Below are 44,364 nucleotides of genomic sequence, written 5' to 3'. Positions count from 1 at the left end.
CGAATCCCCTCTCTCTCCATCTCATCATTGGGGTATAGCCAAGCGGTAAGGCAAGGGACTTTGACTCCCTCATGCGTTGGTTCGAATCCAGCTACCCCAGTTCTTAGGTAATAAATTCAAGATAAAAAGAAAAATATCTTAGGGTATTTTATTTTTATATTGAAAGACATGAACAAAACGAACATGTTCTTGCGGGTGCTTAGGAAAAAAATTATAAGTATGTCAAGTTTTGGAAAAGACTTGATTGTTGGAGGATTTTTTAGATGAACGAATTTGAAGATTTGCTAAATAGCGTTAGCCAAGTTGAGCCTGGTGATGTTGTTAGTGCTGAAGTATTGACAGTTGATGCGACTCAAGCTAACGTTGCAATCTCTGGGACTGGTGTTGAAGGTGTCTTGACTCTTCGCGAATTGACAAACGATCGCGATGCAGATATCAATGACTTTGTGAAAGTAGGAGAAGTATTGGATGTTCTTGTACTTCGTCAAGTAGTTGGTAAAGATACTGATACAGTTACATACCTTGTATCTAAAAAACGCCTTGAAGCTCGCAAAGCATGGGACAAACTTGTAGGACGCGAAGAAGAAGTTGTTACTGTTAAAGGAACTCGTGCCGTTAAAGGTGGACTTTCAGTAGAATTTGAAGGCGTTCGTGGATTCATCCCAGCTTCAATGTTGGATACTCGTTTTGTACGTAACACTGAGCGTTTCGTAGGTCAAGAATTTGATGCTAAAATCAAGGAAGTTGATCCTAAAGAAAACCGCTTCATCCTTTCACGTCGTGAAGTTGTTGAAGCAGCTACTGCAGCAGCTCGTGCTGAAGTATTCGGTAAATTGGCTGTTGGTGATGTAGTAACTGGTAAAGTTGCTCGTATCACAAGCTTCGGTGCTTTCATCGACCTTGGTGGTGTTGACGGATTGGTTCACTTGACTGAATTGTCACACGAACGTAACGTTTCACCTAAATCAGTTGTAACTGTTGGTGAAGAAATTGAAGTGAAGATCCTTGATCTTAACGAAGAAGAAGGACGCGTATCACTTTCACTTAAAGCAACAACACCTGGACCATGGGATGGTGTTGAGCAAAAATTGGCTAAAGGTGATGTAGTAGAAGGAACAGTTAAACGTTTGACTGACTTTGGTGCATTTGTTGAAGTATTGCCAGGTATCGATGGACTTGTTCACGTATCACAAATTTCACACAAACGTATCGAAAATCCAAAAGAAGCTCTTACTGTTGGTCAAGAAGTTACTGTTAAAGTCCTTGATGTTAACGCTGACGCAGAACGCGTATCACTTTCTATCAAAGCTCTTGAAGAACGTCCAGCTCAAGAAGAAGGACAAAAAGAAGAAAAACGTGCTGCTCGTCCACGTCGTCCAAAACGTCAAGAAAAACGTGATTTCGAACTTCCAGAAACACAAACAGGATTCTCAATGGCTGACTTGTTCGGTGATATCGAACTTTAATCAAATTGATAATCACAAAATCCTTTGTTTAAAACAAGGGATTTTTCTTTTGTCTCTTTCCCATTTTTGATATAATAGTTCTATGTTAGATTCAGAAAAACAATCACAATATCAATTGTTAAACGAGGAACTCTCCTACTTACTTGAAGGTGAGAGCAACGTTCTTGCCAATCTTTCTAATGCTAGTGCCCTTCTAAAATCTCGCTTTCCCAATACTGTATTTGCAGGTTTTTATCTGTTTGATGGTAGCGAGTTGGTTTTAGGGCCTTTTCAGGGTGGTGTTTCTTGTATTCGCATTCCGCTTGGAAAAGGAGTATGTGGAGAAGCTGCTGAGTTTCAAGAGACTGTTTTAGTTGGCGATGTGAGCACCTATCCAAACTACATTTCTTGTGATAGTAAAGCTAAGAGTGAAATCGTAGTTCCCATGCTTAATAATGGTCGATTGCTGGGTGTTTTAGACCTGGATTCTTCACTTATTGATGATTACAATGCCATTGACCGTGATTACTTGGAACAATATGTCGCTATTTTGCTTGAGAAGACAGAATGGAACTTTAAGATGTTTGAGGAGAAAGCCTAATGTATCAAGCACTTTATCGAAAATATAGAAGCCAAACTTTTTCACAATTGGTCGGACAAGAGGTTGTGGCTAAAACCCTAAAACAGGCGGTCGAGCAGGAAAAGATTAGTCACGCTTATCTTTTCTCAGGTCCTCGTGGAACTGGGAAAACCAGTGTAGCCAAGATTTTTGCCAAAGCCATGAACTGCCTGAACCAAGTGGACGGAGAACCATGTAATAACTGCTATATCTGCCAGGCAGTGACAGAAGGTAGCCTAGAAGATGTTATCGAAATGGATGCAGCTTCGAATAATGGAGTCGATGAAATCCGTGAAATTCGTGATAAATCCACCTATGCTCCTAGTTTGGCACGTTATAAGGTCTATATCATAGACGAGGTTCATATGCTGTCTACAGGAGCTTTTAATGCGCTTTTGAAGACTCTAGAAGAACCAACTCAAAATGTTGTCTTTATTTTAGCGACCACCGAATTGCACAAGATTCCAGCAACTATTTTATCGCGCGTCCAACGTTTTGAGTTTAAATCGATTCGAACGCAAGATATTAAGAACCATATCCAAACCATTTTGTCAAAAGAGAATATCAGTTCTGAACCAGAGGCTGTGGAAATTATCGCTAGACGGGCTGAAGGTGGGATGCGGGATGCCTTGTCAATTCTGGATCAAGCCTTGAGTTTGACACAAGGGAATGCTTTAACTACAGCTATCTCTGAGGAGATTACAGGCACTATTAGTCTATCAGCACTAGATGATTATGTAGCTGCCTTGTCCCAGCAGGATGTTCCAAAAGCGCTTGATTCTCTGAATCTTTTGTTTGAAAATGGTAAGAGTATGACTCGTTTTGTGACGGATCTCTTGCAGTATTTGCGTGATCTACTGGTTGTTCAGACAGGTGGCGAAAATACTCATCATAGTTCAGTTTTTATGGACAATCTAGCTCTGTCTCAGGAAAGTCTCTTTGAAATGATTCGTCTAGCGACAGTGAGTTTAGCAGATATGAAGGCCAGCTTGCAACCTAAGATTTACGCTGAGATGATGACCATTCGTTTAGCGGAGATTAAGCCTGAACCAGTACTTTCAGAAGCTGTTGAAAGTGAAATTTCTGCACTGAGACAGGAAGTCGCCCGTCTCAAACAAGAGCTTGCCAATGTGGGCACGGCTCCTAAACAAGTTGCGCCAGTTCCTAGTCGTCCAGCCACTTCCAAGACAGTCTATCGAGTGGATCGCAACAAAGTTCAGTCTATCCTGCAAGAAGCTGTCGAAAGTCCTGATTTGGCACGTCAAAACTTAATTCGCCTCCAGAATGCGTGGGGAGAAGTGATCGAAAGCTTAGCTGGTCCGGATAAAGCTCTTCTCGTAGGTTCTCAACCAGTTGCGGCCAATGAACACCATGCTATTTTAGCCTTTGAGTCTAATTTCAATGCAGGGCAAACCATGAAACGTGATAACCTCAATACCATGTTCGGCAATATTCTCAGCCAGGCAGCTGGATTTTCACCTGAGATTCTGGCTATTTCCCTAGAGGAATGGAAAGAGGTTCGAGCAGCATTTTCAGCTAAAAACAAGTCTTCTCAAGCTGACCAAGAGATGGAAGAAGAGAGCCTAATTCCAGAAGGATTTGAATTTCTGGCTGATAAAGTCATGGTTGAAGAAGACTAAAAATGGATTTCATGATACAATAATCTTATGAATAGACAACAATTTATCATAATAGCGTTATTCACGGCTGCTGAGACCTATTTTTTCAATGAATCTTTAATGACTGGTCGCTACGTTATGGCAGCTTTTTGGGCGATTTTACTCTTTCGAAACTTTAGGTTAAGTTATCTGATGGGAAAAATTGTAGACGCTATTGATCAACACTTAAACCGCAAGGATTAGCCCCCCAGCTTCTAGACAAAATCAAAGCCTTTTAGGCTTTTTTTTGTTATACTAGTAGAGTATATTTATTGACCTTTTGTCCTATTTTTTAGGGATTGTAAGCAATTTCCTAAAGTATTGAGCAAAATGTTTGAAAAAGAAAGGAATTATCATGTCAGTATTAGAGATCAAAGATCTTCACGTTGAGATTGAAGGAAAAGAAATTTTAAAAGGGGTCAATCTGACTCTGAAAACAGGAGAAATCGCAGCTATCATGGGACCAAATGGTACTGGTAAATCGACTCTTTCTGCTGCTATCATGGGGAATCCTAACTATGAAGTTACCAAAGGTGAAGTCTTGTTTGATGGCGTAAACATTCTTGAGTTGGAAGTGGACGAGCGTGCGCGTATGGGACTTTTCCTTGCCATGCAATATCCATCTGAAATTCCAGGAATTACCAATGTAGAATTTCTTCGTGCAGCCATGAATGCTGGTAAAGAAGACGATGAAAAGATTTCAGTTCGTGAGTTCATCACTAAACTGGACGAGAAAATGGAATTGCTCAACATGAAAGAAGAAATGGCAGAGCGTTACCTCAATGAAGGCTTCTCTGGTGGTGAGAAAAAACGTAATGAAATTCTTCAACTCTTGATGTTGGAACCAACTTTTGCCCTTTTGGATGAGATTGACTCAGGTCTTGATATTGACGCTCTTAAAGTTGTTTCTAAAGGTGTCAATGCCATGCGTGGTGAAGGATTTGGTGCCATGATCATCACTCACTACCAACGTCTCTTGAACTACATCACACCAGACGTGGTACACGTGATGATGGAAGGTCGTGTTGTCCTTTCTGGTGGTCCAGAATTGGCTGCCCGTTTGGAACGTGAAGGATACGCAAAACTAGCTGAAGAACTTGGCTATGACTACAAGGAAGAATTGTAATTCCCTCGTATCTTTTAGGAGAAGTAAATGACTAAAGAAACTATTAAACTTTTTTCAGAAATGCACGCTGAACCAAGCTGGTTGTCCGACCTCCGCCAAAAAGCTTTTGATAAGATTGAGAGTTTGGAATTACCAGTCATTGAGCGTGTGAAATTTCACCGTTGGAATCTGGGAGATGGAACCATTACAGAAAGTGAGCCGTCAGCAAATGTTCCAGATTTCACAGCTCTAGACAATCACTTGAAATTGGTTCAAGTAGGAACCCAAACTGTTTTTGAACAAATTCCAGTTGAGTTAGCTGAACAAGGTGTTGTCTTCACAGATTTTCACTCAGCTTTAGAAGAAATTCCAGAGCTTATTGAGGAGTTCTTCATGTCATCTGTTAAGTATGACGATGACAAGTTGGCAGCCTACCATACAGCGTATTTCAATAGTGGTGCTGTTCTCTACATTCCTGATAATGTTGAGATTAAAGAGCCAATCGAAGGGATTTTCTACCAAGACAGCGATAGCGATGTGCCATTTAACAAGCATATCCTTATTATCGCTGGTAAAAACTCCAAAATAAGCTATCTTGAACGTCTAGAGTCACGAGGTGGAGGTAGTGCAAAAGCAACTGCAAATATCACAGTTGAAGTGATTGCTCGTTCAGGTGCGCAAGTGAAGTTTGCGGCTATTGACCGTCTAGGTGAAAATGTCACTGCCTACATTAGCCGTCGTGGTAAACTAGGCAACGATGCAAGCATTGACTGGGCAATCGGTGTCATGAACGAAGGAAATGTTGTTGCTGATTTTGATAGCGATTTGATTGGAAATGGTAGCCATGCTGACCTTAAAGTCGTAGCTCTTTCAAGTGGCCGTCAGGTGCAAGGGATTGACACTCGTGTGACTAACTACGGATGCAATTCTATCGGAAATATCCTCCAACATGGGGTTATTCTTGAGAAAGCAACCTTGACCTTCAACGGTATTGGTCATATCATCAAGGGAGCTAAGGGAGCAGATGCCCAACAAGAGAGTCGAGTTCTTATGCTTTCTGACCAAGCTCGTTCAGATGCCAACCCAATTCTTTTGATTGATGAAAATGATGTTACTGCAGGTCACGCGGCTTCTATCGGTCAGGTAGGTCCAGAAGACATGTACTACCTCATGAGCCGTGGCTTGGACAAGGCAACAGCAGAACGCTTGGTTGTACGTGGTTTCCTTGGTTCTGTAATCGTTGAGATTCCAGTCAAGGAAGTTCGCGATGAAATGATTGCAACTGTCGAAGAAAAATTGTCAAAACGCTAAGGGGAAACCGATGTTAGATGTAGAAGCAATTCGTAAGGATTTTCCGATTTTAGACCAGATTATTAATGATGAACCGTTGGTCTATCTGGATAATGCTGCGACGGCACAAAAACCACTAGCAGTTCTGGAAATAATCAACCGCTACTATGAGCAGGACAATGCCAATGTTCACCGTGGTGTCCATACCTTGGCTGAGAGAGCGACAGCATCTTATGAAGCTGCTCGTGAAACCATTCGTAAATTTATCAATGCAGGATCTACAAAGGAAGTTCTCTTTACCAGAGGAACGACGACCAGTCTTAATTGGGTAGCACGTTACGCTGAGGAAGTGTTGACTGAGGGAGACCAGGTCTTGATTTCCGTCATGGAACACCATTCCAATATCATTCCATGGCAGGAAGCCTGTCGAAAGACTGGAGCAGAGCTTGTCTATGTCTATCTCAAGGACGGGGCTCTGGATATGGATGACTTGCGAGTTAAATTGACTGACAAGGTCAAGTTTGTTTCGCTAGCTCATGCCTCTAATGTCCTTGGTGTGGTCAATCCTATCAAAGAAATCACTCAGATGGTCCACCAAGTTGGAGCTATTATGGTGGTGGATGGCGCCCAGTCTACACCCCATATGAAGATTGATGTCCAGGATTTGGATGCGGACTTCTTTGCCTTTTCAGGTCACAAGATGGCTGGTCCAACTGGTATTGGTGTTCTTTATGGTAAAGAAAAGTATCTGGAACAAATGTCACCAGTAGAATTTGGCGGCGAAATGATTGATTTCGTTTATGAGCAATCTGCTAGTTGGAAGGAATTGCCTTGGAAATTTGAGGCTGGAACTCCTAATATGGCAGGAGCTATTGGACTTGCGACTGCAGTTGATTATCTGGAAAAGATTGGTATGGATGCCATTGAAGCTCATGAACAAGAATTGATTGCATATGTCTTTCCAAAACTGCAGGCCATTGAAGGATTGACTATTTATGGTTCTCAGGATTTGGCTCAACGTTCAGGTGTTATTGCCTTTAACCTAGATGATCTTCATCCTCACGACCTTGCGACCGCTTTGGATTATGAAGGAGTGGCTGTTCGAGCAGGTCACCACTGTGCGCAACCCTTGCTTCAGTATTTGGAAGTCCCGGCAACAGCTCGTGCTAGTTTTTATCTCTACAATACCAAGGCAGATTGCGACAAGCTAGTCGATGCCTTACAAAAGACAAAGGAGTTTTTCAATGGCACTTTCTAAACTAGATAGCCTTTATATGGCAGTGGTAGCGGACCATTCGAAAAATCCACATCACCAAGGGAAGTTAGAAGACGCTGAACAAATCAGTCTCAACAATCCAACCTGTGGTGATGTTATCAACCTATCTGTCAAGTTTGATGCAGATGATCGTTTGGAAGATATTGCTTTTCTAAATTCAGGATGCACCATCTCAACTGCCTCTGCTAGCATGATGACAGATGCCGTTTTAGGAAAAACCAAGCAAGAAATTTTAGAACTTGCGACCATTTTTTCTGAAATGGTTCAAGGACAAAAAGATGACCGCCAAGATCAACTAGGCGATGCAGCCTTCTTGTCAGGTGTTGCCAAATTCCCTCAACGAATCAAGTGTGCAACCCTAGCTTGGAATGCCCTTAAGAAGACAATTGAAGATCAAGAAAAACAGTAAGACAAGTTACATTTGTCTTATAAATCATTAGAAATGAAGAAAGAAAGGAAATTATGGCTGAAGAAAGAGTAGAACCAAAACCAATTGATCTTGGTGAATATAAATTTGGTTTCCATGATGATGTAGAGCCTGTCCTATCGACAGGAAAAGGTTTGAACGAAGATGTCATTCGCGAATTATCAGCTGCCAAGGGTGAGCCTGAGTGGATGTTGGAATTCCGTTTGAAATCTTATGAAACCTTCAAGAAAATGCCTATGCAAACTTGGGGAGCGGACTTGTCAGAGATTGACTTTGATGACTTGATCTATTACCAAAAACCATCTGATAAACCAGCCCGTTCTTGGGATGATGTACCTGAAAAGATTAAAGAAACCTTTGAACGTATCGGGATTCCAGAAGCTGAACGTGCTTATCTAGCAGGAGCCTCTGCCCAGTACGAGTCGGAAGTGGTTTATCATAACATGAAAGAAGAATTTGAGAAGTTAGGCATTATCTTTACAGATACGGATTCTGCCCTCAAGGAATATCCAGACTTGTTTAAACAATACTTTGCGAAGTTAGTACCACCGACTGATAACAAGTTGGCTGCCCTTAACTCAGCAGTATGGTCTGGTGGAACCTTTATCTACGTACCGAAAGGGGTCAAGGTAGACATTCCGCTTCAAACTTACTTCCGTATCAACAACGAAAATACAGGTCAGTTTGAACGTACCTTGATTATCGTTGATGAGGGAGCAAGCGTCCACTATGTAGAAGGATGTACAGCACCGACTTACTCAAGCAACAGTTTGCATGCAGCCATTGTAGAAATCTTCGCCTTGGACGGAGCTTACATGCGTTATACAACTATCCAAAACTGGTCTGATAATGTCTATAACTTGGTAACAAAACGTGCCAAAGCTTTGAAAGATGCGACTGTTGAGTGGATTGATGGAAACTTGGGTGCCAAAACAACCATGAAATACCCATCTGTTTACCTAGATGGAGAAGGGGCGCGTGGTACCATGCTTTCGATCGCCTTTGCTAATGCTGGGCAACACCAAGATACGGGTGCCAAGATGATCCACAACGCTCCGCATACCAGCTCGTCTATCGTGTCTAAGTCTATTGCTAAAGGTGGAGGAAAGGTGGACTACCGTGGACAAGTAACCTTTAACAAGAACTCTAAGAAATCTGTTTCTCACATCGAGTGTGATACCATTATCATGGATGACTTGTCAGCATCTGATACCATTCCATTTAATGAAATCCATAACTCGCAAGTTGCTTTGGAGCACGAAGCCAAGGTATCTAAGATTTCAGAAGAACAACTCTACTACCTCATGAGCCGTGGCTTGTCAGAATCTGAGGCAACTGAGATGATTGTCATGGGATTTGTCGAACCCTTCACAAAAGAACTTCCAATGGAATACGCAGTTGAGCTGAATCGCTTGATTAGCTATGAGATGGAAGGATCAGTTGGGTAAGAATATGCAAATTCTGAACAGGAATCCTTTCTGTTCAGAATTTTTTTCAAAAAAGGACCTAATAAATATTCACAAAAATACTTTTATATGGTAAAATAAAACAATTACATTTAGTGGAGATGAAGTATGAATATTTTTAGAACCAAGGATGTTAGTCTGGGGCGAACGGAAATGCGTCGCCATTTGAAATTATGGGATTTGATTCTATTAGGGATCGGTGCCATGGTGGGGACAGGGATTTTCACCATTACAGGAACAGCAGCGGCTACCCTAGCTGGTCCATCACTAGTGGTTTCCATCGTGATTTCTGCCCTGTGTGTTTCTCTATCAGCCTTATTTTTTGCAGAATTTGCCTCTCGTGTTCCTGCAACTGGGGGCGCGTATAGCTATCTCTATGCGATTTTAGGAGAATTACCAGCATGGATTGCTGGCTGGTTGACCATCATGGAATTCATGACGGCTGTTTCAGGTGTGGCGTCTGGCTGGGCAGCTTACTTTAAGGGATTGCTCAGTAATTATGGTATCTCCATGCCTCAAGCCTTGAATGGCACCTTTAACCCTGAACAAGGCACCTATATCGACCTTCTGCCTATTCTGGTACTGATCTTGGTAACAGGATTGGTTTTATTAAATTCTAAGGCAGCCTTGCGCTTTAATTCGCTTTTAGTAGTTTTGAAATTCTCTGCTCTTGCCTTATTTATCCTAGTAGGTATTTGGTACATCAATCCTGAAAATTGGACGAATTTTGCTCCTTTTGGTTTTGGTCAGCTTTATGGAGGAAGTACTGGGATTATGGCAGGAGCCTCTTTGATGTTCTTCGGTTTTCTCGGATTTGAGTCGATTTCCATGGCAGTTGATGAAATTCAAAGTCCGCAAAAAAATATTCCCCGCGGAATCGTGCTTTCTCTGACAATCGTCACCATTCTCTATGCCTTGGTAACAATAGTATTGACTGGGATTGTTCACTATAGCCAACTCAATGTGGATGATGCAGTGGCCTTTTCATTGCGTAGTATCGGAATTGGCTGGGCAGCCAACTATGTTTCACTGGTAGCTATTCTAACCCTGATAACCGTATGTATTTCCATGACCTACGCTCTGTCTCGAATGATTTACAGCTTAGCACGTGATGGTCTATTACCTCGAAGTTTTAAACAGCTAAGTAAAACTAGCCGGGTTCCAAAGAATGCGACCATCTTAACAGGAATTGCTTCAGCCATTGCAGCAGGAGTCTTTCCGCTAGCCAGTATCGCTGCTTTTTTAAATATCTGTACACTAGCCTATCTAATTCTACTTGCCTACGGTATTATCAAGCTCAGAAAGGATAAGGGCGTGCCAAAAGAAGGAGAATTCAAAACTCCTTTAGTGCCGCTCTTGCCTATTCTCTCCATTCTTATCTGTGTTTCCTTTATGCTTCAGTACACCAAGGAAACATGGATTGCCTTTGGATTTGCTTTGTTGGTTGGACTAGTGATTTACTTTACTTATGGCTATCGTCACTCTACACTTTCTGAAGAAGAATAAAAGCTGGGAATTCCCAGCTTTTTTAATCTTTTACATAAGTAAATCCTTCCCCCAGAATTTCATGAGCCTCTGTGATGGTGATAAAGGCTTGAGGATCGACTTGGTGAATCACATCCTTCATTTTAACGATTTCATTTCGACCGACGATACAGTAGATAATTTTTAAATCCTTTTTGCTGTAGTAACCTTGACCAGATATAAAGGTTACGCCGCGTCCGAGTTCATCGTTAATTTTTTCGGCTAACCGATCTGGAAATTGAGTTATAATCATAAATCCTTTACCAGCATAACCTCCTTCACCGATCAGGTCGATAACACGAGCGATGATAAAGTCAAATAAGAGGGTATAAGTCACTAGGCGCAAATCTTGGAAGATAATCAAAATCAACATTAGAATAATGAAATCAAGCGAGAAAAGCAATTTTCCAATTGAGATATTGGTGTATTTGTTGAGGATGCGAGCAACAATATCTGATCCACCTGTTGTACCACCAGCATTAAAGATAATTCCTAAACCAACTCCCAGTAAAACACCAGAAACTAAAGAGACAATAATGAGATCACCTTGCAAGTCAAATTGTAAAGGAATTCGTTCAAAGACAGCAAGCCAGATCGAGAGGGAAATGGTTCCCAAAAGGCTGGAGTAGAGCGTTTTAGGACCAAAAATCTTCCAGGCCAAGATAAAGAGAGGGATGTTAATCAAGAGATTCATCACTGAGACAGGAATTTTAAAGAGATAGAAGGTAATCAATGTGATACCAGTTGCTCCGCCTTCAAACAAATGATGAGGAACTACAAAATAGGTGAGACCAAAGGCATAAATAGCTGCCCCAAGTATGATAGTGACAATAGGCTGAACTTTTCGGATCATGATTCTCCCTCGCTTTTCTATAGATAGATTATACCAAAATTCCAAGCTTTTTCATTGGATTCATTATGATTTTTTAACAATTTTTTGATATAATAAAGGTGATAAATCCCTATCTTATTGAGAAGAATAGAAAGATTGAAGATATGACACAAGTAAAAATTGTAACGGATTCCTCTGTTACTATTGAACCAGAAGTGGTTAAAGAATTAAATATCACCGTTGTTCCTTTATCTGTGATGATTGATGGTATCCTTTATTCTGATGCAGATTTGAAAGAGGGAGAATTCCTTCATCTTATGCAGCAAAGTAAAAACCTACCCAAAACCAGTCAGCCTCCAGTGGGAGTATTTGCTGAAGTTTTTGAAGAACTAGGTAAAGACGGCAGTCAGATACTCGCTATTCACATGTCCCATGCTTTGTCTGGAACTGTTGAAGCTGCTCGCCAAGGAGCAAGCCTCTCTAGCGCTGATGTGATCGTTATTGATAGTTCTTTTACAGACCAGGCGATGAAGTTTCAAGTTGTTGAAGCTGCTAAACTTGCCCAAGAAGGCAAAGATTTAGAAACTATCTTGGCACGTGTGGAAGATGTGAAAAATCATACTGAACTTTATATCGGTGTTTCGACTTTGGAAAATTTAGTCAAAGGTGGTCGTATTGGGCGTGTGACAGGCTTGATCAGTTCTCTGTTAAATATTCGTGTAGTAATGCAGATGAAAAACCACGAACTGCAACCTATTGTAAAAGGGCGCGGTGCTAAGACATTTAAAAAATGGCTTGACGAGTTGGTCGAGACCCTTTCTCATAAATCGGTTGCAGAGATTGGAATTTCCTACGCTGGTACCAATGAATGGGCCAATGAGATGAAGAATGTTTTACAAACTTATGTCGAAAAACCAATCTCAGTACTGGAAACAGGCTCCATCATTCAAACCCACACAGGTGAAAATGCGTGGGCCATCTTGGTTCGATATCATTCCTAAAAAAATAGAGAAAAATCGTTAGAAATAGCGTTTTTGACTTGACCTGTGGGCAATTTTAGGATATGATTATATTTGTTAATTAGAAATTATTTGGAGGAATTATTAACATGGCAAACAAACAAGATTTGATCGCTAAAGTAGCAGAAGCTACAGAATTGACTAAGAAAGATTCAGCAGCAGCAGTTGATGCTGTATTTGCAGCAGTAACTGAATACCTTGCAGCTGGTGAAAAAGTTCAATTGATCGGTTTTGGTAACTTTGAAGTTCGTGAGCGTGCTGCACGTAAAGGTCGCAACCCACAAACTGGTAAAGAAATCAAAATCGCAGCTTCTAAAGTTCCAGCATTCAAAGCTGGTAAAGCTCTTAAAGACGCTGTTAAATAATGAATTTAGAAAAAGCCTATTGTATCAAGCTTCATTGCTTGGTTGATAGGCTTTTTTGTTTTGGAAAATATGATTTTATCGTTCTGTGCAAAAAGAAAAAGGCTCCCATGAAATGAGAACCTTCTTTTAATTAGTTTTTAGAAGCTGCTTGGAAATCAGGGTTTTTCCATGCTTCATCAATGATTGCTTGCAATTCTTTAGCAGATGCTTGCATTTTTTGAGTTTCCGCATCGTTCAATGGGATGTTTACTGGACGAACGATACCGTGTGCACCAACAACAGCTGGTTGACCGATAAAGACGTTTTTAACACCGTATTGACCTTCTTGGAATACAGAAAGTGGAAGTACTGCATTTTCGTCATCAAGAATTGCTTTTGTGATACGAGCAAGTGCTACGGCGATACCATAGTATGTAGCTCCTTTTTTGTTGATGATTGTGTAAGCAGCATCACGAACACCTTCGAACAATTCAATCAATTCAGCTTCTTGAACGTTTTGAGTGTCTTTAAGGAATTCTTCAAGGTTTACACCAGCGATGTTGGCATGTGACCAAACAGCGAATTCAGAGTCTCCGTGTTCACCCATGATGTAGGCGTGAACTGAACGAGCATCAACGTCCAATTTTTCGGCAAGTGCTTGACGGAAACGTGCTGAGTCAAGTGAAGTACCTGAACCGATAACGCGTTCTTTAGGGAATCCAGAGAATTTCCAAGTTGAGTAAGTCAAAACGTCAACTGGGTTAGCAGCAACAAGGAAGATACCATCAAAACCTGATTCAACAACTTGTGTTACGATTGATTTGTTGATAGCCAGGTTTTTACCTACAAGGTCAAGGCGAGTTTCACCTGGTTTTTGAGGAGCACCTGCAGTGATAACAACAAGGTCAGCGTCTGCACAGTCAGAGTATTGAGCAGCGTAGATTTTTTTAGGTGAAGTGAAGGCAAGGGCGTGGCTAAGGTCAAGCGCATCACCAACAGCTTTTTCGTGTAATTGTGGAATTTCGATAATTCCAAGCTCTTGTGCAATTCCTTGGTTAACAAGTGCAAAAGCGTAAGATGAACCTACGGCACCGTCACCAACAAGGATCACTTTTTTGTGTTGTTTAGTTGAAGTCATTATCTAAACATCTCCTTCATTTTTTTTAGGGGAATCCCCGGACACTTTCATTCTATCACTTTTAAAAAGCTTTGTCACGAATATTCTATTCGGTTATCGATGTAAACGTTTTAGTAGTTTCAGAAGCCTGAAATAAAGGACATTTTATGGTATAATATATCTAATTACTAATAGTGAAATGAGGCATTTATTAATGCAGGATAAAAATTTAGTGAATGTCAATCTGACAAAGGAGATGAAGACCAGTTTTATCGATTACGCCATGAGTGTTATCGTAGCGCGTGCTCTTCCTGATGTTCGAGATGGCTTAAAACCAGTTCACCGCCGTATTCTTTACGGGATGAATGAACTAGGTGTTACTCCAGACAAACCTCATAAAAAATCAGCCCGTATCACAGGGGATGTTATGGGTAAATACCACCCACACGGGGATTCCTCTATTTACGAAGCCATGGTCCGTATGGCCCAGTGGTGGAGCTATCGTTACATGCTTGTCGATGGGCATGGGAACTTTGGTTCTATGGATGGAGACGGTGCTGCCGCTCAGCGGTATACTGAGGCACGTATGAGCAAGATTGCTCTGGAAATGCTTCGTGACATCAATAAAAATACAGTTGATTTCGTAGATAACTACGATGCCAATGAACGTGAACCCTTGGTCTTGCCAGCCCGTTTTCCAAATCTTTTGGTAAATGGGGCAACTGGGATTGCTGTTGGGATGGCAACCAATATTCCGCCTCACAACCTGGGTGAAACCATTGATGCTGTGAAGCTCGTCATGGACAATCCGAATGTGACTACTAAGGACTTGATGGAAGTTTTACCTGGTCCCGATTTTCCAACTGGTGCCCTTGTTATGGGGAAATCAGGGATTCATAAGGCCTATGAGACTGGTAAAGGCTCCATTGTTCTTCGTTCTCGCACAGAGATTGAAACTACTAAGACGGGTCGTGAGCGCATCGTTGTAACAGAATTCCCTTACATGGTCAATAAAACCAAGGTCCATGAGCATATTGTTCGCTTGGTTCAGGAAAAACGCCTTGAGGGCATTACAGCTGTACGTGATGAGTCCAACCGTGAAGGGGTTCGCTTTGTGATAGAGGTCAAACGCGACGCGTCTGCCAATGTTATCCTTAACAACCTTTTCAAGATGACCCAGATGCAAACCAACTTTGGTTTCAACATGCTGGCGATTCAAAACGGTGTACCGAAGATCTTGTCCCTTCGTCAAATCTTGGATGCTTATATCGAGCACCAAAAAGAAGTGGTTGTTCGCCGTACCCGTTTTGACAAAGAAAAAGCAGAAGCACGGGCACATATCTTAGAAGGTCTTTTAATCGCGCTAGACCATATCGACGAAGTAATTCGAATTATCCGTGCTAGTGAAACAGATGCGGAAGCGCAAGCTGAGTTGATGAGCAAGTTCAAGCTTTCTGAACGTCAAAGTCAGGCTATCCTTGATATGCGTCTTCGTCGTTTGACAGGATTGGAACGAGATAAGATTCAGTCAGAGTATGATGAATTGATTGCCTTGATTGCAGATTTGGCCGATATTCTTGCCAAACCAGAGCGTGTGGCTCAAATCATCAAAGAGGAATTGGACGAAGTCAAACGCAAGTTTGGTGACAAACGTCGTACAGAATTGATGGTCGGAGAAGTCTTGACCCTTGAGGACGAAGACTTGATTGAGGAGACAGATGTTTTGATTACCCTTTCGAACAAGGGCTACATCAAACGTCTGGACCAAGGTGAGTTCACAGCTCAAAAACGAGGTGGACGTGGCGTTCAAGGTACTGGAGTTAAGGATGATGACTTTGTGCGTGAGTTGGTTTCAACCAGCACCCATGATCATTTGCTCTTCTTTACCAATAAAGGACGCGTCTATCGCCTTAAAGGTTATGAAATCCCAGAATATGGTCGTACAGCCAAGGGCTTGCCAGTTGTCAATCTTTTGAAGTTGGACGAGGGTGAGAGCATTCAGACCATTATCAACGTTGAGTCTGAACGTAGTGATGATGCCTATCTCTTCTTCACAACTCGTCACGGTATCGTGAAAAGAACCAGTGTTAAAGAATTTGCAAATATTCGTCAAAATGGACTTAAGGCCTTGAATCTCAAGGATGAAGACGAATTGATTAATGTCCTATTGACAGAAGAAGACACAGATATCATTGTTGGTACCAAGTTTGGTTATGCTGTTCGCTTTAATCAGTCAGCTGTTCGTGGAATGAGTCGTATCGCCACGGGTGTCCGAGGAGTTAATCTTCGTGAAGGAGATACAGTAGTTGGTGCTAGCGTGATTACTGATCAGGATGAAGTTCTTATCATCACTGAAAAAGGTTATGGTAAACGTACCCTTGCTACTGAATATCCAACTAAAGGCCGTGGTGGTAAAGGGATGAAGACAGCCAATGTTGCTGAAAAGAATGGTCCTCTTGCAGGCCTCCTCACTGTCAAAGGTGATGAAGATCTGATGATTATCACGGATACAGGTGTCATGATCCGAACAAACGTTGCCAATATTTCACAAACAGGACGTTCAACTATGGGAGTTAAGGTGATGCGTCTAGACCAAGATGCCAAGATTGTGACCTTTACAACAGTTGCTGCAGCAGAAAAAGAAGAAGTTGGGACTGAAATTGAAACAGAAGGTAAAGCATAATGTCTCATAAAAAAATAAAAAGTAAGAAGAATAAGCGTAGGAATCTATTTCTCAATATTTTAGCCGGTTTCTTGATTCTTCTATCCCTTGCCTTGATTTTTAATGCTCAAATTCGTGACATCTTTATGGTTTGGAATACCAATAAATACCAGGTCAGTCAGGTGACTAAGGAAAAGATTGAAGAGAATAAAGAAACAGAGGGAAATTTTGATTTTGATTCTGTCAAATCCATTTCATCGGAAGCGGTGTTAGCTGCCCAGTGGGATGCTCAGCAACTTCCAGTTATAGGAGGGATTGCCATTCCTGAAGTAGAGATCAACCTGCCTATTTTTAAAGGTTTGGATAATGTAAACTTGTTCTATGGAGCAGGAACCATGAAAGCAAATCAGAAAATGGGAGAAGGCAACTATTCACTAGCCAGCCACCATATCTTTACTGCTGAGAATGCGAGTCAGATGCTCTTTTCACCTTTGGTCAATGCCAAGGCAGGGATGAAAATCTATCTGACTGATAAAGATAAAGTATACACCTATGAGATTCGTGAGGTGAAGCACGTAACGCCTGATCGCGTTGACGAAATTGAAGATCGTGATGGTATTAAAGAAATCACATTGGTAACTTGTGTGGACTATAATGCGACAGAGCGGATTATTGTTAAAGGTGATTTTAAAGAAGTTAAAGCATATTCTGAAACATCTGATGATATCCTAAACGCCTTTAATCAGCCATATAAACAACGTTATTAACCTCAAAAACCAGTGAATTGTATTTTTCACTGGTTTTTTCTCAAATAGAGTCATCATTCAAAGGAGAATAATACATGTTCGAATATTTTTGGATTGGAATGAAAATGATGTGGGAAAGTCCTGTCTTTAGTTTTGCCTTTTACTTATTAACCTCTATTCTTTTACTAATCTTTTGGCGACGTTTTATAATTGTCCGTCGTAGTGGTGGTAATTTTTTTGCCCCATTTCACATTGCCAATGGGAGACTTTATATTCACAATGCTTTCGTATTTGTGAAGCGAATCATTCCGCTGAATAACATCAAAAGGATTGAAGTCAAATATATTCGAAGTGTCAAATTGAATGGGGCAAGGTATCATGTGTTTATTGAACAGAAAAACAGAAAGATTCTATCATTTTTCTGTGGCAAATCAAAACAGAATGATCTCCTTGTGAAGAATCTAAAGAATGAAACTAAAAACTACCATATTAGAATTGTAATAGATGGATAAGTTGAAAGATTTATCGTAAGAAACCGAAGGATGCCTAGTATAAGAGAGGATAGATAATGAGTCGGTTAAGAGAAAAGTCTTTAGTTACGCTCAAAGAAGACATAACAAGTAGTTTTCCATTTGCCAAGGATCTTCCTATGATATTCTTGGGAGGAATTACCAATATGGCTGGACAAGGAATCTTCATAGGAAAATCGGGGAAGTGTTATTTTGGATACCATATTTCACATTTTAGAGAACTAGGTGAAGATGAGGTATAGAGCTTTCGCAGTAGGAAAAATAGAATAGGAGCTGACAATGAATCATCAGATTGATTTGGTACTTCCAAACCTATACGCAGAATTCTTGAGCAAAATTGACAAAGCAGGAGACTTTGTCATAGAGAATACAGGTATTACCTTATATTCGAGGTTAGATTTGCTAGAAAGAAACTCCACCTACCAAATAGAAGAGTGGGAACCAGATTTTCTCCTGATTGGGCAAGATGGGGATGCCGCATTTTTTATAAAGAAAGATGCTGACGATACCATTTATATGAATGATTTGGGGGCATTAGGCTCACTGGAAATGAAACCCATATCTTTGAATATTTTCGAGTTTGTGCAACAAGCAAGTGAACATTATGATGATATGTTTTAATCGTTGTAGGAATATTTGGAGAGTGAAAAATGAATTTTGATGAGAGTTTGCCGCAATATACTTATGAGTATGAAGGAGTGATCTTTGTTTGGGACGAGGAGCCTGATTGTGGATTTATGGATAAAGTTCAGTTGTTAGCAAAAAATTATCGGAAAAATATCAATAGAATCATCAACTTCATGCTTGCTGATCTTAAGGAAAGGTATGGAGATGTCAGTGAGGAAGATGTGAAGAACAAGCTGGGGAAACCCATCATTGATTACAATCAAGGAACAGTTAGTTATTGTGAGCAAACCTTCGATGACTGGCATCTATTTGAGTTTGAATTTTTAGATGATCAATTTGAAAAGTTGAAGTGTTTTTCTGTTAATGGATAAAGGAGAGATTTATGGAATTCCCAATACCTTGATTTTCTTTGTAGAAAACGGATACAAGAAAGGCTTTTCAAAATGCGTGTTTTATGTTATAATATTCACAAATAAAAGTTTTAGGAGTTTTTTATGGTCTCTTCAGAATTTATTTCAAAAATTGAATTTGCTTGCAAGAAGAAAGAAAGTCTTTATAGCCAAAGTAAGTTTAAGTATGCGATTCGTTCCATGTTTGCAGGTGCTTTTTTAACATTTAGTACGGCTGCGGGCGCAGTTGGGGCTGACTTGATTAATAAGATCGCACCAGGCAGTGGACGCTTCCTCTTCCCATTCGTTTTTGCTTGGGGATTGGCCTACATTGTTTTCTTGAATGCTGAGTTGGTAACTTCAAACATGATGTTCTTAACTGCGGGTAGTTTTTTGAAGAAAATCTCTTGGAGAAAAACAGCTGAGATTTTACTATACTGTACCTTGTTCAACCTTATCGGAGCTTTGATAGCAGGTTGGGGCTTTGCCCACTCAGCAGCCTATGCAAATCTGACTCATGATAGTTTTATCTCCGGGGTTGTAGAGATGAAGTTAGGCCGTTCCAATGAGCTAGTCTTGCTTGAAGGTATTTTAGCAAATATTTTTGTAAATATTGCCATTCTTTCATTCGTTTTGGTGAAAGACGGTGGGGCAAAACTTTGGCTTGTTTTGTCTGCAATTTACATGTTTGTATTCTTAACAAACGAACACATTGCTGCGAACTTTGCTTCTTTTGCGATTGTTAAGTTCAGTGTTGCAGCTGATTCAATTGCTAACTTTGACATACCTAATATCCTTCGTCACTGGGGTGTAACCTTTGTCGGGAACTTTATCGGAGGAGGTCTCTTGATGGGCTTACCTTACGCCTTCCTCAATAAAAATGAAGATACTTATGTAGATTAAAAAACAGGCACGAGTTAATCGTGCTTTTTTGTTTGAGGTGTAAGACTAGTCATAGTTGTTCCTTATATCAAAATATAGAAAAACGGTATTGGAAAAGACTGGCTCAAGATGATACAATATCCGTAATGAAGCTATTTGGAGGTCGTGAAATGACTCGTGAATTTAAATTTGAAACCCTACAATTACATGCTGGGCAGGTAGTTGATCCAGCTACTAAGTCTCGTGCAGTGCCGATTTACCAGACAACATCCTTTGTTTTTGATGATACACAAGAGGCGGCGGATCTTTTTGCCTTGAAGAAAGCGGGAAATATCTATACTCGTATCACTAACCCTACAACAGCAGCCTTTGAAGAACGTATCGCTGCCCTTGAAGGTGGTGTCGGAGCGCTAGCGACAGCATCTGGTATGGCTGCTGTAACCTACACTATTTTGGCTCTTGCTCACGCAGGTGACCACGTAGTAGCGGCCTCAACTATTTACGGTGGAACATTCAATCTCTTGAAAGAAACCCTTCCTCGTTATGGGATCACAACAACCTTTGTCGATGTTGATAATTTGGAGGAAGTAGAAGCAGCTATCGGTGACAATACCAAGCTTGTCTTGATTGAAACCTTGGGCAATCCCTTGATTAACATTCCTGACTTGGAAAAATTGGCAGAGATTGCTCATAAACACCAAATTCCTCTCGTTTCGGACAATACTTTTGCAACACCATACTTGATCAATGTCTTTTCTCACGGTGTCGATATTGCAGTCCACTCAGCAACTAAGTTTATCGGTGGTCATGGTACGACTATTGGCGGTGTCATCGTGGACAGTGGTTGTTTTGATTGGGAAGCATCAGGGAAATTTCCTCAATTTGTTGAGGAAGATCCAAGTTACCACAATTTGAGCTATACTCGGGATGTTGGTGCAGCAGCCTTTATTATCGCTGTTCGTGTTCAATTGCTTCGTGATACAGGTGCTGCCTTGTCGCCATTTAATGCCTTTCTCTTGCTCCAAGGACTTGAAACTCTTTCACTTCGTGTGGAACGCCATGTGCAAAATGCAGAGAAAATTGTTGATTTCCTTGTCAACCATCCTAAGGTAGAGAAGGTAAATTATCCAAAGCTTGCTGACAGTCCATATCATGCCTTGGCTGAGAAATATTTGCCAAAAGGTGTGGGTTCAATCTTTACCTTCCATGTTAAAGGTGGAGAGGCAGAAGCTCGCAAGGTGATTGATAATTTGGAAATCTTCTCTGACCTTGCAAACGTAGCGGATGCCAAATCGCTTGTTGTCCATCCTGCGACAACCACTCACGGTCAATTGTCAGAAAAAGACCTAGAAGCAGCAGGTGTCACACCAAACCAAATCCGCTTGTCGATCGGTCTTGAAAATGTAGAGGATTTGATTGAAGATTTGCGTTTGGCCTTGGAAAAAATTTAAAGTAACAGATATAAACAGTGGGTTTCGACTCGCTGTTTTTGATTTTCCCTCAGGCATGATATAATGGTTACAGAAGTCTAGAAAGAGGAAAGTTATGAACGAAATCAAATGTCCCAACTGTGGGGAAGTCTTTACAGTAAATGAAAGTCAGTATGCCGAACTTTTATCCCAAGTGAGAACGGTAGAGTTTGATAAGGAATTACACGACCGGATGAAGCAGGAGCTGGCCTTGGCTGAGCAAAAGGCCATGAATGAGCAACAGACTAAACTGGCTCAGAAGGATCAAGAAATCGCTCAATTGCAGAGTCAAATCCAAAACTTTGATACAGAGAAAGAGTTGGCCAAGAAAGAAGTTGAACAGACAAGCCATGAGGCTTTATTGGCCAAGGACAAGGAAGTACAGGCCTTGGAAAACCAATTGGCCACCTTGCGTTTGGAGCATGAAAATCAACTACAAAAGACCCTTTCTGACCTAGAAAAAGAACGCGATCAGGTCAAAAATCAGCTCCTCTTGCAAGAAAAGGAAAATGAGTTATCTCTAGCTTCTGTCAAGCAGAATTACGAAGCCCAGCTTAAGGCTGCTAGTGAACAAGTCGAATTTTACAAGAATTTCAAAGCCCAACAATCTACAAAAGCTATCGGGGAAAGTCTGGAACAGTATGCAGAGAGTGAGTTTAACAAGGTCCGTAGTTTTGCCTTTCCAAATGCCTACTTTGAGAAGGATAACAAGGTCTCTGCGCGTGGTTCCAAAGGGGACTTTATCTTCCGCGAGAGTGATGAAAATGGAGTCGAAATCATTTCCATCATGTTTGAAATGAAAAATGAAGCGGACGGAACAGAGAAAAAACATAAGAATGCGGATTTTTACAAGGAATTGGACAAGGACCGTCGGGAGAAGAACTGTGAATATGCCGTTTTGGTGACCATGTTAGAAGCAGATAACGACTACTTTAACACAGGGATTGTTGACGTCAGCCACGAGTATGAAAAGATGTATGTGGTTCGTCCTCAGTTCTTTATCCAGTTAATTGGTCTCCTGCGAAATGCGGCGCTTAATTCCCTAAAATACAAACAAGAGTTGACCTTAGTGCGAGAGCAGAATATCGATATTACGCATTTTGAAGAAGACTTGAATGCCTTCAAAGTAGCTTTTGCCAAAAACTACAACTCTGCTTCGACCAACTTTGGTAAAGCAATCGATGAAATCGACAAGGCCATCAAACGCATGGAAGAGGTCAAGAAGTTCCTAACCACATCCGAAAACCAACTCCGCCTCGCTAACAATAAATTAGAAGATGTTTCCGTCAAAAAATTGACCCGAAAAAATCCAACTATGAAAGCGAAGTTCGAAGCACTGAAAGGGGAGTGAGAAAGCAACACATGAACGGTATTATCAACTTAAAGAAAGAAGCGGGGATGACCTCGCACGATGCGGTCTTTAAACTGCGTAAGATTTTAGGAACCAAGAAAATTGGTCATGGTGGGACGCTGGATCCGGATGTGGTGGGTGTTTTGCCGATTGCGGTTGGCAAGGCGACTCGCATGGTCGAGTTTATGCAGGATGAGGGTAAGGTTTATGAGGGAGAAATCACCCTGGGCTATTCAACGATAACAGAGGATGCTAGTGGGGAAGTGGTCGCAGAGACCCCTGTTTTGTCGCCCTTGGATGAAAAGCTTATCGATGAAACGATTGCGAGCTTTACTGGGCCTATTACACAGATTCCGCCTATGTATTCGGCTGTAAAGGTCAATGGCCGCAAGCTATATGAGTATGCGCGTGCTGGTCAGGAAATAGAGCGTCCAGAACGTCAGGTGACTATTTATCAATTTGAGCGGACAAGTCCGATTTCTTATGAGGGCGAACTTGCACGATTCACTTTTCGCGTAAAATGTAGCAAAGGAACTTATATCCGTACCTTGTCTGTTGACTTGGGAGAGAAGCTTGGTTATGCGGCCCATATGTCCCACCTAACACGTACCAGTGCTGCAGGTTTGCAGTTAGAAGATGCCTTGACCTTGGAAGAAATTGCTGAAAAAGTGGAGGCTGGGCAACTGGACTTTCTCCATCCTTTAGAGATTGGTACAGGTGACCTTGTCAAAGTTTTCCTAAGTCCAGAAGAGGCTACAGAAGTGCGCTTTGGTCGTTTTATCGAGTTTGATCAGTCAGATAAGGAATTGGCTGCCTTTGAAGGCGATAAATTGCTAGCTATTCTAGAAAAAAGGGGCAATCTCTACAAGCCGAGAAAGGTTTTTGGCTAGTCTAACTGAGATGTAGGGATTTGAAGTGTTACCCATAATCTATCCAAAATCAGACTATAAATTTTGCAAAAAATGTGATAGAATAGACCACGGATAAAAAAACGGAGGATAGCATGCAAAATAGACCAATCATTATCGGAGTGACAGGTGGTTCTGGTGGTGGTAAGACCAGTGTTTCGAGGGCCATTTTATCACATTTTCCTGATGAGAAGATTTCCATGATTGAGCATGATTCATACTACAAGGATCAGTCTCATTTGACTTTTGAAGAGCGTGTCAAAACCAACTACGACCATCCATTTGCCTTTGATACAGATCTGATGATCGAGCAAATTAAAGAGTTGTTGGCGGGTCGTCCAGTAGATATTCCGACTTATGACTATACAGCGCATACACGGAGTAGCAAGACCTATCGTCAGGAGCCTCAGGATGTCTTTATCGTTGAGGGGATTCTGGTCTTGGAGGACAAGCGTCTGCGCGATTTGATGGATATCAAGATTTTTGTGGATACAGATGATGATGTGCGCATTATTCGTCGTATCAAGCGTGATATGGAAGAGCGTGGCCGCAGTCTAGATAGCGTTATTGATCAGTATTTGGGTGTGGTCAAACCCATGTACCACCAGTTTATCGAGCCGACTAAGCGGTATGCGGATATCGTCATTCCTGAGGGAGTCAGCAATACCGTGGCTATCGATCTTTTGACGACAAAAATTGCAAAGATTTTGGAAGAAGCTCGTAACAGCAAATAATCAGATGAGGAGGCCTGGCCTCCTTTTTCTATTTTTCCTGTAGTTTCGGTAGGAAAAAGGAGATTTTTAATCATATTTTTGGTATAATAATACCCATGGAAAAGCAAGAAAATGAATAGTAGGTGGAGATGGAAAAGTATTTATCGGTAACAACTTTGACCAAGTATCTGAAAATGAAATTCGATAAAGACCCTTACTTGGAACGGGTCTATTTAACTGGTCAAGTTTCCAACTTTCGTAAACGTCCTACTCACCAATATTTCTCCCTAAAAGATGACCGAGCAGTCATTCAAGCGACCATCTGGTCTGGGATTTATCAGAAATTAGGCTTCGACCTAGAAGAAGGCATGAAGATCAATGTGATTGGTCGTGTTCAGGTTTATGAACCCAGTGGGAGCTACTCTATTATCATTGAAAAAGCTGAGCCTGATGGGATTGGGGCGCTTGCGATTCAGTTTGAACAACTTAAGAAAAAACTGACAGAAGAAGGTTTATTTCAAGAACGCTTCAAGCAACCTATTCCCCAGTTTGCTAAGAGAATTGGTGTAGTAACCAGTCGCAGTGGAGCCGTTATTCGAGATATTATCACAACCGTGAGCAGACGATTCCCAGGTGTTGATATTCTTCTCTATCCGACCAAGGTGCAAGGTGATGGAGCTGCGGAGGAAATTGCTCGAAATATTGCGCGTGCTAATGAGCGTGAGGACCTAGATGTCCTCATCATTGGCCGCGGTGGTGGTTCCATCGAGGATCTCTGGGCCTTTAACGAAGAGATTGTCGTAAGAGCTATCTTTGAATCCCGTTTGCCAATTATTTCCAGTGTTGGTCATGAGACGGATGTGACCTTGGCTGACTTTGTAGCGGATCGTCGGGCTGCGACACCAACGGCTGCAGCAGAACTGGCAACACCAGTGACCGAGTTGGATCTCTTGGCTCATTTGCAAAATCAAGAAAAACGAATGGCAACAGCAGTCCGAAATGTCCTATCTAAGAAACAAGAAGCTTTGAAAAAATGCAGTCAGTCAGTCATCTTTAGACAGCCAGAGCGCTTGTATGATGGTTATTTGCAACGATTGGACCAACTGCAACTGCGATTAAAACAAAGTTTACGAACACGGATTTCTGATAGCAACCAATTAGTACAAGCAAGGACGCATCAATTGGTACAATTATCACCTATAACCAAAATACAACGCTATCAAGACCGTCTAGGTCAGTTGGACAAGCTCCTCCGTAGCCAAATGGCGTTAGTTTATGATGCCAAGGTTGCTGAGGTCAAGCGACTTTCGGAAGCCTTGCTGATGTTGGATACCAGTCGAATCGTGGCGCGTGGCTATGCTATTGTCAAAAAAGAGGAGACAGTTGTGGATTCGGTTGAGAAGTTGAAGAAAAAAGACCAAGTGACGCTTTTGATGCGAGATGGTCAAGTAGAATTAGAGGTTAAAGATGTCAAAACAAAAGAAATTTGAGGAAAATCTAGCAGAACTGGAGACCATTGTCCAAAGTTTAGAAAATGGTGAAATCGCTTTGGAAGATGCGATTGCTGCCTTTCAAAAAGGCATGGTCTTGTCAAAAGAGCTCCAAGCGACGCTGGATAAGGCTGAAAAGACCTTGGTCAAGGTCATGCAAGAAGACGGAACAGAAAGTGATTTTGAATGAAGAAGCAAGAAAAATTAGCTCTTGTGGAGTCTGCCTTGGAAGATTTTTATGGAGACCAGCAGATTGCTTCTAGTTTACGAGAGTCCGTTCTCTATTCCATTCATGCTGGGGGCAAGCGTATTCGTCCTTTTCTCTTGCTAGAAGTTCTGGAAGCCTTGCAGGTCGCAATCCAACCAGCTCACGCGCAGGTGGCTGCGGCCTTGGAAATGATTCATACAGGAAGCTTGATTCACGATGACCTTCCTGCTATGGATGATGATGATTACCGTCGAGGACGTTTGACCAATCATAAGAAATTCAGCGAAGCATTAGCCATTTTAGCAGGAGATGCTTTGTTCCTAGATCCTTACGCCTTGATAGCGCAGGCAGATTTGCCAAGTCAGATCAAGGTGGACTTGATTGCCAACTTATCCCTAGCATCAGGAAGTCTAGGCATGGTTGCAGGGCAGGTTCTGGACATGGAGGGCGAACACCAGCACTTGTCTCTGGACGCACTCCAGACCATTCATGCTAATAAAACAGGTAAGTTACTAGCCTATCCTTTTCAAGCAGCTGCTATCATAGCAGAATTAGCACCAGAGTTACAAGCAAAACTGAAAACTGTGGGTGAATTGATTGGGCTAGCCTTTCAAGTTCGAGATGATGTGCTGGATGTGACAGCTAGTTTTGAGGAAATCGGCAAAACACCACAAAAGGACCTGCAGGCAGAAAAGTCAACCTATCCTGCCTTGTTGGGTTTGGAGGAGGCCATTGCCTTTTGTAACCAAACTCTGGATCAAGCTAATGTAAAATTAGAAGAAATTGCCCAACAGGTTCCCTTTAAGACAGAATCGATTGTGAAAGTAGTAGAAAGTTTGAGAATCAATGGCTAAGGAAAGAGTGGATGTATTAGCTTATAAACAGGGCTTGTTTGAGACACGAGAACAAGCCAAGCGGGGTGTTATGGCTGGGCTTGTTGTGGATGTTCTTAATGGAGAACGCTTTGACAAACCAGGAGAGAAAATCCCAGACGATACCGAGCTAAAACTCAAAGGTGAAAAACTCAAGTATGTCAGTCGTGGTGGTTTGAAACTGGAAAAGGCCTTGCAGGTCTTTGACTTGTCAGTGGAAGGAGCGACAACGATTGATATTGGGGCCTCCACTGGAGGATTTACCGACGTCATGTTGCAGAATGGTGCTGAGTTGGTCTTTGCAGTTGATGTTGGTACCAATCAGTTGGCTTGGAAATTGCGTCAAGATCCTCGGGTTGTCAGTATGGAGCAGTTTAATTTCCGCTATGCTGAAAGGACTGACTTTAAGCAGGAACCGAGCTTTGCCAGTATTGATGTGAGTTTCATTTCCCTGAGTCTGATCTTACCAGCCTTGCATCGTGTTTTGGCTGATCAAGGTCAAGTTGTAGCACTTGTCAAACCTCAGTTTGAGGCAGGCCGTGAGCAGATTGGGAAAAATGGAATCATTCGTGATGCCAAGGTTCATCAACATGTCCTTGAATCAGTCACTGCTATGGCAGTTGAGCAAGGTTTTTCAGTGCTTGGATTAGACTATTCACCAATCCAAGGTGGACATGGAAATATCGAATTTCTGGCATATTTGAAAAAGGAAGAGGGAGCAAGCAACCAAGTTGCCCCTGAAATAGAAAAAGTTGTAGAGAGAGCACATAGAGAATTTAAAGATGAATAAAAAAGAAAGACTTGAAAAAATTAGAAGATTTGTAACAGATTATCAAATCGGAACACAGGAAGAAATCGTTGAGCACTTAAAGGAAGCAGGTATCTCTGCCACTCAAGCGACGGTGTCACGAGATATTAAGGAACTGGGTATCGTAAAAATTCCTTTGAAGAACAATAAATACATCTATGAATTGCCAAAAACAATTGTAAGAAGTTTGCAGTTGGCTGAGAATAACATAGTAGGTTCTGAGCGCATGGGAAATATGATCAATCTGGACGTCATTCCTGGGAATACTGCCTTTGTCAAGAGTCAGCTGATGAATACTTTCTCAGAGAGAATTTTCAACTGCCTGGCAGACGACAACTCAATTTTGATTATCTTGAGAAATGAAGAAGACGCCAAGGAAATGTTTGAACAAGTAAAAAATTGGTAGGTTTATATGTTACTTGAAATTTCGATAAAAAACTTTGCCATTATTGAAGCCATTTCCCTCAATTTTGAAAAGGGTATGACTGTTTTGACTGGGGAAACGGGTGCTGGAAAGTCTATCATTATAGATGCTATGAATCTCATGTTGGGGGCTCGTGCAACGACAGACGTTATTCGTCACGGTGCTCCTAAGGCAGAGATAGAGGGGCTTTTCTCGGTTGAAAATAGTCGCCTTTTACAGGAACTTTTTGAAGAGCAAGGCTTGGAATTGGGGGATGAGATTATCATCCGTCGTGAAATTTTACAGAACGGGCGTAGCATCAGTCGGGTCAATGGGCAGATGGTCAATCTTTCTGTCTTGCGTGCTATTGGGCAACACCTTGTGGATATCCATGGCCAGCATGACCAGGAGGAATTGATGCGTCCGCAACTCCACATCCAGATGTTGGATGAGTTTGGTGATGCAGCTTTTGTAGAACTCAAACAAGCTTATCAGACAAGCTTTGACGCCTATCGCAAAATGCGTAAACAAGTTCTTGAAGTCAAGAAAAATCAGCAGGAACACAAGTCTCGTATTGAAATGTTGGAATTTCAAATGGCAGAGATTGAGGCAGCAAACTTGCAAGCAGGTGAAGACTTGGCTCTCAACCAAGAACGAGATAAACTCCTCAATCACAAGAATATAGCGGATACGCTAACCAATGCTTATAGTATGTTGGACAATGAGGAGTTCTCCAGTCTTGCTAATGTCCGTTCCGCTATGAATGACATGGAAAGTGTCGAAGAATACGACCCTGAATACCGTGAAATTTCAAATTCTCTATCAGAAACCTACTATGTTTTAGAAGATATTACCAAACGTTTGGAAGATATTATTGAGGACTTGGATTTTGATGGCAATCGCCTCATGCAGGTCGAAAATCGCTTAGACCTTCTGAATACTATTACCCGCAAGTACGGTGGGACTGTGGATGATGTCCTGCTTTATTTTGCTAAGATTACGGATGAGTACAATCTCTTGACGGGTAATAATTTTTCTTCCGAAGACATGGAAGCAGAGCTCAAAAAATTGGAAGTCGATCTTGTCGATTTGGCAGGTCAGCTTGCATCTGCTCGTCATAACTTAGCCCAGCAGCTTGAAGCTGAGATTAAGCAAGAATTGCAAGACCTCTATATGGAGAAAGCACAGTTCCAGGTTCGCTTTAGTAAGGGCAAATTCAGTCGAGAAGGTAATGAAATGGTCGAGTTTTACATTTCGACCAACCCTGGTGAAGACTTTAAGCCTTTGGTTAAGGTTGCGTCTGGTGGGGAATTATCCCGTCTCATGTTGGCTATCAAGTCTGCCTTTTCTCGTAAGGAAGGTAAGACCAGTATTGTCTTTGATGAGGTGGATACGGGAGTCTCAGGTCGTGTGGCCCAAGCCATTGCTCAAAAGATTCATAAGATTGGCCAGCATGGTCAGGTTTTAGCTATTTCTCACCTTCCACAAGTGATTGCCATCGCGGATTATCAATTCTTCATTGAAAAGATTAGCGATGAACACTCAACTGTTTCGACTGTTCGTCTCTTGACTTTAGAAGAGCGAGTAGAGGAAGTAGCTAAGATGTTGGCTGGGGAGAATGTAACAGAAGCGGCCCTTACCCAAGCCAGAGAATTATTGCAAACGAGGGAGAAGTAAGATGACAGACTATTATGTAATTGGAGATGTTCACGGGAAAGCAGGTATGCTAGAAGATCTGCTCAAAACCTGGGATGGTCAAACTCAGTTGCTCTTTCTAGGGGATTTGATTGATCGAGGTGAAGATAGTCGCCGTGTTTTAGAAATGGTCAAGGATTTAGTTGACAATCATGGAGCTATCTGTCTATCAGGAAACCACGAGTATATGTTTCTGACTTGGCTCGATGATCCAGAAGAAAGCTATGACCATTATCGTCGCAATGGTGGAGACACAACCATTAACTCAATCCTAGGACGTCCTTTGGATGCACCAGTTGATGGCGTAGAAGATGCCAAACGGGTTGCGACAGAAGCAGCGGATTTGGTCGAATTTATCCGCCAAATGCCATTTGTGGTAGAGACAGACAAGTATATCTTTGTTCATGCGGGTATTGATTTGACCTTGGATGACTGGCATGAAACGACTGATTACAAGAAAGTCTGGCTCAGAAAACCATTCCACGAAGCGGCCAATCATACAGGAAAAACCATTGTCTTTGGGCATACACCGGTTTATGGTTTGCTCAAGCAAGACCGAGGTACTGCTGAGCTTTGGATGACAGAAGATGGCAAGATTGGCATGGATGGAGGAGCTGTCTATGGTGGTGTCCTTCATGGGATTGTCTTTACTGACCAAGGAATGACAGAACACCACTTTATCGAAAATGATGGCTTTATTGCCAAAGATTAGTACTCCTAGCAGGGTATGGTCTTGTCAAAATGTTAAAAACAATTTATAATTAATAGATACCCTGAAAGGAAGAGCATCATGAACTTAGAAGAATTAAAGAAACGACAGGAGAAGATTCGAAACTTCTCTATTATCGCCCATATTGACCACGGGAAGTCAACGCTGGCAGACCGCATTTTGGAAAAGACGGAGACGGTTTCTAGTCGTGAAATGCAGGCCCAGCTTCTGGATAGTATGGATCTTGAGCGGGAACGTGGAATTACCATTAAACTCAATGCCATCGAACTCAATTACACTGCAAAAGATGGCGAGACCTATATTTTCCACTTGATTGATACACCTGGGCACGTGGACTTTACCTATGAAGTGTCGCGTTCGCTCGCTGCCTGTGAAGGGGCGATTTTGGTAGTTGACGCTGCACAAGGAATTGAGGCACAAACTCTTGCCAACGTTTATCTAGCCTTGGACAATGATTTGGAAATTCTGCCAGTCATTAACAAGATTGACCTACCAGCAGCCGATCCTGAGCGCGTGCGTACGGAGATTGAGGATGTCATTGGACTGGATGCCAGTGAAGCAGTCTTAGCTTCTGCCAAAGCTGGTATTGGTATCGAAGAGATTCTTGAGCAAATCGTAGAGAAAGTTCCTGCACCAACAGGGGATGTGACGGCACCACTCAAGGCCTTGATTTTCGACTCGGTCTATGATGCTTACCGTGGGGTTATCCTTCAAGTGCGTGTTATGGATGGAGTTGTCAAACCTGGGGATAAGATTCAGCTCATGAGCAACGGCAAGACATTTGACGTTACTGAGGTTGGAATTTTTACACCTAAAGCAGTAGGGCGTGATTTCCTAGCGACAGGTGACGTTGGTTATATTGCGGCTTCTATCAAGACGGTTCAAGACACGCGTGTCGGAGATACAGTGACCCTAGCAAGCAATCCTGCAGCTGAACCGCTGGATGGCTACAAGCAGATGAACCCTATGGTCTTTGCGGGTCTTTATCCAATTGAGTCAAACAAGTACAATGACCTTCGTGAAGCCCTTGAAAAATTGCAGCTCAACGATGCGAGTCTTCAATTTGAACCAGAAACATCGCAGGCGCTTGGATTTGGTTTCCGTTGTGGATTCCTTGGACTTCTCCATATGGATGTTATCCAAGAGCGTTTGGAGCGTGAGTTTAACATCGACCTCATCATGACAGCTCCATCTGTTATCTATAAGGTTAACCAAACTGACGGTGAGTCTATGGATGTGTCAAATCCATCAGAATTCCCAGACCCAACTAAGATTGCGACCATTGAAGAACCTTATGTCAAGGCTCAAATTATGGTACCGCAGGAGTTTGTCGGAGCAGTTATGGAATTGGCTCAACGCAAACGTGGGGACTTTGTGACCATGGACTATATTGATGACAATCGTGTTAATGTTATCTATCAAATCCCACTTGCTGAAATTGTCTTTGACTTCTTTGATAAGCTTAAGTCTTCGACGCGTGGTTATGCAAGCTTTGACTATGAATTGTCAGAGTACCGTCCATCTAAGCTGGTCAAAATGGACATTCTTCTCAATGGAGACAAAGTTGATGCCCTTAGCTTTATCGTTCATAAGGATTTTGCCTACGAACGTGGAAAACTCATTGTTGATAAGCTTAAGAAAATCATCCCTCGTCAACAATTTGAGGTGCCGATTCAAGCAGCTATTGGACACAAGATTGTGGCTCGTACGGATATCAAGGCCCTTCGTAAAAACGTACTTGCCAAGTGTTATGGTGGTGACGTTTCGCGTAAACGCAAACTTCTTGAAAAACAAAAAGCTGGTAAGAAACGCATGAAAGCTATTGGATCAGTAGAAGTACCACAAGAAGCCTTTCTTAGCGTCTTAAGCATGGATGAAGAATAGAAATAAAAAACAAAACTCTTGAAGATTTTTCAAGAGTTTTTGCTTTAAATGAGAGCGAGTAAAATCATCAACTGACAAAATAGATCAGGTTAGAATTTGACAGAAGTCCTTATTTTTCTTATAATGCAGATGGAAAGGTGGTAGGATGAAAAAATTATTAATTTTAGGTACTGTAGTTACTGCTAGTGTTTTTCTAGCTTCATGCTCCAATAAATCGCAAACAGCAACCGAAGAAAGTTCGACTGCGGTGGTTAGTTCTTCTAGCAGTCAGGAAACGAGTAGCTCTAGCTCTACTGTTTCCGAAGCGAAGAAGGAAGAGACTCAAATCATCGGTTCAAATGAATATGGTTTTGTCAAGGTACCCAAATCATGGGTTCGATTCCATGAAGTAGAAGGCGGAAATGATATACAGTATTGCGATGGAACAGATATCAACATTGTTACGCTGAATACCTTCAAGGCTGAGCAGTTTAATATCAGCGAAGAAGAGTATGCCAAACTGGATGTTGTGACTGTCTCTGCTAGTATTTTAACTTCCAAAGAACAAAGCTCTGATTTCAGTAAGGTTTGGGGCTCCAAATCGACCATTGGAGGTTATGAAGCCTATGTTGTCAATGCAATTGCTAAGTCAGGGAAATACCTCGTTACTTGGGTTTTCCGATCAAATGATGGTAAAATCCGCTATGTTTCACTTGAAGGGGATGGGGAAACTTTAAAAACAATCTTACCGATGGTTGAAAGTAGTTGGTCAACTACTAAAGCTGAATAAATAACAAAAAGAAGATCAACTGGTCTTCTTTTTGTTATTTTTACGAATAGATAGATGAGTAGAAAAAGAAATGGAGTTGCTTATGAAGATCACAAACTATGAGATTTACAAATTGAGAAAAGCTGGGCTGACCAATCAACAGATTCTAACTGTCCTTGAATATGACGAGACTGTAGATCAGGAGCTCTTGCTAGGTGACATTGCAGAAATATCTGGGTGCCGTAATCCAGCTGTCTTGATGGAACGCTATTTCCAGATAGATGATGCACAGTTGGAGAAGGAGTTCCAAAAATTTCCATCCTTCTCGATTCTTGATGACTGTTATCCTTGGGATTTGAGTGAGATTTATGATGCTCCAGCGCTCTTATTTTATAAAGGAAATCTGGACTTGTTGAAGTTTCCGAAGGTTGCTGTTGTGGGGAGTCGTTCTTGTTCGAGCCAAGGTGCTAAGTCGGTCCAGAAAATTATCCAAGGTTTGGAAAACGAGTTAATCGTGGTCAGTGGTTCGGCTAAAGGGATTGATACGGCTGCTCATATGGCTGCACTCCAAAATGGTGGAAAAACGATTGCTGTGATTGGAACAGGATTGGATGTGTTTTATCCTAAAGCCAATAAACGCTTGCAGGAGTACATTGGCAATGACCATCTGGTTCTCAGCGAATATGGACCTGGCGAGCAACCTCTGAAATTTCACTTTCCAGCTCGAAATCGTATCATTGCAGGACTGTGTCGTGGGGTTATTGTAGCAGAGGCAAGGATGCGTTCGGGTAGTCTCATCACCTGTGAGCGAGCTATGGAGGAAGGGCGTGATGTTTTTGCCATTCCAGGAAACATTTTAGATGGCCATTCAGATGGCTGTCACCACCTGATCCAAGAGGGAGCAAAGCTGATTAGCAGTGGTCAAGATGTGTTGGCTGAGTTTGAATTTTAAGGAGAAATTTGTTCACTCAGATAAACTTTTCTTCTATATATAGGACTTAGGTCTTGACAGGTCTTTAAAAATGGTTTACACTTTATAAAGTTTATTACTTTGAAAAGGTGTGATAGTGTGGCTACGGCAACAAAGAAGAAAAAATCAACAGTTAAAAAAAATCTAGTCATCGTGGAGTCGCCTGCCAAGGCGAAAACGATTGAGAAATATCTAGGACGAAATTACAAGGTTTTAGCTAGTGTCGGGCATATCCGAGATTTGAAAAAATCCAGCATGTCAGTTGACATTGAAAATAACTATGAACCGCAGTATATCAATATCCGTGGAAAAGGCCCTCTCATTAATGACTTGAAAAAAGAAGCCAAAAAGGCTAATAAAGTCTTTCTGGCAAGTGACCCGGACCGTGAAGGAGAAGCGATTTCCTGGCATTTAGCTCATATTCTCGATTTAGATGAGAACGATGCTAACCGTGTGGTTTTTAATGAAATCACCAAGGATGCGGTTAAAAATGCCTTTAAAGAACCTCGCAAGATTGACATGGACTTGGTCGACGCCCAACAGGCTCGTCGTGTCTTGGATCGCTTGGTAGGGTATTCGATTTCGCCAATTTTGTGGAAAAAGGTCAAGAAGGGCTTATCAGCAGGGCGTGTGCAGTCTGTTGCCCTTAAGCTCATCATTGATCGTGAAAATGAAATCAATGCCTTCCAACCAGAAGAATACTGGACAATTGATGGTGTCTTTAAGAAGGGAACCAAGCAATTTCAAGCTTCTTTCTATGGTATGAATGGCAAAAAGATGAAATTGACTACCAACGAAGAAGTCAAAGAAGTCTTATCCCATTTGACTAGCAAAGATTTCACAGTAGACCAGGTAGATAAGAAAGAGCGCAAACGCAATGCGCCCCTACCTTATACGACTTCAACCATGCAGATGGATGCTGCTAACAAAATCAATTTCCGTACTCGAAAGACTATGATGGTAGCCCAACAGCTCTATGAAGGGATCAATATCGGATCGGGCGTGCAAGGTTTGATTACCTATATGCGTACAGACTCGACTCGTATCAGTCCAGTGGCTCAGAATGAAGCGGCAAGCTACATTAACGACCGTTTTGGTAGCAAGTATTCCAAGCATGGTAGCAAGGTCAAGAATGCCTCAGGTGCTCAGGATGCCCACGAAGCCATTCGTCCATCTAGTGTCTTTAACACACCTGAAAGCATCGCTAAGTACTTGGACAAAGACCAGCTCAAGCTCTATACTCTTATCTGGAACCGTTTTGTGGCTAGCCAGATGACAGGCGCTATCTTTGATACCATGGCTGTTAAGCTATCTCAAAATGGGGTTCAGTTTGCAGCAAATGGAAGCCAAGTTAAGTTTGATGGTTATCTTGCTATTTACAATGACTCTGACAAGAACAAAATGCTGCCAGATATGTCAGTAGGAGATGTGGTCAAGCAGGTCAATAGCAAGCCAGAGCAACATTTCACCCAACCGCCAGCTCGCTATTCGGAAGCGACTCTTATCAAGACCTTGGAAGAAAATGGAGTTGGACGTCCGTCAACCTACGCTCCGACTATTGAAACTATCCAAAAACGTTACTACGTTCGTCTGGCAGCCAAACGTTTTGAACCAACAGAGTTGGGAGAAATTGTTAATAAGCTCATCGTTGAATACTTCCCAGACATCGTAAACGTGACCTTCACAGCTGAAATGGAAGGAAAACTTGATGATGTCGAAGTTGGAAAAGAGCAGTGGCAACGTGTTATTGACGAATTTTACAAACCATTCTCCAAAGAAGTAGCAAAGGCTGAAGAGGAAATGGAAAAAATTCAGATCAAGGATGAGCCAGCTGGGTTTGACTGTGAAGTTTGTGGCAGTCCGATGGTGATTAAGCTCGGTCGTTTTGGTAAATTCTATGCATGCAGCAATTTCCCAGATTGCCGTCATACGCAAGCGATTGTTAAGGAGATTGGTGTCGAGTGTCCAAGCTGCCATCAAGGACAAATCATTGAACGCAAAACCAAGCGCAATCGTATCTTCTATGGTTGCAATCGCTATCCAGAATGTGAATTTACTTCATGGGACAAACCAATTGGCCGTGGCTGTCCAAAATGCGGACACTTCCTTGTGGAGAAAAAAGTCCGTGGTGGTGGCAAGCAGGTTGTATGTAGTAATGGCGACTACGAAGAGGAAAAGATTAAATAAAATGAAGAGTCCTGAAAATGAATTTCAGGCTCTTTTTAGTTTAAACTTGACAAATTTCCTCATTTTGTGGGAAACTAGTAGAAGATTATTTTATTAGGAGAAGACATGCGCTTTATTTATCTTAGTTTTGGTTTTATTTCTTTAGCCTTGGCTCTTGTTGGAGTTGTCTTGCCCCTCTTGCCAACAACGCCCTTTCTTTTGCTGTCTATCGCTTGCTTTTCAAAATCTTCTAAGCGTTTTGAAGACTGGCTTTATCATACAAAGCTTTATCAAACCTATGTAGCTGACTTTCGGGAAACCAAGTCAATAGCGCGTGAACGTAAGAAAAAAATCATTGTATCTATCTATATCTTGATGGGAATTTCTATTTATTTTGCCCCTCTTTTGCCTGTTAAAATCGGTTTGGGAGCCTTGATTATCTTTATCACCTACTATCTTTTTAAAGTCATTCCTGACAAAGAATAGTTAAAATAGTAGTAATTTGCCTTGATAAAAATAAAAGCATATTTAAAATAATATGATATAATAAATTTAAAGAAAACATCAAGGAGAATCAAATGATTTACGAATTTTGTGCTGAAAATGTGACCTTGCTTGAAAAAGCAATGCAGGCTGGAGCTCGTCGAATCGAACTTTGTGATAATTTAGCAGTTGGTGGAACAACACCTAGTTATGGAGTGACCAAGGCAGCGGTTGAATTGGCAGCTAACTACGATAGCACCATTATGACCATGATTCGTCCCCGTGGTGGCGACTTTGTCTATCAAGATCTGGAAATTGCAATCATGCTAGAAGACATTCGTTTAACTGCTCAAGCAGGTAGCCAAGGGGTCGTCTTTGGTGCTTTAACTGCTGATAAGAAGTTGGATAAGACTAATCTTGAGAAGCTGATTGCCGCATCTAAAGGAATGGAAATTGTCTTCCATATGGCCTTTGATGAATTGAGTGATGAAGACCAGTTGGAAGCTATTGACTGGCTCAGCCAAGCTGGTGTCACTCGTATCTTGACTCGTGCTGGCGTATCTGGTGACTCGTTAGAAAAACGTTTTGCCCACTATCACAGAATTTTGGAACATGCAAAAGGTAAAATTGAAATCTTACCAGGTGGAGGGATTGACTTGGACAACCGTCAAACCTTTATTGACCAGTTGGGCGTGACACAACTTCATGGAACCAAAGTTGTCTTTTAAAAAATAGAAAGGAACTGCTAGCTTTGGGTAGCAGTTTTCACTTATGTTTGAAATTTTTAAATCCTATCAGTTTAATCAAGAAAAAGCCAGTGCCTATGGTTTTCTAGAAAGTAGTGGAGTTTGGACTTATAGTTGCATGATTTTGCAAGGTGACTTTGTTATGAATGTTTCAGTTACCGATGGGAAGCTAGCTTTTCAGGTCTTTGACCAGGAAACGGGTGACCTCTATCCTCAAGTCCATATGGAAAGTATGAGAGGGACTTTTGTTGGAAGTGTCCGTGAGGCTTGTCTGGAGATTCTCTACCAGATTCGGAAGGCTTGTTTTGACGTGCAGGATTTTATCTGCCCTCAGACTAAGCGTATCATGGCTAAAGTTCAGGAAAAGTATGGTAATCAGTTGGAGTATCTGTGGGAAAAGTCGCCTGATACAGCTGTATTGCGCCATGAAGGCAATCAAAAGTGGTATGCTGTTTTAATGAGAATACCTTGGGATAGGCTAGATAAGGGGAGAGAAGGGCTAGCGGAAGCAGTCAACCTCAAACATGACCAAGTAGCTGACTTGCTTTCACAAAAAGGCATTTATCCAGCCTTTCATATGAACAAACGCTACTGGCTTAGTCTGGCGCTCGATGATAGTTTGCAAGATGAAGAAGTGTTAGAACTCATCGAAAAAAGTTGGAACTTGACCGTGAAAAAATAAAGAAGTTCGCTTGAATTTTCAAATGCTTTCAATTAGCAAAATATTCTTTACTGAAGAAATTTTCAGAAAATATTGGATTTTTTCTTGACAAGAGATTTTTCCTATGCTAAAATACTTAACAAGACATCAAACGAAGGAGAAAGTCAAACATGAAAACAGCTAAGTTTAATCAATTTGCTTTGTTGTTGAGGTACTCGGGCTAGTGCAAAAGCATTAGTCCTGTTTGGCTTACCAAGCGGGAGTAAATCAACATCTCGCTTGGGTTTCCGAGCGAGATGTTTTTTTTAAAACCACATTTGGAAAAGGGGAAATCTTATGCGTAAAGTTGAATTTTTTGATACAAGTCTTCGTGATGGGGAACAAACTCCTGGTGTTAACTTCTCAATAAAGGAAAAAGTTTCCATTGCAAGACAGCTGGAGAAATGGGGAATTTCTGTAATTGAAGCTGGTTTTCCTGCTGCTAGTCCAGATTCATTTATAGCCGTTCAAAAAATTGCTAGAGCCATGAAAAAAACAGCAGTGACAGGATTAGCTCGTTCTGTAAAATCTGATATTGATGCTTGTTATGAGGCACTTAAGGATGCCAAGTATCCACAGGTTCACGTCTTTATCGCTACCAGTCCGATTCACCGCAAGTATAAGCTCAATAAGAGCAAGGAAGAGATTTTAGAAGCTATTAAGGAGCATGTTTCTTATGCACGTTCTAAGTTTGAGGTTGTCGAGTTCTCTCCTGAAGATGCGACTAGAACAGAGTTGGATTTCCTATTACAAGTCGTTCAAACAGCGGTCGATGCAGGTGCATCTTATATCAATATCCCTGACACAGTTGGCTTTACGACTCCAGAAGAGTTTGCACGCATCTTTGATCACTTGACTGAAAATATTAAATCAGATCATAAAGTTGTCTTTGGTGTCCACTGTCACGATGATCTCGGTATGGCAACTGCAAATACTTTGACAGCAATTAAACACGGTGCTGGACGTGTCCAGGGAACTATTAATGGTATCGGTGAACGCGCAGGTAATGTTGCTCTTGAAGAAGTAGCTGTTGCTTTGAAGATTCGTGAGGATTTCTTCCAAGCAACTAGTGATATTGTTTTGGATGAAACAATGAATACGTCAGAAATGGTTTCTCGCTTCTCAGGTATTCCTGTTCCTAAAAACAAGGCGGTGGTTGGTGGTAATGCCTTTTCTCATGAATCTGGTATTCACCAAGATGGAGTCCTTAAAAATCCTCTTACTTATGAGATTATCACACCTGAATTGGTCGGTGTTAAGAGTAATAGTCTTCCGCTTGGAAAATTGTCAGGTCGCCATGCCTTTGTTGAGAAACTAAGGGAATTGGCCCTAGACTTTTCAGAAGAGGATATCAAACCACTCTTTGCTAAGTTCAAGGCGCTAGCGGACAAGAAACAAGAAATCACAGATGCAGATATTCGAGCTCTGGTAGCTGGAACCATGGTTGAAAATCCAGAAGGCTTCCACTTTGATGATTTACAACTTCAAACTCATGCAGACAATGACATCGAAGCGCTTGTTAGCCTGGCTAATATGGATGGTGAAAAAGTCGAATTTAATGCGACAGGACAAGGCTCCGTTGAAGCTACCTTTAACGCTATCGATAAGTTCTTTAACCAATCTGTTCGTTTGGTGTCCTATACTATTGACGCGGTGACAGATGGAATTGATGCCCAGGCTCGGGTCTTGGTCACTGTTGAAAACAGAGATACAGAAACCATCTTTAACGCAGCAGGTCTTGATTTCGATGTATTGAAAGCTTCAGCTATTGCCTATATTAATGCTAATACTTTTGTTCAAAAAGAGAATGCTGGTGAGATGGGGCAAAGTGTTTCCTACCGAGACATGCCTAGTGTGTAAAGGAGAAGGCTATGACAAAGAAAATAGTAGCACTAGCAGGGGATGGAATTGGTCCAGAAATTATGGAAGCTGGTTTAGTAGTTCTGGAAGCTCTAGCTTCAAAAACAGGTTTTGACTATGAGATAGATAGACGCCCCTTTGGAGGTGCAGGTATTGATGCTGCGGGGCAACCCTTACCTGATGAAACCCTCAAGGCAAGTAGAGAAGCAGATGCTATTCTCCTAGCGGCTATCGGTAGTCCCCAGTATGATGGTGCAGTTATTCGGCCTGAACAAGGCTTGCTGGCTCTTCGTAAGGAACTCAATCTCTATGCCAATATTCGCCCTGTAAAAATCTTTGACAGTCTCAAGCATTTATCACCTTTCAAACCGGAGCGAATTGCTGGTGTAGACTTTGTCGTGGTGCGTGAGTTGACAGGCGGGATTTACTTTGGAGATCATATCCTTGAAGAGCAAAAAGCGCGTGATATCAACGACTATAGCTATGAGGAAGTAGAGCGGATTATTCGTAAGGCCTTTGAAATTGCAAGAAGTCGCAGAAAAATCGTTACTAGTATCGATAAGCAAAATGTTCTAGCGACATCAAAACTCTGGCGGAGAGTAGCTGAGGAAGTCGCGCAGGATTTCCCGGATGTAACCTTGGAACACCAGTTAGTGGACTCAGCTGCCATGCTTATGATTACAAATCCTGCTAAATTTGATGTCATCGTGACAGAAAATCTTTTCGGAGATATCTTATCTGATGAATCAAGTGTTCTATCAGGCACACTTGGAGTCATGCCATCAGCCAGTCATTCTGAAAAGGGGCCAAGTCTTTATGAGCCTATTCACGGTTCAGCGCCAGATATTGCAGGTCAAGGAATTGCCAATCCTATTTCCATGATTTTGTCAGTTGCCATGATGTTGAGAGATAGTTTTGGACGTTTTGAGAATGCAGAGCGTATCGAACATGCTGTAGAAGCCAGTTTGGCAGCAGGAATTTTAACGAGAGATATAGGAGGACAGGCTTCTACCAAGGAAATGACGGAAGCCATCATTGAAAGATTATGAAGATAAATGAAGGAATAACTCTTGCCCTCTTGATTTGGAATGTCATAATTTTCATCATTTATGGAATTGATAAATCCAAGGCAAGAAGAGGTGCTTGGCGCGTTCCAGAGAAAATCTTACTCATTTTAGCCCTTGCTTGTGGTGGTTTTGGTGCCTGGTTATCAGGAATGACCTTTCACCACAAGACTAGAAAATGGTATTTTAAAACGGTTTGGTTCCTTGGGATGGTAACCACACTAGTAGCCTTATATTTCATTTGGAGGTAATGGATGGCAGGAAAATCAATTTTTGATAAACTATGGGACCGCCATGTCATCACAGGAGAAGAGGGGCAGCCTCAACTCATGTATGTGGATCAACACTATATTCATGAAGTGACCAGTCCCCAAGCTTTTCAAGGATTACGAGATGCGGGTCGCAGATTGAGACGGCCAGACTTGACATTTGGAACCTTTGACCACAATGTCCCTACGGTCAATATCTATGATATTCGAGATGTCATTTCGAAAGCGCAAATTGATAAGTTAGCTGAAAATGTTGAGGAGTTTGGGATCGAACATGCGGCCCACGGTTCTGAGAAGCAAGGGATTGTTCACATGGTAGGTCCAGAAACAGGACGGACGCAACCAGGAAAATTCATCGTCTGTGGAGATAGCCACACAGCTACTCACGGAGCTTTCGGAGCTATCGCCTTTGGGATTGGGACCAGTGAGGTCGAGCATGTCTTTGCTACTCAGACACTCTGGCAGGTTAAACCCAAGAAAATGCTGGTAGAATTCACTGGTGTTCCTCAAAAAGGAGTTTATTCTAAGGATTACATTTTAGCCTTAATTGCCAAGTATGGCGTTGCTTGTGGTGTAGGATATGTGGTGGAATATCGTGGGCAAGCGATTGATGCTTTGACCATGGAAGAGAGAATGACTATCTGCAATATGTCTATCGAGTTTGGTTCTAAGATGGGAATTATGAATCCAGATCAGACTACCTATGATTATTTAAAGGGACGAGAGTGTGTCCCAAAAGATTTTGAGGAAGCGGTTGCCGATTGGAAAACCCTAGTCAGCGATGATGATGCTGTTTATGATAAGGTTATCCATATGGATGTCTCTGACTTGGCACCTATGGTGACCTGGGGAACCAATCCTGCTATGGGCGTTGGCTTTGACAGTAGTTTTCCAGAAATTAAGGATATGAATGATGAGCGCGCCTACAATTACATGGACTTGGAGCCTGGTCAAAAGCCAGCGGACATTGAACTAGGCTATATTTTTATCGGGTCTTGTACCAATGCTCGTCTCAGTGATTTGCAATTGGCTGCTCGATTTGTCAAAGGGAAGAAAATAGCTCCCAACTTAACGGCTATCGTGGTTCCAGGCTCTCGTCCTGTCAAACGAGCTGCTGAGAAGTTGGGCTTGGATAAGGTTTTCTTAGACGCTGGCTTTGAGTGGCGAGACCCAGGTTGCTCTATGTGCCTGGGGATGAATCCTGACAAGGTCCCTGATGGGGTCCACTGTGCCTCAACCAGCAACCGTAACTTTGAAGACAGACAGGGATTTGGTGCTAAGACCCATCTCTGCAGTCCAGCCATGGCAGCGGCGGCTGCTATCGCAGGGCGCTTCGTAGATGTTCGGCAAATGCCAGAGGCCCAGTAAGGAGAGGATATGGAGAAATTTACAGTTTATATGGGAACGACCGTTCCTCTCATGAATGATAATATCGACACCGATCAAATACTCCCCAAGCAGTTTCTCAAGTTGATTGATAAAAAAGGCTTTGGTAAGTACCTCATGTATGCTTGGCGTTATCTGGACGATAATTACACTGAGGATCCAGATTTTGTCTTTAACCGACCTGAATATCGTAAAGCTAGTATTCTCATCTCAGGGGATAACTTTGGAGCAGGTTCTTCGAGGGAACATGCGGCTTGGGCACTGGCTGACTATGGTTTTAAGGTCGTGATTGCAGGATCTTTCGGTGACATTCATTACAATAATGAACTCAATAATGGCATGTTGCCCATTGTTCAGCCTAGGGAGGTTAGAGAGAAACTAGCCAACTTGCAACCAACTGACCCGGTAACCGTGGACTTGGAACAACAGAAAATCATCTCACCAGTCGGAGAATTCACTTTCGAAATCGATAGCGAATGGAAACACAAGCTCTTAAATGGTTTGGATGATATCGGTATTACCTTGCAGTATGAAGATTTGATTGCTGCCTATGAAAAACAACGTCCAGCCTACTGGCAGGATTAGAAAAAATAGAAAAGGAAATAGAACTATGACAAAACACATTCAATGGAACGGAACACTTTCTCAAGAAGGCTATGATATTTTAAAAGGTGAGGGAGGTTGTATCGTTTGCCCTACAAAAGTTGGTTACATCATCATGACTAGCGATAAGGCAGGTCTTGAACGCAAATTTGAAGCCAAAGAGCGTAACCGTAACAAACCAGGTGTTGTACTTTGTGGTAGCATGGACGAGCTTCGCGCTTTAGCACAACTCAATCCAGAAATTGAAGCCTTCTACCAAAAACATTGGGACGAAGACATTCTTCTAGGTTGTATCCTTCCATGGAAACCAGAAGCCTTTGAGAAATTGAAAGCATACGGTGATGGTCGTGAAGAACTCATGACAGACGTTCGTGGTACTAGCTGTTTTGTCATCAAGTTTGGTAAAGCTGGTGAACAGTTGGCTGCTAAACTTTGGGAAGAAGGCAAGATGGTCTATGCCTCATCAGCCAACCCATCTGGAAAAGGAAATCGTGGTAAGGTGGAAGGGATCGGAGAACGTATCGAAGGCGCAGTGGACCTTGTCATCGAAGCAGACGACTATGTGGCATCAATCCAACCTGACAAAACGATTGAAACGCGCTACGAGCAAGGTGTGATGGTGTCTATGGTTGATAAAGACGGAAAACTCATCCCAGAACAAGGAGGAGCACGATCAACCTCACCAGCGCCAGTTGTGATCCGCAAAGGGCTTGACATTGATAAAATCATGATGCATTTGTCAGATACCTTTAACTCATGGGACTACCGTCAAGGTGAGTATTATTAAGATTGAAAAGAAGTTTAGTGTTAAGAGACATTGAAGCTCCTAACACTGGGCTTTTTCTTTAGAAATTCTTTTCTTTTTCTATAGGATATGATA

General features: G+C 41.9%; 45 protein-coding genes and 1 tRNA gene. 44 read left to right on the top strand and 2 right to left on the bottom strand.

The window, feature by feature from the left end; genetic code table 11:
* Positions 1-28: 28 nt before the first annotated feature.
* The 11 genes from HMPREF9965_RS02935 (at position 29) to HMPREF9965_RS02890 (ending at position 10,792) form a co-directional block, all read left to right on the top strand.
* Positions 29-100: transfer RNA gene (locus HMPREF9965_RS02935), tRNA-Gln, on the top strand.
* Positions 101-263: 163 nt separating this feature from the next.
* Positions 264-1,466: a 30S ribosomal protein S1 gene (gene rpsA, locus HMPREF9965_RS02930; RefSeq protein ID WP_001001617.1), complete on the top strand. Its 1,203-nt coding sequence runs from the start codon at positions 264-266 to the stop codon at positions 1,464-1,466.
* An 82-nt stretch (positions 1,467-1,548) separates the two neighbouring features.
* Entirely contained in the window at positions 1,549-2,046 is a 498-nt protein-coding gene (locus tag HMPREF9965_RS02925) for a GAF domain-containing protein (RefSeq protein ID WP_000887138.1), read from the top strand.
* Complete coding sequence (gene dnaX / locus HMPREF9965_RS02920) at positions 2,046-3,704, top strand: DNA polymerase III subunit gamma/tau (protein ID WP_000283832.1); 1,659 nt, start codon at positions 2,046-2,048, stop codon at positions 3,702-3,704. The genes HMPREF9965_RS02925 and dnaX overlap by 1 nt, the downstream gene beginning before the upstream one ends.
* Positions 3,705-3,731: 27 nt before the next feature.
* A complete protein-coding gene (locus HMPREF9965_RS0102075) occupies positions 3,732-3,926 on the top strand; it encodes a DUF3272 family protein (RefSeq protein ID WP_001081604.1) in 195 nt (64 codons plus the stop codon).
* Between the two features lie 151 nt (positions 3,927-4,077).
* Positions 4,078-4,848, top strand: a complete 771-nt coding sequence (gene sufC, locus HMPREF9965_RS02915; RefSeq protein WP_000114497.1) for a Fe-S cluster assembly ATPase SufC — start codon at positions 4,078-4,080, stop codon at positions 4,846-4,848.
* 27 nt (positions 4,849-4,875) lie between these two features.
* Complete coding sequence (gene sufD / locus HMPREF9965_RS02910; RefSeq protein WP_000159850.1) at positions 4,876-6,138, top strand: Fe-S cluster assembly protein SufD; 1,263 nt, start codon at positions 4,876-4,878, stop codon at positions 6,136-6,138.
* Between the two features lie 10 nt (positions 6,139-6,148).
* Complete coding sequence (locus tag HMPREF9965_RS02905; protein ID WP_000887690.1) at positions 6,149-7,375, top strand: cysteine desulfurase; 1,227 nt, start codon at positions 6,149-6,151, stop codon at positions 7,373-7,375.
* Entirely contained in the window at positions 7,362-7,802 is a 441-nt protein-coding gene (sufU, locus tag HMPREF9965_RS02900) for a Fe-S cluster assembly sulfur transfer protein SufU (protein ID WP_001218466.1), read from the top strand. Before HMPREF9965_RS02905 ends, sufU begins: the two co-directional genes overlap by 14 nt.
* Before the next feature lie 53 nt (positions 7,803-7,855).
* A complete protein-coding gene (gene sufB, locus HMPREF9965_RS02895; protein ID WP_000797046.1) occupies positions 7,856-9,268 on the top strand; it encodes a Fe-S cluster assembly protein SufB in 1,413 nt (470 codons plus the stop codon).
* A gap of 126 nt (positions 9,269-9,394) precedes the next feature.
* Positions 9,395-10,792: an APC family permease gene (locus HMPREF9965_RS02890; protein ID WP_001020292.1), complete on the top strand. Its 1,398-nt coding sequence runs from the start codon at positions 9,395-9,397 to the stop codon at positions 10,790-10,792.
* A gap of 22 nt (positions 10,793-10,814) precedes the next feature.
* On the opposite strand, the gene HMPREF9965_RS02885 is transcribed toward HMPREF9965_RS02890, so the two are convergent.
* Positions 10,815-11,663: a YitT family protein gene (locus tag HMPREF9965_RS02885; protein WP_000619968.1), complete on the bottom strand. Its 849-nt coding sequence runs from the start codon at positions 11,661-11,663 to the stop codon at positions 10,815-10,817.
* Positions 11,664-11,806: 143 nt separating this feature from the next.
* On the opposite strand from HMPREF9965_RS02885, the gene HMPREF9965_RS02880 reads away from it, so the two are divergent.
* Together HMPREF9965_RS02880 and HMPREF9965_RS02875 are read left to right on the top strand one after the other, a co-directional pair.
* A complete protein-coding gene (locus HMPREF9965_RS02880) occupies positions 11,807-12,643 on the top strand; it encodes a DegV family protein (protein ID WP_000195450.1) in 837 nt (278 codons plus the stop codon).
* A gap of 107 nt (positions 12,644-12,750) precedes the next feature.
* Positions 12,751-13,026 carry an HU family DNA-binding protein gene (locus HMPREF9965_RS02875; RefSeq protein ID WP_001284636.1) on the top strand — a complete coding sequence of 92 codons (276 nt, stop codon included), beginning with the start codon at positions 12,751-12,753 and terminating at the stop codon, positions 13,024-13,026.
* Positions 13,027-13,156: 130 nt separating this feature from the next.
* Here the strand turns inward: HMPREF9965_RS02875 and HMPREF9965_RS02870 are convergent, their stop codons facing one another.
* The gene (locus HMPREF9965_RS02870; RefSeq protein WP_000204721.1) at positions 13,157-14,143 is read right to left on the bottom strand and encodes an L-lactate dehydrogenase; all 987 of its coding nucleotides are present in this window, start codon (positions 14,141-14,143) and stop codon (positions 13,157-13,159) included.
* Between the two features lie 193 nt (positions 14,144-14,336).
* On the opposite strand from HMPREF9965_RS02870, the gene gyrA reads away from it, so the two are divergent.
* From gyrA to HMPREF9965_RS02715, 31 genes are all read left to right on the top strand, one after another.
* Positions 14,337-16,805 (top strand): DNA gyrase subunit A, encoded by a 2,469-nt coding sequence (gene gyrA, locus HMPREF9965_RS02865; protein ID WP_001153012.1) that lies wholly within the window; start codon positions 14,337-14,339, stop codon positions 16,803-16,805.
* Entirely contained in the window at positions 16,805-17,551 is a 747-nt protein-coding gene (locus tag HMPREF9965_RS02860; RefSeq protein WP_000018496.1) for a class A sortase, read from the top strand. Before gyrA ends, HMPREF9965_RS02860 begins: the two co-directional genes overlap by 1 nt.
* A 74-nt stretch (positions 17,552-17,625) precedes the next feature.
* Positions 17,626-18,042 carry a hypothetical protein gene (locus HMPREF9965_RS02855; protein WP_000464448.1) on the top strand — a complete coding sequence of 139 codons (417 nt, stop codon included), beginning with the start codon at positions 17,626-17,628 and terminating at the stop codon, positions 18,040-18,042.
* Between the two features lie 56 nt (positions 18,043-18,098).
* The gene (locus HMPREF9965_RS02850; protein ID WP_000088816.1) at positions 18,099-18,302 is read left to right on the top strand and encodes a hypothetical protein; all 204 of its coding nucleotides are present in this window, start codon (positions 18,099-18,101) and stop codon (positions 18,300-18,302) included.
* A 37-nt stretch (positions 18,303-18,339) separates the two neighbouring features.
* A complete protein-coding gene (locus HMPREF9965_RS02845) occupies positions 18,340-18,681 on the top strand; it encodes a hypothetical protein (RefSeq protein WP_001016377.1) in 342 nt (113 codons plus the stop codon).
* 29 nt (positions 18,682-18,710) lie between these two features.
* Positions 18,711-19,058, top strand: coding sequence for a hypothetical protein (locus tag HMPREF9965_RS02840; RefSeq protein ID WP_001008301.1), 348 nt, complete (start codon positions 18,711-18,713; stop codon positions 19,056-19,058).
* 123 nt (positions 19,059-19,181) lie between these two features.
* The gene (locus HMPREF9965_RS02835; RefSeq protein ID WP_000254787.1) at positions 19,182-19,979 is read left to right on the top strand and encodes a formate/nitrite transporter family protein; all 798 of its coding nucleotides are present in this window, start codon (positions 19,182-19,184) and stop codon (positions 19,977-19,979) included.
* Positions 19,980-20,128: 149 nt separating this feature from the next.
* Positions 20,129-21,409, top strand: coding sequence for an O-acetylhomoserine aminocarboxypropyltransferase/cysteine synthase family protein (locus HMPREF9965_RS02830; protein WP_000196378.1), 1,281 nt, complete (start codon positions 20,129-20,131; stop codon positions 21,407-21,409).
* Between the two features lie 94 nt (positions 21,410-21,503).
* Positions 21,504-22,778: a DUF2130 domain-containing protein gene (locus tag HMPREF9965_RS02825; protein WP_001002652.1), complete on the top strand. Its 1,275-nt coding sequence runs from the start codon at positions 21,504-21,506 to the stop codon at positions 22,776-22,778.
* 11 nt (positions 22,779-22,789) lie between these two features.
* Positions 22,790-23,668 (top strand): tRNA pseudouridine(55) synthase TruB, encoded by an 879-nt coding sequence (gene truB, locus HMPREF9965_RS02820; RefSeq protein ID WP_001013266.1) that lies wholly within the window; start codon positions 22,790-22,792, stop codon positions 23,666-23,668.
* Between the two features lie 113 nt (positions 23,669-23,781).
* Positions 23,782-24,420 carry a uridine kinase gene (udk, locus tag HMPREF9965_RS02815; protein ID WP_001181369.1) on the top strand — a complete coding sequence of 213 codons (639 nt, stop codon included), beginning with the start codon at positions 23,782-23,784 and terminating at the stop codon, positions 24,418-24,420.
* 128 nt (positions 24,421-24,548) lie between these two features.
* Positions 24,549-25,889 (top strand): exodeoxyribonuclease VII large subunit, encoded by a 1,341-nt coding sequence (xseA, locus tag HMPREF9965_RS02810; RefSeq protein WP_000417498.1) that lies wholly within the window; start codon positions 24,549-24,551, stop codon positions 25,887-25,889.
* Positions 25,867-26,079, top strand: a complete 213-nt coding sequence (locus HMPREF9965_RS02805; protein WP_000043226.1) for an exodeoxyribonuclease VII small subunit — start codon at positions 25,867-25,869, stop codon at positions 26,077-26,079. The genes xseA and HMPREF9965_RS02805 overlap by 23 nt, the downstream gene beginning before the upstream one ends.
* Complete coding sequence (locus HMPREF9965_RS02800) at positions 26,076-26,951, top strand: polyprenyl synthetase family protein (RefSeq protein WP_000743836.1); 876 nt, start codon at positions 26,076-26,078, stop codon at positions 26,949-26,951. Before HMPREF9965_RS02805 ends, HMPREF9965_RS02800 begins: the two co-directional genes overlap by 4 nt.
* The gene (locus HMPREF9965_RS02795; RefSeq protein ID WP_001041091.1) at positions 26,944-27,759 is read left to right on the top strand and encodes a TlyA family RNA methyltransferase; all 816 of its coding nucleotides are present in this window, start codon (positions 26,944-26,946) and stop codon (positions 27,757-27,759) included. Before HMPREF9965_RS02800 ends, HMPREF9965_RS02795 begins: the two co-directional genes overlap by 8 nt.
* The gene (locus HMPREF9965_RS02790) at positions 27,752-28,183 is read left to right on the top strand and encodes an arginine repressor (RefSeq protein ID WP_001034389.1); all 432 of its coding nucleotides are present in this window, start codon (positions 27,752-27,754) and stop codon (positions 28,181-28,183) included. Before HMPREF9965_RS02795 ends, HMPREF9965_RS02790 begins: the two co-directional genes overlap by 8 nt.
* A 6-nt stretch (positions 28,184-28,189) precedes the next feature.
* Positions 28,190-29,857, top strand: a complete 1,668-nt coding sequence (gene recN, locus HMPREF9965_RS02785; protein ID WP_000923551.1) for a DNA repair protein RecN — start codon at positions 28,190-28,192, stop codon at positions 29,855-29,857.
* Between the two features lies 1 nt (position 29,858).
* Positions 29,859-30,587 (top strand): metallophosphoesterase family protein, encoded by a 729-nt coding sequence (locus HMPREF9965_RS02780; protein ID WP_000133345.1) that lies wholly within the window; start codon positions 29,859-29,861, stop codon positions 30,585-30,587.
* Between the two features lie 78 nt (positions 30,588-30,665).
* Positions 30,666-32,489, top strand: a complete 1,824-nt coding sequence (gene lepA / locus HMPREF9965_RS02775; RefSeq protein WP_001047199.1) for a translation elongation factor 4 — start codon at positions 30,666-30,668, stop codon at positions 32,487-32,489.
* 145 nt (positions 32,490-32,634) lie between these two features.
* Positions 32,635-33,258, top strand: a complete 624-nt coding sequence (locus tag HMPREF9965_RS02770; RefSeq protein ID WP_000734765.1) for a hypothetical protein — start codon at positions 32,635-32,637, stop codon at positions 33,256-33,258.
* 82 nt (positions 33,259-33,340) lie between these two features.
* Positions 33,341-34,189 (top strand): DNA-processing protein DprA, encoded by an 849-nt coding sequence (dprA, locus tag HMPREF9965_RS02765; RefSeq protein ID WP_000705339.1) that lies wholly within the window; start codon positions 33,341-33,343, stop codon positions 34,187-34,189.
* Positions 34,190-34,306: 117 nt separating this feature from the next.
* Positions 34,307-36,394, top strand: coding sequence for a type I DNA topoisomerase (gene topA, locus HMPREF9965_RS02760; RefSeq protein WP_000179627.1), 2,088 nt, complete (start codon positions 34,307-34,309; stop codon positions 36,392-36,394).
* Between the two features lie 105 nt (positions 36,395-36,499).
* On the top strand, positions 36,500-36,859 hold the full coding sequence (locus HMPREF9965_RS02755) for a YbaN family protein (RefSeq protein WP_001211120.1): 360 nt from the start codon (positions 36,500-36,502) through the stop codon (positions 36,857-36,859).
* Between the two features lie 92 nt (positions 36,860-36,951).
* Complete coding sequence (locus HMPREF9965_RS02750; RefSeq protein WP_000638772.1) at positions 36,952-37,584, top strand: copper homeostasis protein CutC; 633 nt, start codon at positions 36,952-36,954, stop codon at positions 37,582-37,584.
* Positions 37,585-37,627: 43 nt separating this feature from the next.
* Complete coding sequence (locus HMPREF9965_RS02745; RefSeq protein ID WP_000461599.1) at positions 37,628-38,284, top strand: MmcQ/YjbR family DNA-binding protein; 657 nt, start codon at positions 37,628-37,630, stop codon at positions 38,282-38,284.
* 315 nt (positions 38,285-38,599) lie between these two features.
* The gene (locus HMPREF9965_RS02740; RefSeq protein WP_001233220.1) at positions 38,600-40,162 is read left to right on the top strand and encodes a 2-isopropylmalate synthase; all 1,563 of its coding nucleotides are present in this window, start codon (positions 38,600-38,602) and stop codon (positions 40,160-40,162) included.
* Between the two features lie 11 nt (positions 40,163-40,173).
* Positions 40,174-41,211 (top strand): 3-isopropylmalate dehydrogenase, encoded by a 1,038-nt coding sequence (gene leuB, locus HMPREF9965_RS02735; RefSeq protein WP_000162534.1) that lies wholly within the window; start codon positions 40,174-40,176, stop codon positions 41,209-41,211.
* Positions 41,208-41,477 (top strand): DUF1294 domain-containing protein, encoded by a 270-nt coding sequence (locus HMPREF9965_RS02730; protein WP_000700096.1) that lies wholly within the window; start codon positions 41,208-41,210, stop codon positions 41,475-41,477. Before leuB ends, HMPREF9965_RS02730 begins: the two co-directional genes overlap by 4 nt.
* Positions 41,478-41,480: 3 nt before the next feature.
* A complete protein-coding gene (gene leuC / locus HMPREF9965_RS02725) occupies positions 41,481-42,863 on the top strand; it encodes a 3-isopropylmalate dehydratase large subunit (RefSeq protein ID WP_000907576.1) in 1,383 nt (460 codons plus the stop codon).
* 9 nt (positions 42,864-42,872) lie between these two features.
* Positions 42,873-43,466, top strand: coding sequence for a 3-isopropylmalate dehydratase small subunit (gene leuD / locus HMPREF9965_RS02720; RefSeq protein WP_000410616.1), 594 nt, complete (start codon positions 42,873-42,875; stop codon positions 43,464-43,466).
* A gap of 25 nt (positions 43,467-43,491) precedes the next feature.
* Positions 43,492-44,271 (top strand): L-threonylcarbamoyladenylate synthase, encoded by a 780-nt coding sequence (locus HMPREF9965_RS02715; protein ID WP_000160505.1) that lies wholly within the window; start codon positions 43,492-43,494, stop codon positions 44,269-44,271.
* Positions 44,272-44,364: the final 93 nt, after the last annotated feature.

This window comes from Streptococcus mitis bv. 2 str. SK95, from assembly GCF_000222705.1.
Classification (GTDB): Bacteria; Bacillota; Bacilli; order Lactobacillales; family Streptococcaceae; genus Streptococcus; species Streptococcus mitis_AY.
Note: the sequence above shows the minus strand (reverse complement) of the source record. Positions and strands in the feature narration are given on the sequence as shown.

Coding starts and splice junctions, on each gene's coding strand:
- HMPREF9965_RS02790 (WP_001034389.1), top strand. CDS start 27,752: ATGAATAAAAAAGAAAGACTTGAAAAAATTAGAAGATTTGTAACAGAT.
- HMPREF9965_RS02835 (WP_000254787.1), top strand. CDS start 19,182: ATGGTCTCTTCAGAATTTATTTCAAAAATTGAATTTGCTTGCAAGAAG.
- sufB (WP_000797046.1), top strand. CDS start 7,856: ATGGCTGAAGAAAGAGTAGAACCAAAACCAATTGATCTTGGTGAATAT.
- HMPREF9965_RS02885 (WP_000619968.1), bottom strand. CDS start 11,663: ATGATCCGAAAAGTTCAGCCTATTGTCACTATCATACTTGGGGCAGCT.
- udk (WP_001181369.1), top strand. CDS start 23,782: ATGCAAAATAGACCAATCATTATCGGAGTGACAGGTGGTTCTGGTGGT.
- HMPREF9965_RS02825 (WP_001002652.1), top strand. CDS start 21,504: ATGAACGAAATCAAATGTCCCAACTGTGGGGAAGTCTTTACAGTAAAT.
- sufU (WP_001218466.1), top strand. CDS start 7,362: ATGGCACTTTCTAAACTAGATAGCCTTTATATGGCAGTGGTAGCGGAC.
- HMPREF9965_RS02730 (WP_000700096.1), top strand. CDS start 41,208: ATGAAGATAAATGAAGGAATAACTCTTGCCCTCTTGATTTGGAATGTC.
- leuB (WP_000162534.1), top strand. CDS start 40,174: ATGACAAAGAAAATAGTAGCACTAGCAGGGGATGGAATTGGTCCAGAA.
- truB (WP_001013266.1), top strand. CDS start 22,790: ATGAACGGTATTATCAACTTAAAGAAAGAAGCGGGGATGACCTCGCAC.
- leuD (WP_000410616.1), top strand. CDS start 42,873: ATGGAGAAATTTACAGTTTATATGGGAACGACCGTTCCTCTCATGAAT.
- HMPREF9965_RS02840 (WP_001008301.1), top strand. CDS start 18,711: ATGAATTTTGATGAGAGTTTGCCGCAATATACTTATGAGTATGAAGGA.
- lepA (WP_001047199.1), top strand. CDS start 30,666: ATGAACTTAGAAGAATTAAAGAAACGACAGGAGAAGATTCGAAACTTC.
- HMPREF9965_RS02880 (WP_000195450.1), top strand. CDS start 11,807: ATGACACAAGTAAAAATTGTAACGGATTCCTCTGTTACTATTGAACCA.
- HMPREF9965_RS02875 (WP_001284636.1), top strand. CDS start 12,751: ATGGCAAACAAACAAGATTTGATCGCTAAAGTAGCAGAAGCTACAGAA.
- xseA (WP_000417498.1), top strand. CDS start 24,549: ATGGAAAAGTATTTATCGGTAACAACTTTGACCAAGTATCTGAAAATG.
- HMPREF9965_RS02860 (WP_000018496.1), top strand. CDS start 16,805: ATGTCTCATAAAAAAATAAAAAGTAAGAAGAATAAGCGTAGGAATCTA.
- HMPREF9965_RS02870 (WP_000204721.1), bottom strand. CDS start 14,143: ATGACTTCAACTAAACAACACAAAAAAGTGATCCTTGTTGGTGACGGT.
- HMPREF9965_RS02925 (WP_000887138.1), top strand. CDS start 1,549: ATGTTAGATTCAGAAAAACAATCACAATATCAATTGTTAAACGAGGAA.
- dprA (WP_000705339.1), top strand. CDS start 33,341: ATGAAGATCACAAACTATGAGATTTACAAATTGAGAAAAGCTGGGCTG.
- sufC (WP_000114497.1), top strand. CDS start 4,078: ATGTCAGTATTAGAGATCAAAGATCTTCACGTTGAGATTGAAGGAAAA.
- HMPREF9965_RS02855 (WP_000464448.1), top strand. CDS start 17,626: ATGTTCGAATATTTTTGGATTGGAATGAAAATGATGTGGGAAAGTCCT.
- gyrA (WP_001153012.1), top strand. CDS start 14,337: ATGCAGGATAAAAATTTAGTGAATGTCAATCTGACAAAGGAGATGAAG.
- HMPREF9965_RS02715 (WP_000160505.1), top strand. CDS start 43,492: ATGACAAAACACATTCAATGGAACGGAACACTTTCTCAAGAAGGCTAT.
- HMPREF9965_RS0102075 (WP_001081604.1), top strand. CDS start 3,732: ATGAATAGACAACAATTTATCATAATAGCGTTATTCACGGCTGCTGAG.
- HMPREF9965_RS02800 (WP_000743836.1), top strand. CDS start 26,076: ATGAAGAAGCAAGAAAAATTAGCTCTTGTGGAGTCTGCCTTGGAAGAT.
- HMPREF9965_RS02850 (WP_000088816.1), top strand. CDS start 18,099: ATGAGTCGGTTAAGAGAAAAGTCTTTAGTTACGCTCAAAGAAGACATA.
- sufD (WP_000159850.1), top strand. CDS start 4,876: ATGACTAAAGAAACTATTAAACTTTTTTCAGAAATGCACGCTGAACCA.
- HMPREF9965_RS02845 (WP_001016377.1), top strand. CDS start 18,340: ATGAATCATCAGATTGATTTGGTACTTCCAAACCTATACGCAGAATTC.
- rpsA (WP_001001617.1), top strand. CDS start 264: ATGAACGAATTTGAAGATTTGCTAAATAGCGTTAGCCAAGTTGAGCCT.
- HMPREF9965_RS02830 (WP_000196378.1), top strand. CDS start 20,129: ATGACTCGTGAATTTAAATTTGAAACCCTACAATTACATGCTGGGCAG.
- HMPREF9965_RS02770 (WP_000734765.1), top strand. CDS start 32,635: ATGAAAAAATTATTAATTTTAGGTACTGTAGTTACTGCTAGTGTTTTT.
- HMPREF9965_RS02750 (WP_000638772.1), top strand. CDS start 36,952: ATGATTTACGAATTTTGTGCTGAAAATGTGACCTTGCTTGAAAAAGCA.
- HMPREF9965_RS02740 (WP_001233220.1), top strand. CDS start 38,600: ATGCGTAAAGTTGAATTTTTTGATACAAGTCTTCGTGATGGGGAACAA.
- recN (WP_000923551.1), top strand. CDS start 28,190: ATGTTACTTGAAATTTCGATAAAAAACTTTGCCATTATTGAAGCCATT.
- HMPREF9965_RS02890 (WP_001020292.1), top strand. CDS start 9,395: ATGAATATTTTTAGAACCAAGGATGTTAGTCTGGGGCGAACGGAAATG.
- HMPREF9965_RS02745 (WP_000461599.1), top strand. CDS start 37,628: ATGTTTGAAATTTTTAAATCCTATCAGTTTAATCAAGAAAAAGCCAGT.
- leuC (WP_000907576.1), top strand. CDS start 41,481: ATGGCAGGAAAATCAATTTTTGATAAACTATGGGACCGCCATGTCATC.
- dnaX (WP_000283832.1), top strand. CDS start 2,046: ATGTATCAAGCACTTTATCGAAAATATAGAAGCCAAACTTTTTCACAA.
- HMPREF9965_RS02795 (WP_001041091.1), top strand. CDS start 26,944: ATGGCTAAGGAAAGAGTGGATGTATTAGCTTATAAACAGGGCTTGTTT.
- HMPREF9965_RS02805 (WP_000043226.1), top strand. CDS start 25,867: ATGTCAAAACAAAAGAAATTTGAGGAAAATCTAGCAGAACTGGAGACC.
- HMPREF9965_RS02905 (WP_000887690.1), top strand. CDS start 6,149: ATGTTAGATGTAGAAGCAATTCGTAAGGATTTTCCGATTTTAGACCAG.
- HMPREF9965_RS02780 (WP_000133345.1), top strand. CDS start 29,859: ATGACAGACTATTATGTAATTGGAGATGTTCACGGGAAAGCAGGTATG.
- HMPREF9965_RS02755 (WP_001211120.1), top strand. CDS start 36,500: ATGCGCTTTATTTATCTTAGTTTTGGTTTTATTTCTTTAGCCTTGGCT.